This window comes from Rummeliibacillus stabekisii (genome assembly GCF_007988965.1).
Taxonomy (GTDB): Bacteria; Bacillota; Bacilli; order Bacillales_A; family Planococcaceae; genus Rummeliibacillus; species Rummeliibacillus stabekisii.
On record NZ_BJVD01000016.1, the window covers coordinates 1 to 45,599 of the forward strand.

Annotated in this window: 46 protein-coding genes, 1 tRNA gene and 2 pseudogenes; 47 read left to right on the forward strand and 2 right to left on the reverse strand. The window is 38.7% G+C overall.

All coding sequences use genetic code 11. The annotated features are described in order from the left end of the window. Positions 1-432 precede the first annotated feature (432 nt). The 9 genes from tmk to rsmI all read left to right on the forward strand — a co-directional run bounded on the left by tmk (position 433) and on the right by rsmI (position 6,099). On the forward strand, positions 433-1,059 hold the full coding sequence (tmk, locus tag RST01_RS15505; protein WP_147198233.1) for a dTMP kinase: 627 nt from the start codon (positions 433-435) through the stop codon (positions 1,057-1,059). A gap of 63 nt (positions 1,060-1,122) precedes the next feature. Then, the gene (gene darA, locus RST01_RS15510; protein WP_066791257.1) at positions 1,123-1,452 is read left to right on the forward strand and encodes a cyclic di-AMP receptor DarA; all 330 of its coding nucleotides are present in this window, start codon (positions 1,123-1,125) and stop codon (positions 1,450-1,452) included. Between the two features lie 20 nt (positions 1,453-1,472). Further along, a complete protein-coding gene (locus RST01_RS15515) occupies positions 1,473-1,910 on the forward strand; it encodes a YaaR family protein (protein ID WP_066791258.1) in 438 nt (145 codons plus the stop codon). A gap of 64 nt (positions 1,911-1,974) precedes the next feature. Further along, positions 1,975-2,976 carry a DNA polymerase III subunit delta' gene (gene holB, locus RST01_RS15520; protein WP_147198235.1) on the forward strand — a complete coding sequence of 334 codons (1,002 nt, stop codon included), beginning with the start codon at positions 1,975-1,977 and terminating at the stop codon, positions 2,974-2,976. Then, a complete protein-coding gene (locus tag RST01_RS15525; RefSeq protein WP_066791262.1) occupies positions 2,969-3,784 on the forward strand; it encodes a PSP1 domain-containing protein in 816 nt (271 codons plus the stop codon). Before holB ends, RST01_RS15525 begins: the two co-directional genes overlap by 8 nt. A gap of 20 nt (positions 3,785-3,804) precedes the next feature. Next, positions 3,805-4,161 (forward strand): DNA replication initiation control protein YabA, encoded by a 357-nt coding sequence (yabA, locus tag RST01_RS15530; RefSeq protein ID WP_066791264.1) that lies wholly within the window; start codon positions 3,805-3,807, stop codon positions 4,159-4,161. Positions 4,162-4,228: 67 nt separating this feature from the next. Continuing rightward, positions 4,229-4,978 (forward strand): tRNA1(Val) (adenine(37)-N6)-methyltransferase, encoded by a 750-nt coding sequence (locus RST01_RS15535; protein ID WP_147198237.1) that lies wholly within the window; start codon positions 4,229-4,231, stop codon positions 4,976-4,978. Further along, complete coding sequence (locus RST01_RS15540) at positions 4,962-5,255, forward strand: GIY-YIG nuclease family protein (RefSeq protein ID WP_147198239.1); 294 nt, start codon at positions 4,962-4,964, stop codon at positions 5,253-5,255. The genes RST01_RS15535 and RST01_RS15540 overlap by 17 nt, the downstream gene beginning before the upstream one ends. Next, positions 5,227-6,099 carry a 16S rRNA (cytidine(1402)-2'-O)-methyltransferase gene (rsmI, locus tag RST01_RS15545; RefSeq protein WP_147198241.1) on the forward strand — a complete coding sequence of 291 codons (873 nt, stop codon included), beginning with the start codon at positions 5,227-5,229 and terminating at the stop codon, positions 6,097-6,099. Before RST01_RS15540 ends, rsmI begins: the two co-directional genes overlap by 29 nt. 152 nt (positions 6,100-6,251) lie before the next feature. Here rsmI and abrB read toward each other — a convergent pair whose 3' ends face one another. Beyond that, a complete protein-coding gene (gene abrB, locus RST01_RS15550) occupies positions 6,252-6,530 on the reverse strand; it encodes a transition state genes transcriptional regulator AbrB (RefSeq protein WP_066791272.1) in 279 nt (92 codons plus the stop codon). Positions 6,531-6,891: 361 nt separating this feature from the next. Between abrB and metG the strand changes: the two genes are divergently transcribed. The 26 genes and pseudogenes from metG to RST01_RS15675 all read left to right on the forward strand — a co-directional run bounded on the left by metG (position 6,892) and on the right by RST01_RS15675 (position 30,479). Continuing rightward, on the forward strand, positions 6,892-8,850 hold the full coding sequence (gene metG, locus RST01_RS15555) for a methionine--tRNA ligase (RefSeq protein WP_147198243.1): 1,959 nt from the start codon (positions 6,892-6,894) through the stop codon (positions 8,848-8,850). Between the two features lie 247 nt (positions 8,851-9,097). Next, entirely contained in the window at positions 9,098-9,868 is a 771-nt protein-coding gene (locus RST01_RS15560) for a TatD family hydrolase (RefSeq protein WP_147198245.1), read from the forward strand. Between the two features lie 414 nt (positions 9,869-10,282). Further along, positions 10,283-10,456 (forward strand): annotated as a pseudogene (locus tag RST01_RS16230) (SH3 domain-containing protein); the annotation flags it as partial. A gap of 51 nt (positions 10,457-10,507) precedes the next feature. Continuing rightward, a pseudogene (locus RST01_RS16235) lies at positions 10,508-10,795 on the forward strand (3D domain-containing protein); the annotation flags it as partial. A 187-nt stretch (positions 10,796-10,982) separates the two neighbouring features. Beyond that, on the forward strand, positions 10,983-11,549 hold the full coding sequence (rnmV, locus tag RST01_RS15570; RefSeq protein ID WP_147198249.1) for a ribonuclease M5: 567 nt from the start codon (positions 10,983-10,985) through the stop codon (positions 11,547-11,549). Next, on the forward strand, positions 11,542-12,423 hold the full coding sequence (rsmA, locus tag RST01_RS15575) for a 16S rRNA (adenine(1518)-N(6)/adenine(1519)-N(6))-dimethyltransferase RsmA (RefSeq protein WP_147198251.1): 882 nt from the start codon (positions 11,542-11,544) through the stop codon (positions 12,421-12,423). The genes rnmV and rsmA overlap by 8 nt, the downstream gene beginning before the upstream one ends. 143 nt (positions 12,424-12,566) lie before the next feature. Then, a complete protein-coding gene (gene veg, locus RST01_RS15580) occupies positions 12,567-12,833 on the forward strand; it encodes a biofilm formation stimulator Veg (RefSeq protein ID WP_066791286.1) in 267 nt (88 codons plus the stop codon). A gap of 133 nt (positions 12,834-12,966) precedes the next feature. Then, positions 12,967-13,146 (forward strand): small, acid-soluble spore protein, alpha/beta type, encoded by a 180-nt coding sequence (locus RST01_RS15585; protein WP_066791287.1) that lies wholly within the window; start codon positions 12,967-12,969, stop codon positions 13,144-13,146. Positions 13,147-13,337: 191 nt separating this feature from the next. Continuing rightward, the gene (gene ispE / locus RST01_RS15590; protein ID WP_147198253.1) at positions 13,338-14,204 is read left to right on the forward strand and encodes a 4-(cytidine 5'-diphospho)-2-C-methyl-D-erythritol kinase; all 867 of its coding nucleotides are present in this window, start codon (positions 13,338-13,340) and stop codon (positions 14,202-14,204) included. A gap of 57 nt (positions 14,205-14,261) precedes the next feature. Then, positions 14,262-15,095 carry a pur operon repressor gene (gene purR / locus RST01_RS15595; protein WP_147198255.1) on the forward strand — a complete coding sequence of 278 codons (834 nt, stop codon included), beginning with the start codon at positions 14,262-14,264 and terminating at the stop codon, positions 15,093-15,095. Beyond that, the gene (locus tag RST01_RS15600; RefSeq protein ID WP_147198258.1) at positions 15,092-15,463 is read left to right on the forward strand and encodes a RidA family protein; all 372 of its coding nucleotides are present in this window, start codon (positions 15,092-15,094) and stop codon (positions 15,461-15,463) included. Before purR ends, RST01_RS15600 begins: the two co-directional genes overlap by 4 nt. Before the next feature lie 159 nt (positions 15,464-15,622). Beyond that, on the forward strand, positions 15,623-15,913 hold the full coding sequence (gene spoVG, locus RST01_RS15605; protein WP_147198260.1) for a septation regulator SpoVG: 291 nt from the start codon (positions 15,623-15,625) through the stop codon (positions 15,911-15,913). A gap of 301 nt (positions 15,914-16,214) precedes the next feature. Next, positions 16,215-17,579, forward strand: coding sequence for a bifunctional UDP-N-acetylglucosamine diphosphorylase/glucosamine-1-phosphate N-acetyltransferase GlmU (gene glmU / locus RST01_RS15610; protein ID WP_147198262.1), 1,365 nt, complete (start codon positions 16,215-16,217; stop codon positions 17,577-17,579). Between the two features lie 24 nt (positions 17,580-17,603). Next, the gene (locus RST01_RS15615) at positions 17,604-18,563 is read left to right on the forward strand and encodes a ribose-phosphate diphosphokinase (RefSeq protein WP_066791297.1); all 960 of its coding nucleotides are present in this window, start codon (positions 17,604-17,606) and stop codon (positions 18,561-18,563) included. Between the two features lie 130 nt (positions 18,564-18,693). Continuing rightward, entirely contained in the window at positions 18,694-19,308 is a 615-nt protein-coding gene (locus tag RST01_RS15620) for a 50S ribosomal protein L25/general stress protein Ctc (protein ID WP_147198264.1), read from the forward strand. A 304-nt stretch (positions 19,309-19,612) separates the two neighbouring features. Continuing rightward, positions 19,613-20,170 carry an aminoacyl-tRNA hydrolase gene (pth, locus tag RST01_RS15625; protein ID WP_147198266.1) on the forward strand — a complete coding sequence of 186 codons (558 nt, stop codon included), beginning with the start codon at positions 19,613-19,615 and terminating at the stop codon, positions 20,168-20,170. Positions 20,171-20,228: 58 nt separating this feature from the next. Beyond that, positions 20,229-20,456, forward strand: coding sequence for an anti-sigma-F factor Fin family protein (locus RST01_RS15630; protein WP_066791303.1), 228 nt, complete (start codon positions 20,229-20,231; stop codon positions 20,454-20,456). Positions 20,457-20,535: 79 nt separating this feature from the next. Further along, positions 20,536-24,057: a transcription-repair coupling factor gene (gene mfd, locus RST01_RS15635; protein ID WP_147198268.1), complete on the forward strand. Its 3,522-nt coding sequence runs from the start codon at positions 20,536-20,538 to the stop codon at positions 24,055-24,057. Between the two features lie 91 nt (positions 24,058-24,148). Continuing rightward, a complete protein-coding gene (spoVT, locus tag RST01_RS15640) occupies positions 24,149-24,685 on the forward strand; it encodes a stage V sporulation protein T (RefSeq protein WP_066791307.1) in 537 nt (178 codons plus the stop codon). 120 nt (positions 24,686-24,805) lie between these two features. Beyond that, entirely contained in the window at positions 24,806-26,458 is a 1,653-nt protein-coding gene (locus tag RST01_RS15645) for a putative polysaccharide biosynthesis protein (protein WP_244946739.1), read from the forward strand. 102 nt (positions 26,459-26,560) lie between these two features. Beyond that, positions 26,561-28,030, forward strand: a complete 1,470-nt coding sequence (gene yabN / locus RST01_RS15650) for a bifunctional methyltransferase/pyrophosphohydrolase YabN (protein ID WP_147198270.1) — start codon at positions 26,561-26,563, stop codon at positions 28,028-28,030. Between the two features lie 2 nt (positions 28,031-28,032). Further along, positions 28,033-28,323, forward strand: coding sequence for an RNA-binding S4 domain-containing protein (locus RST01_RS15655; protein WP_066791312.1), 291 nt, complete (start codon positions 28,033-28,035; stop codon positions 28,321-28,323). A 303-nt stretch (positions 28,324-28,626) separates the two neighbouring features. After that, a complete protein-coding gene (locus RST01_RS15660; RefSeq protein ID WP_066792039.1) occupies positions 28,627-28,926 on the forward strand; it encodes a YabP/YqfC family sporulation protein in 300 nt (99 codons plus the stop codon). Further along, positions 28,923-29,381: a spore cortex biosynthesis protein YabQ gene (gene yabQ / locus RST01_RS15665; RefSeq protein ID WP_147198272.1), complete on the forward strand. Its 459-nt coding sequence runs from the start codon at positions 28,923-28,925 to the stop codon at positions 29,379-29,381. Before RST01_RS15660 ends, yabQ begins: the two co-directional genes overlap by 4 nt. A gap of 129 nt (positions 29,382-29,510) precedes the next feature. Continuing rightward, on the forward strand, positions 29,511-29,927 hold the full coding sequence (locus tag RST01_RS15670; RefSeq protein WP_066791314.1) for an FtsB family cell division protein: 417 nt from the start codon (positions 29,511-29,513) through the stop codon (positions 29,925-29,927). A 111-nt stretch (positions 29,928-30,038) separates the two neighbouring features. Continuing rightward, positions 30,039-30,479, forward strand: coding sequence for a S1 domain-containing RNA-binding protein (locus RST01_RS15675; RefSeq protein WP_066791315.1), 441 nt, complete (start codon positions 30,039-30,041; stop codon positions 30,477-30,479). Positions 30,480-30,701: 222 nt separating this feature from the next. Here the strand turns inward: RST01_RS15675 and RST01_RS15680 are convergent. Further along, positions 30,702-30,775, reverse strand: a tRNA-Met gene (locus RST01_RS15680). Between the two features lie 189 nt (positions 30,776-30,964). Here RST01_RS15680 and RST01_RS15685 point away from each other — a divergent pair. The 12 genes from RST01_RS15685 to lysS all read left to right on the forward strand — a co-directional run bounded on the left by RST01_RS15685 (position 30,965) and on the right by lysS (position 45,099). Next, positions 30,965-33,364, forward strand: coding sequence for a SpoIIE family protein phosphatase (locus tag RST01_RS15685; RefSeq protein WP_147198274.1), 2,400 nt, complete (start codon positions 30,965-30,967; stop codon positions 33,362-33,364). Positions 33,365-33,379: 15 nt separating this feature from the next. Further along, on the forward strand, positions 33,380-34,795 hold the full coding sequence (gene tilS / locus RST01_RS15690) for a tRNA lysidine(34) synthetase TilS (protein ID WP_147198276.1): 1,416 nt from the start codon (positions 33,380-33,382) through the stop codon (positions 34,793-34,795). Positions 34,796-34,879: 84 nt separating this feature from the next. Then, entirely contained in the window at positions 34,880-35,422 is a 543-nt protein-coding gene (gene hpt, locus RST01_RS15695) for a hypoxanthine phosphoribosyltransferase (protein WP_066791321.1), read from the forward strand. Between the two features lie 129 nt (positions 35,423-35,551). Beyond that, positions 35,552-37,552, forward strand: coding sequence for an ATP-dependent zinc metalloprotease FtsH (ftsH, locus tag RST01_RS15700; RefSeq protein ID WP_147198278.1), 2,001 nt, complete (start codon positions 35,552-35,554; stop codon positions 37,550-37,552). 118 nt (positions 37,553-37,670) lie between these two features. Then, on the forward strand, positions 37,671-38,459 hold the full coding sequence (locus RST01_RS15705) for a type III pantothenate kinase (RefSeq protein WP_184117621.1): 789 nt from the start codon (positions 37,671-37,673) through the stop codon (positions 38,457-38,459). Beyond that, the gene (gene hslO, locus RST01_RS15710; RefSeq protein WP_147198282.1) at positions 38,452-39,342 is read left to right on the forward strand and encodes an Hsp33 family molecular chaperone HslO; all 891 of its coding nucleotides are present in this window, start codon (positions 38,452-38,454) and stop codon (positions 39,340-39,342) included. The genes RST01_RS15705 and hslO overlap by 8 nt, the downstream gene beginning before the upstream one ends. 117 nt (positions 39,343-39,459) lie before the next feature. Further along, entirely contained in the window at positions 39,460-40,389 is a 930-nt protein-coding gene (gene cysK / locus RST01_RS15715; RefSeq protein WP_147198283.1) for a cysteine synthase A, read from the forward strand. Positions 40,390-40,520: 131 nt separating this feature from the next. After that, positions 40,521-41,348 carry a dihydropteroate synthase gene (folP, locus tag RST01_RS15720; RefSeq protein WP_147198285.1) on the forward strand — a complete coding sequence of 276 codons (828 nt, stop codon included), beginning with the start codon at positions 40,521-40,523 and terminating at the stop codon, positions 41,346-41,348. A gap of 129 nt (positions 41,349-41,477) precedes the next feature. Further along, positions 41,478-41,849 (forward strand): dihydroneopterin aldolase, encoded by a 372-nt coding sequence (gene folB / locus RST01_RS15725; RefSeq protein WP_147198293.1) that lies wholly within the window; start codon positions 41,478-41,480, stop codon positions 41,847-41,849. Next, complete coding sequence (gene folK, locus RST01_RS15730) at positions 41,842-42,345, forward strand: 2-amino-4-hydroxy-6-hydroxymethyldihydropteridine diphosphokinase (protein ID WP_147198287.1); 504 nt, start codon at positions 41,842-41,844, stop codon at positions 42,343-42,345. Before folB ends, folK begins: the two co-directional genes overlap by 8 nt. Positions 42,346-42,429: 84 nt before the next feature. Continuing rightward, complete coding sequence (gene dusB, locus RST01_RS15735) at positions 42,430-43,455, forward strand: tRNA dihydrouridine synthase DusB (protein ID WP_256467894.1); 1,026 nt, start codon at positions 42,430-42,432, stop codon at positions 43,453-43,455. A 159-nt stretch (positions 43,456-43,614) separates the two neighbouring features. Next, positions 43,615-45,099 (forward strand): lysine--tRNA ligase, encoded by a 1,485-nt coding sequence (gene lysS, locus RST01_RS15740; RefSeq protein WP_147198289.1) that lies wholly within the window; start codon positions 43,615-43,617, stop codon positions 45,097-45,099. Positions 45,100-45,599 lie beyond the last annotated feature (500 nt).

Genomic DNA, 45,599 nt, shown 5'->3' on the forward strand with positions numbered 1-45,599 from the left:
GGACGTTGCTAGGCAATAGTTAAGGTATTAAGCAGATTATGCTTAATACCTTTTTATTTTGTTTAAATGTTATTAGTGTAGATTTCTATTCTAATGTTTAATGGTTGCACCCCTTATTTTCGCTTTTTACGATTTAATCATTATTGAATGTGCTATCCATTTGTCTAATTTTCTCACCATTATGCACTTTAAACTTGGTGATATTTTTATAATTATTAATTGTATGTTCCAGGAAGTAGATTTTAGTAACTCAATGAAGTATAGGATAAATTATTTTAAAAATATATAAATTTTCAATAATGCTAGACGAATGCGTAGCATATGATTAAATACACTTGTTTAGCACATAGCTATACTGGCCTCAATAAGATTAGTAAACGTCTCTAGCAACATGTATAATAAACATACCAGTAGTCATGAAAGGATATAGAGATGAGTAAATTATTTTTCACATTTGAAGGCCCAGAAGGAGCAGGTAAAACAACAATTTTAAAAATGGTTGTTAGTAAACTGCAAGAAGAGGGAAAGAAAGTAGTAGCGACACGAGAACCAGGCGGAAGTGTAATTGCTGAAAAAATACGCCAAATTATATTAGATCCTTCTCATTTAGAGATGGATCCAAAAACAGAAGCGTTATTATACGCGGCGGCTAGAAGCCAGCATTTTGTTGAAAAGATAAAGCCTTCATTAGATGAAGGAAGTATTGTTTTGTGTGACCGTTTCTTGGATTCTTCATTAGCTTATCAAGGTATAGGCAGAGGCCTAGGTATTGATGCGGTAAAGAGCATCAATGAATTTGCTATAGGAAATCGCTTGCCTGACGCAACGATTTTGTTTGATATAGACCCTCAAGTAGGACTAGATCGAATAGCCGCGCATAGTGAACGCGAGGTCAATCGATTAGATGCAGAAAGTTTAGCTTTCCATCAAAAGGTACATCAAGCATACTTACAATTAGCAGATAAATATCCAACTCGCATTTATAAAGTAGATGCCAATAAGCCCCGAGAAGAAGTTTTTCAATCTGTATGGAAAATTATGATCGAATTATTGAACTAATGAATTATTACTGTGTTTTAAAGTGTGGTATAATAGAAAAAAGAAATAGAGGAGTGAATGCCGATGAAATTAGTTGTGGCAGTAGTTCAAGATCAGGATAGTAACCGTCTTTCTAACGCTTTAACGAAACATGATTTTCGCGCAACAAAATTGGCCAGTACTGGAGGTTTCCTTCGTTCAGGTAATACAACCTTCTTAATTGGTACTGAGGATTCACTAGTTCAAAAATTATTAGGCGTCATTCGAGATAATTGCCGCTCCCGTGAACAAATGGTAGCTCCTATCTCACCGATGGGTGGAAATGCAGATGCATATATCCCTTACCCAGTAGAAGTAGAAGTAGGCGGCGCAACTGTCTTTGTATTACCTATCGAACAGTTCCATCATTTCTAAACGGTGGAGGGAACATTTTTTTGAAGATTAATCAAGATTTACGGATCGGTGTAGACACAACTAGACAAAAATTGCCTAATCACCAGCCAACTGCACGTTTTGGAGATTTTGTTGTTCAGTCAGGACAACGAATGCAAACAGAGCAATTAACAAGACTGTTAGGTGATATATCGACCGCTGGTGATCGTATTGCAAAATCCAAAAACCTTCGTGATTTAGCTAAATTTAAAATGCTTGTGAAGCGATTTTTAAAAGAAGTCATCTCTTCGGGGATGGAATTAAAGCAATCGCATACCTGGAACCGTTTTGGGGAAGGGCGTCGGTTGAAAATAGTGCAAACCATTGATGACAAACTAATTGAACTGACGGAGGACCTTTTAAATGAAGAAAAATCTTCCGTTGATTTATTAGCTAAAATAGGTGAGATTAAAGGACTGTTAATCAATCTGTATACGTAGAGCCCGTGTTATTCGGTACGCCGAAGCACGGGATTTTTTCAAAACAAGAGGGTGTGATGGAACCGTGGAGAATATAGAAGACTTACTTCAACTGCAGCCTATTGTAACGAAACAGCTTCAAACCATATTCGAAAAAAATCGTGTTGGACATGCCTACATTTTTGAAGGCTCTAAAGGAACTGGCACTGAAGAATTAATGCTTTTTTTTGTTCGATTAATTTTATGTGAAAATCCCCGCTTGAATGTTCCATGTGAAACATGCAGAAACTGTAAGCGTATCCTATCTGGCAATCATCCTAACCTTCACCAACTATACCCGGATGGACAATTTATAAAAGTAGATGCGATAGACACATTGCTTAGTGAGATGAGCAAGACAGGCTTAGAAGCAGGACGCAAGGTTTATGTGATACATAGTGCTGAACGTTTAAACGTAAAGTCAGCCAATAAATTGTTGAAGTTCTTAGAAGAACCTGAAGGAAACGTGACAGCCATATTTTTAACAGAAAATATAAATGCTATTATTCCAACGATTCGCTCTCGTTGTCAACATATTAAATTTAGAGATATACCACGAAATATATTGATTGAAAAATTAACGGAGAGTGGAATTACCCAATCTATGGCAGCAACAGTCAGCATGTTGACCCATAATGTTGAGGAAGCTTTTGCTCTTGCAAAGGATGAGTCGTTTGCACAGGCAAGAAAAACAGTGTTAAAATTGGTAGAAGCAACCTTTAAAAATGTACATGAAGCAATGCTTATCATACATGAAGACTGGTTGCCTCAATTTAAAGAAAAAGAGCAAGTAGAAATTGCTTTAGATTTAATGCTGTTTGCCTTTCGTGACATTGTCTCCATTAAAGCTAATTCAGAAGTAATGTGCACATACCCAGATACGTTATCCGTATTCAAGGATGCTGCACTTCGAACAAGCTTCAATACACTATCAACTCAATTGCAAGCAATATTAACAGCTCGCAGGCAATTGAAAAGCAATATGAATAAAACGCTAATGATGGAACAGTTGATTTTAAATTTGCAGGAGGTAAAATCCTTTGTATAAAGTAGTTGGTGTCCGTTTTAAAAAAACGGGTAAAATATATTATTTCGACCCTGGCGACTATCTGTTAGAAAAAGGCCAATACGTCATAGTTGAAACAGCAAGAGGCGTAGAATACGGAAAAATTGTTGTAGCAATGAAGGAAGTTGGAGAAAATGATGTCGTATTGCCTCTTAAACAAGTAGTTCGTCCTGCTGATGAACGTGACCGCATTCAAGTCGATGAAAATGAAACTGAATCGACACGTGCATTTGGAATAGCCACGGATAAAATAGTAGAACATAGTTTAGAAATGAAATTAGTAGATGTTGAATATACGTTTGACCGCAATAAAATTATTTTTTATTTTACAGCTGAAGGCAGAGTCGACTTCCGAGAATTGGTTAAAGATCTTGCAGCTATTTTCCGTACACGTATCGAGCTCAGACAGATAGGTGTACGGGATGAAGCGAAAATGTTAGGTGGAATAGGACCATGCGGCAGAATGCTTTGCTGTTCTACCTTCTTAGGAGATTTTGAACCTGTGTCCATAAAAATGGCAAAAGATCAAAATCTCTCGCTCAATCCTTCTAAGATTTCAGGTCTATGCGGTCGCTTAATGTGCTGTTTAAAATATGAAAACGACGAGTATGAAGAGGCGCGGGCACATATGCCAGACATTGGGGAAACAATTAGAACGCCGGATGGCAGAGGAAAAGTCAGCGGCCTAAATATTTTAGAAAGAATACTTCAAGTGGAGTTATATGAGGAGCAGCGAATATTAGAATACACATTGGACGAAATTCTTCAATACGAAAGTTCAGTTCAATAGATAATAACGAGGTGGCTTGAGTGAAGGACCGTAATTTTTTAGATACTGTTATGGAGTTCGAACAACAGCTTGAATCGATGCAAAAACAATTTGAGGCATTGAAGAAATTTGTTGCACTCATGATGGAAGAGCATCAAACATTACAGATGGAGAACAGCCATCTGCGTTCTCGCTTAGAAGAAGTTCTTTCTGTCCATCAGAAAGAGAACGAAAAAGAAGCCATTCAAGAGAAACAAAATGCGATGGATATAGGGGAGGGCTACGATAATTTAGCCCGTCTCTACCATGAAGGATTTCATGTTTGCCATGTTCATTTTGGCAGTTCACGAAAAGGTGAAGACTGTTTATTCTGTTTGTCATTCTTAAATAAACAATAATAATAAAAAGGCTGATTCCACATAAAAGATCGTGGTGGTCAGTCTTTTGCTATGTGGAGGATTTTTAATGGAAGACTGGTTAAAGGAAGATGAAAGAATGGACTATTTACTGGCAGAGGATTTGCGCATAATCCAAAGTCCATCTGTATTTTCATTTTCACTGGATGCTGTGTTGTTATCGAAATTTGTTAACGTTCCTTTTCAAAAAGGAAAGCTGGTGGATTTATGTACAGGCAATGGTGTAATTCCTCTCTTTTTAAGTGCGCGTACAAAAGGGCATATCACCGGTGTAGAATTACAAAGTCGGTTGTATGATATGGCTGAAAGAAGTGTACGCTATAACAAATTAGAAGATCAAATAACCATCATACAAGGAGATGTACGTACCATTTCACCCCAACTAGGAGTGGAAAAATATGATGTGGTGACATGTAATCCTCCTTACTTTCCTGCACATGAGGCAAGTGAAAAGAACCTTAAAGAACATGTTGCAATTGCTCGACATGAAATTCACTTGAAGTTGGATGAAATGATTTATTCAGCAAGCAAACTCTTAAAGCAGGGTGGGAAGGCAGCGTTTGTACATAGGCCAGGTCGCCTTTTAGATATTGTGACCGCAATGCGAAACAATCGATTAGAGCCAAAACGGATACGCTTTGTCTATCCGAAAGAAGGTAAGGAAGCTAATACACTCCTAATTGAAGGCATAAAAGATGGCAAGGCTGATCTAAAAATATTGCCTCCTCTTTATGTGTATGGAGACGATGGTGCTTATACACCAGAAGTAAGAGAGATGCTATATGGCGACAACGAATAAACATATGATGTATGTGGTAGAATGCAGCGATGGCAGTTATTATACAGGCTATACTAATAATTTAGAGAAGCGTTTGGCTGCACACAATGCTGGTAAAGGTGCAAAATATACGAAACCGAGATTGCCTGTACACTGTATTTACGCTGAAGCATTCCATACAAAGCAAGAGGCCATGAGTGCAGAATACCATTTCAAACAATTATCTAAAAAGCAAAAGATCGACTATATTGCAGCATGGAGTGAAAAAAGTGAAATCACAAAAGAGTTCAATGCATGAACAGCAGAGTTGCTTGTACTTAGTAGCGACACCTATAGGAAATTTAGAAGACATAACAATGCGTGCCATCCGTATTTTAAAAGAAGCAGATATTATTGCAGCGGAGGATACACGGAATTCTAGAAAAATTTGCAACTATTTTGAAATCGACACACCCTTAACCAGCTATCATGAGCATAATCTGGAGCAGGGAGGAGAAAAAATCTTACACTATTTACGAGAGGGAAAAAAGGTTGCATTAGTTAGCGATGCTGGTCTGCCTTGTATTTCTGACCCTGGAGCAGATATTGCAGCTAAGGCAATTGATGAAGGATTTGCAGTCATCCCTATACCAGGAGCAAATGCTGCACTCACAGCTTTAATTGCATCTGGTCTTACTCCTCAACCATTCTTCTTTTACGGCTTTTTAAGTCGAAATAAAAAGGAACGAAAAGAATCTTTAGAGAACTTAAAAAAACGTCAGGAAACCATTCTTTTTTATGAAGCACCACACCGCTTAAAAGATACTCTTAAAGACATGCAAGCCATATTAGGCGATCGAAAAATCGTCATGGCACGTGAATTGACAAAGAAATTTGAAGAATTTTTGCGTGGTACTTTAGAAGAAGCGGTTGAATGGGCAATGGCTAATGAAATCCGAGGAGAATTTTGCTTAGTAGTAGAAGGAAGCAAAGAAGCAGAGGAAGATGAAGAAGATAACTGGTGGACACAACTGACAATAGAAGAACATGTCAACCTTTTAATCGAAGAACAAGGTATGTCGTCAAAAGAAGCAATTAAAGAAGTAGCAAAAATACGGAAACTAAGTAAACGAGAAGTTTATCAAGCATATCATGTAGAATGAAACAATAAAAAAATGAAAAGGCCCATGTGGATGAGTAGCATTCCACGTGGGCCTTTTCACTAATATATTAAACAAGATTCATGACGGCTCTCAAAAATTGTTTTAAAAATAACAAACGGTAGCTAAAGCACCTCTCGATGATATGCTAAGCCTTATTTATTTAATTTAGATTGGATTTCTTTAATAAGAATTTGTGCGCCTTCAGGGCTAAGGATTAGATTGCCTCCAGCTAAGCGGAAGTTATCATCTGATACTTCGCCAGTTACAGCACAAGTCATATTAGGCATATATTTTTTTAAGATGATTTTATCGTCATCCACGTAAATTTCTAGTGCATCTTTTTCAGCGATACCAAGAGTACGGCGAAGTTCGATGGGAATAACCACGCGTCCAAGTTCATCAACTTTACGTACAATACCTGTAGATTTCATAATTAGTGTTCCTCCTATATAAGCTATATATTATTGTTTTTCGTCAAAATTCGACATAATATTCCTTGACTAAGCATTAGTATACCAACTAATACCATATACGTCAATTATTTTTCAAGTTATTTTTTCAACAATTTTCAAGAAATTACCGTTCTTTAAGGAGATTTATCTTATTGGATGTTTTTATTTTGAACAATATTTGTATTTATATACGCTATTTATCTTATTTTTTCAAGAAACACTGTAATACGATGTTATTCGACACGATTTGACAAAAACTGAAGAAGTAATCTTTAATTGAAAGGTTTTTCCGTCTCCTATAGAATAGGAAGTATACTGTAAAGCACTGGAGGAAGTTTTCGTGACAAATGAAAAGAAAACATTCTATATCACAACCCCGATTTATTATCCAAGCGGCAAGTTTCATATTGGTACTGCCTATACAACGGTAGCTGCTGATACAATGGCTCGTTATAAACGTTTGCGCGGTTTTGATGTTAAGTTTCAAACTGGTATGGATGAACATGGCCAGAAGATTCAAGAAAAAGCAGAAGAGGCGAATAAAAATCCGCAAGTATATGTAGATGAAATCGCTCAAGCAGCTAAAAAACTTTGGAAGCTAATGGATATTTCATATGATGACTTCATCCAAACAACCGAAGATCGTCATACAAAGGTCGTAGAAAAAATCTTTAAAAAGTTTTTGGATAATGGCGACATTTATAAAGGAGAATATGAAGGTTGGTATTGTACGCCTTGTGAATCGTTTTTTACAGAAACACAGCTGGATAATGGCAAATGCCCGGATTGCGGTAGACCAGTCCATAAGGTAAAAGAAGAATCCTACTTCTTTAACATGAAAAAATATGCTGATCGTCTTTTGGCATACTACGAAGAGAATCCAACTTTCATTGAGCCTGAATCACGAAAAAATGAAATGATTAACAACTTTATCAAGCCAGGTCTTGAGGATCTTTCTGTATCTCGTACTTCATTTGATTGGGGAATACGGGTTCCTGGCGATCCAAAACATGTCATCTATGTATGGGTAGATGCATTAACGAACTATATTACAACATTAGGGTACGATACAGACAATGATGCCGAATTTAAAAAATATTGGCCTGCAGATGTACATGTAGTAGGAAAGGATATTGTGCGCTTCCATACAATTTATTGGCCGATCTTCCTAATGGCATTAGATTTGCCACTTCCTAAAAAAGTATTCGCTCATGGCTTTATTATGATGAAGGATGGTAAGATGTCCAAGTCTAAAGGCAATGTCGTATACCCCGAGATGCTAATAGAGCGCTATGGATTAGATGCTACTCGCTACTTCTTACTCCGTGAGCTGCCATTTGGACAAGATGGTGTATTCTCGCCTGAAGCATTTGTCGAAAGAGTAAACTTCGACCTTGCAAATGACTTAGGAAACCTCTTAAACCGTACGATTTCGATGATGAATAAATATTTCGATGGCGTCATCCCAACTGAAGGACTTATTCCAACAGAGTTCGATGAAGCATTAAAGAACCAGGCAAAAGAAACAAAAGCACGTTACGAAGAAAATATTGAAAAAATGCAATTTAGCCAAGTGTTAAGTGACATTTGGGCACTTGTTTCTCGTACGAATAAATATATTGATGAAACACAGCCATGGGTACTTGCCAAAAATGAAGAGCTTCAAGGCAAGCTTGGAACAGTTATGTATAATTTAGCTGAAAACCTACGCAAGATCGCTATTATGGTTCAGCCATTCATGACCCAAGCTCCAAAAGAAATCATGCACCAGCTTGGTTTAAGCGAGGATTTACTTGCTTGGGAAACATTAGATGACGAAAATGGCATTCCAGCGAAAACGAAAGTGATCGACAAAGGTGTTCCAATTTTCCCACGTCTAGATCCAGAAGAAGAAATTACGTATATCCGCGATCAAATGCGCGTTTCTGTTAAAACAGAAGAGCCGAAAAAAGAGGAAGAACCAAAAGATGAATTTCCTGAAATAACGATTGATGATTTCATGAAAGTCGATTTGCGCGTGGCTACGGTTACAGCTTGCGACAAGGTGCCTAAAGCAGATAAATTATTAAAACTTCAACTGGATTTAGGCTATGAAAAGCGTCAAGTTGTGTCAGGTATTGCGCAATATTACAACTCAGAGGAATTAATTGGACGCAAAGTAATTGTGGTAGCCAATTTAAAACCTGTAAAACTTCGTGGCGAATTATCTCAAGGGATGATTTTAGCCGGCAGCAAAGATGGTATTTTAACACTGGCAACAGTTGATGAAAAGCTTGAAAACGGCGCCCAAGTAAAATAGAAAAGGAAAAAGCCTGCCTATAAAGCAGGCTTTTCTTTTCAAATAAGCGTCATATTAGAGAAATTTGTAAAACGATTTTTTTTAGTTTTTTAGACCTATTAAGCGAATATATTTTATGTTTCGACAGTTATCTTTATGAGTAAAAAGTATAGAAACAGATGAAATGTTTGTAATATAAATGTAATTTGACTGTGAAGCGTGAAATAATTTAATTCGTTACAATGAAATTCATGTGAGGAGAATGAAAATGTTTATCGATACACACGTCCATTTAAATTCTGAACAATACGAAAAAGATCTTCAACAAGTTATTGACCGTGCGTTAGCCAATAATGTAAAGAAAATGGTAGTAGTAGGTTTTGACCAGCCGACAATCAAACGTGCAATGGAACTGGTGGAAACATACGACTTTCTTTATGCAGTAATCGGCTGGCATCCAGTAGATGCAATTGATTGCACACAAGAAGATTTAAATTGGATTGAGCGTTTAGCTGCCCACCCGAAAGTTGTAGCTATTGGCGAAACAGGATTAGATTATCACTGGGATAAATCGCCAAAAGAAATACAACAAGACTTACTTAGAAAACAAATTCAACTTGCGAAACGGGTAAAACTGCCGATTGTCATTCACAATCGTGAAGCAACAAATGACTGTATCCGCATTTTACAAGAGGAAGATGCTTCAGAAGTAGGCGGTGTTATGCATTGTTTCAGCGGTAGTGTAGAAACAGCTAAAATCTGTATTGGGATGAATTTTATGATCGGTTTGGGCGGACCAGTGACATTTAAAAATGCCAAAAAACCAAAAGAAGTTGCTGAAGCTATTCCCCTAGACTATTTGATGGTAGAGACAGATGCGCCATTTCTTGCTCCGCATCCTCATCGCGGTAAAAGAAATGAACCTTCTTATGTACCTTTAGTTGCGGAAGAAATTGCAAGACTAAAAAACATAGCAGTGGAAGAAGTAGCCGAAGCTACAACGCAAAATGCACTTCGTTTCTATAACATTTCAAATTAAAAGACTGAACAAACGTCTCCCACACAAAAAATATGAATAGTTTTCATTAGTTAGGAATAATACTAGTTACTGGAAGTTAAATTAGCAATTAGTATTTTCAAAAAGCAAAAAAGGAGGCGTTTTTTCATGATGAAAGAAAAGTTGTCTATAACAAAGAACTTAAAAAGAATATTTGGCGTGACAGTCTTAGCTATTATGGCATCACCTGTATTGACGAGCTCTATTTTTGCAGAAAATAGCTTTAATATACAGCAGAACCAACAGGTACAAAGCAATGAAAATGCAATGGATAGAGGAGACACTTCGACTACTGTCGCTGGCTTTTTAAAGCAACCCGCAAATGATGCAGCACAATCGGAAGTTCGAGTAGAAAAGGCCATCGATGTAGTGGAAAACTCCCATAAAAAAATTACAATGGTCAGCTCAGCCCGCAAATATCATACGACAGACCGTTTGAACTTGCGCAAGGGACCAGGTACAAAATACAAAGTAAAAACATTGATACCTAAAGGCCATAATGTAACATACAAAGGTCGCAAAGGAAACTGGTATAAAGTTAGCTACAAGAACCACACAGGCTATGTAGCAAAACAATATTTACGTATTGGTATTAAGAAAGTATCAAAACCTGTGTCTAATAAATCAATGTATGTTTCTTCTACAGCCTATACAGCTTATTGCAAAGGATGCTCAGGTAAAACAGCTACAGGGATCAATCTGCGCAAAAATCCATATAAAAAGGTAATTGCAGTCGATCCTAAAGTGATTCCATTGCGTTCTATGGTGTATGTGAACGGATATGGTCTAGCAGTTGCTGGCGATACCGGGGGGGCCATTAAAGGCCGCAAAATTGACGTCTTTATGCCATCGAAGAAAAAAGCATATAGCTGGGGACGACGTACTGTTAAAGTCACTATTCAAAAGTAAAGTTAAGATTTCCTAAGTGGGAGCTTCCTTATCGATTGATGATAAGGGAGCTTTTTTGTGTCTAATTGAATCTTCATGGATAGTTTTGTATATGCTTATAACCAAAGATCCCGTAGAAACTGTACAAACTATACAATAACCAATAAAATAAACAAAGGAACTTCGAAGAAAAGAGGACTTATAATCCGTGGACATTAAGGAAATTATTGTAGTTGAAGGAAAAGATGATACAACAGCGATTAAAAGAGCAGTAAATGCCGATACAATTGAAACAAATGGATCAGCTATCTCAGATGAGACACTGCGCAATATACAACACGCCCAACATGTAAGAGGTGTCATCGTGTTCACTGACCCAGACTATCCTGGCAGGCGTATCCGTGCCATTATTGAGGAACGAGTTCCTGGTGTAAAACATGCATTCTTGCCTAAGGAAAAAACAAAAGCTAAAAACGGAAAAAGCTTGGGGATTGAGCACGCAAAGGACGAAGATATACGCATGGCACTATCCAAGGTTTATTCGCCACAGCAATCTGAAAAATTTATAAGTACGATTACAATAGACGATTTACTAGCAGCTCACTTGATCTCTCATCCTGATGCTAAAAAACGGCGTGAACGATTAGGAGAGTTGTTAAACGTAGGTTCAACAAACAGCAAACAATTGATCAAAAGGCTGACAATGTTCCAAATTACAGAACAACAATTCGGTGAAGCCATTCGACAACTGAATCAGGAGGAAAAAAATGAATAAAGATATAGCTACACCACTGCGCACTCAAGAAATACTAAAAAAATATGGCTTTTCATTTAAGAAGAGCCTAGGACAAAATTTCTTAATTGACCCTAATATCTTACGTAATATTGTAAGCCATGCAGAGTTGACAAAAGAAAGTGCTGCCATTGAGATAGGACCGGGAATCGGAGCACTCACAGAGCATTTGGCGCGCTCTGCGGGTAAAGTTATTTCTTTTGAAATAGACCAACGTTTACTGCCCGTACTTGCTGATACGTTGAGTCCTTATGATAATGTGAAAATTATTCATTCCGATATTTTAAAAGCGGATGTATCCAACATACTAGCAGAGGAATGTGAAAATTATAATGATATAATGGTGGTTGCAAACCTCCCTTATTACGTTACAACCCCAATCCTATTAAAATTATTAATGGATAAATTGCCGATACGCGGTATGGTGGTTATGATGCAAAAAGAAGTGGCTGACAGGATATCAGCGGTTCCAGGGACTAAAGCATATGGCTCTCTGTCTATTGCGGTGCAGTATTATATGCAAGCTGAAGTAGTGATGACTGTTCCGAAAACAGTATTTATGCCTCAGCCAAATGTCGATTCGGCGGTTTTACGCCTTCTCCGTCGTGAAAAACCGCCGGTAGAGGTCATTAATGAAGCGTTCTTTTTTGAAGTAACGCGGAGTTCGTTTGCTCAGCGTCGCAAAACAATACTAAACAATCTGCAATCACAGTTGGAGAATGGAAAAGCGAAGAAGGAACAAATTTTATCTGCGCTTGCAGAGGTGAATATAGATCCAACTCGTCGCGGTGAAACCCTTTCTATTGTTGAGTTTGGAAGATTAGCTGATGCTTTATTACCTCACTTCCAAAAATAACCACTATATTGATATAATGATAAAAAATATTTTTTTATAAAAAATTTATTGACAACGTTTTAACAGATTGATAAAATATAAATTTTATGTTGACAATATTTCAGACATTTTGTATAATGGTTATTAGTGAGGTGTAAGCGAAAATGCCAAAAACTTTAGCCGACATTAAAAAGTCGTTAGATTGTCATTTGGGTAGACGTTTGCAATTAAAAGCAAACGGTGGTCGCAAGAAAACGATTGAGCGCGCTGGAATATTACGTGAAACATATCGCGCAGTATTTGTAGTTGATCTTGATCAAGACGATAACGCGATTGAGCGTGTGTCTTACAGCTACACAGATATTTTAACAGAAGCAGTAGAAATAACATTTGATGATGAGGTTGCAACAGGTGTTGCTGCAGCTAAATAAGCAAACAGAACTATAAACCAAAGCATTTTGTACAGCACTCTAGAAACACTCTGGCATACAGAGAATGTTTCTAGAGTGTTTTTTATATTGTTGGTTATACTAAAAGCCCAGGCGTTAAAGGGAGGAATTTCGTATGGCGAGAAAGTCAATTATGTCCGAACAGTTGAAAATAGAAATCGCAAAAGAATTAGGCTTTTACGATACGGTTCAACGTGAAGGATGGGGCGGAATCAAAGCGCGAGATGCCGGAAATATGGTGAAGAGGGCTATTGAAATGGCGAAAGAGTCTTTAGCAGACGGCCAAAAGCAGTAAATATTTTCACGTATATTAACAAATAGACGCACTGGAAAAGGCAGTTCTTCCTAAATGATAGGAAGGCTGCTTTTTGTTTTATCCCACGTATCAAGCGAATGGCTCATCAAACATAACCTGTGGTAAAATAGTGTGAAGTAGACAAAGAACGGAGATTGCTTCTTCTTTTATATTTGAAAGGAGGCGGAGGTATGCTTTATGTAAAAGCACCTGCCAAAATAAATTTAACGCTGGATGTACTATACAAAAGGAAAGACGGCTACCATGAGGTTGAAATGATTATGACGACTGTGGACTTAGCAGATCGCGTCGGTTTATCAAAACGGAGTGATGGGCAAATCCATATACATTCAAGTAGCACCTTTGTGCCGGATGACCAACGAAATTTGGCATATCAAGCGGCCAAGCTATTACAAGATACATACGGAGTCAAAGATGGTGTCTCCATTTCTATTGATAAGCAGATTCCAGTAGCTGCTGGTCTAGCAGGAGGAAGCAGTGATGCTGCTGCAACATTAAAAGGGTTGAATACTCTTTGGAATTTAGGGTTAACCATTGATCAATTGGCAGAATTAGGAGCAGAAATTGGATCAGATGTTTCTTTCTGTGTATACGGTGGAACCGCTATAGCCACAGGCAGAGGCGAAAAGATCAAGCATATCGCAACTCCACCTGCATGTTGGGTAATACTGGCAAAGCCTGCGATTGGCGTTTCAACAGCAGCAGTGTATGGCGGTCTAGATATGAATAAGGTCGAACATCCAGACACACAACAAATGGTACAAGCTATTGAAGACAAAGATTATTCTCGATTATGCAACAGCGTTGGAAATGTTTTGGAGAGCGTAACATTAGAACTTTATCCCGAGGTATCCATTATTAAAGAGCAAATGAATAGATTTGGGGCAGATGCCGTATTAATGAGTGGCAGTGGGCCAACAGTTTTTGGCTTAGTTCAAAATAAAGCACGGGTGAGTCGCATCGTTAATGGCCTGAGAGGCTTTTGCGATGAAGTATATGCAGTGCGTTTAATTGGTGAAAGAGATGCACTTGCTTAAAGACGCATAATTGTGGTATTTTTTGATTAAAACATTCGGGTAAAAGGAGAGGGTGCTATGAAATGGAAGCGCAGTGAGCGTCTTGTTGATATGACGCATTATTTATTGGAGCATCCACAAAAGCTAATCCCCCTTACTTTTTTTTCAGAGTTATATCAATCTGCTAAATCCTCCATTAGTGAGGATTTGACGATTGTAAAAGATACATTTGAAGAAAGAGGAATTGGGGTTTTAGTGACAGTTCCCGGAGCAGCAGGCGGGGTCAAATATATACCCAAGGTGTCTGAGAATGTAGTCAAAGAGGTAATTGACGAATTAATAAGTGAGTTAGGCCATTCCGACCGTCTATTACCAGGCGGCTATTTATTTATGACGGATTTACTTGGCAATCCCGAATTAATGAATAGAGTAGGGAAAGTATTTGCATCAGCTTTTTGTAGCCAGGAAATAGATGTCATTATGACAGTTGCGACTAAGGGAATTTCGATAGCTCATGCCATTGCAAGACACTTAAACGTACCGGTCGTAGTCGTGCGCAGAGATAACAAAGTAACCGAAGGCTCAACTGTCAGCATTAACTATGTTTCAGGCTCATCACGCCGCATTGAAACGATGGTTTTATCAAAACGTAGTATGAAAAGCGGTCAAAGAGTGCTTGTTACAGACGACTTCATGAAAGTCGGCGGCACGATGAATGGCATGAAAAACCTGATTGAAGAGTTTGATTGCACACTAGCAGGAATGGCTGTACTAGTAGAGGCCGCACATACAGATGAACGTTTAGTCGACAATTATTACTCTTTAGTAAAGTTAAAAGAAGTAAATGAAAAAGACCGTACGATCAAATTAGAAGAAGGCAACTATTTTTCGAAAGGCGGATATGACAGATGAAAGTAATCTCAACAAAAAATGCTCCAGCAGCAATTGGACCATATGTCCAAGGAATGGTAGTCAACAATACTTTTTACAGTTCAGGCCAAATTCCGTTAACAGCGGAAGGGGAATTTGTTGGTGGAGATATTACGGAGCAAACAAATCAAGTATTCGAAAACGTCAAAGCCGTTTTGGCTGAAGCAGGTTCTTCACTAAACCAAGTGATTAAAACGACAGTCTTTTTAACTGATATGGAAGACTTTGCAGTAATGAATGAAATCTATGCCGAATATTTTGGCGCACATAAACCAGCTCGCACAACAGTGGAAGTATCAAAACTGCCAAAAGATGCAAAAGTTGAAATCGAAGTAATTGCTTTAGTATAAAACAAAAGGCCATGATATTGTGGCCTTTTTATTTTGTTTAAAATAATATTTTAAATTTTATAAAAATTTTTTATAATAAAGAAGGGATTAGCTCTCTGCTTATAGAATTAGGATGTTAATAGATTCTATCTAACAACTAAGATGAGAGGTGGTGAGAAAATGGAAGTAACTGATGTAAGACTTCGCCGTGTAGAGACTGATGGCCGCATGCGCGCCATTGCTTCCATCACACTGGACAACGAATTCGTTGTGCATGATATACGTGTGATTGATGGGAATGCTGGATTATTTGTAGCGATGCCAAGCAAAAGAACGCCAGACGGAGAGTTCCGAGATATTGCCCATCCAATCAATTCTGGCACACGATCTAAGATTCAAGAATCTGTATTGCATGCTTATGCCAATAGCCACGAAGATGAATTTTTGGTGCTAGAGGAAGAGAAAGTTTAATAGCGAAAGAAGCCAAGGGCCAATTCTTATTGAATAGGCTCTTTTTTATGTTGAAATTTCCTTTTATGTAAGGATTATTAATCTAACCTGCATATATAGTCTATTACCACATATTTCTCTTAATAAAACCTCCCATAATAGAATTAAAAGAGTTATGATAAAGAGGAAGAACTTTTTAGAAAAAGAATTATATAATAAATGGTTTCTTAATGATTTGTCAAGTCGTAATGTCTTGAAAATATGTTAAGTTTGCTTTATAGTCAAAAGAGAAAAAATCTGTTTGACTGGAGGACTTGTAAGTATGACCAATATTTATGCCGTAATCTTGGCTGCTGGCCAAGGCACACGTATGAAGTCCAATTTATATAAAGTTCTTCATCCTGTTTGCGGAAAACCAATGGTAGAGCATGTGGTAGATAATATTCAACAGTTGGATGCCAGCCGTATCGTTACAGTGGTAGGACACGGTGCAGAAAAAGTGCAAGAACAATTAAATGATCGCAGTGAATATGTTCTGCAAAAAGAGCAGCTTGGCACTGCGCATGCTGTTCAACAAACAGAATCTTTGCTTCAAGATTTAGATGGCACAACGCTGGTAATTTGTGGTGATACACCACTTATACGTCCAGAAACAATGAAAGCTCTCTATGAACATCATGAAGCAAATAAAGCAAAAGCGACAATTTTGACAGCTATAGCTGAAGACCCTACAGGTTATGGACGTATTTTACGTAGCAGCGATGGCAAGGTTGCACAGATTGTTGAGCAAAAAGACGCAACAAAAGAACAACAAGAAGTGACGGAAATCAATACAGGCACATATTGTTTTGATAATAAAGCGCTTTTTGAAGCTTTGAAAGAAGTAAAAAATGACAATGCACAAGGCGAATATTATTTGCCAGATGTGATTGAAATCTTACAAAGTCGCGGAGAAATTGTAGAAGCTTACGTGACTAAAGAATTTTCGGAAACACTAGGTGTTAATGATCGAGTAGCATTAGCACAAGCTGAAAGAATTATGCAATCTCGCATTAATAAGAAACATATGCAAAATGGTGTAACAATCATTAATCCAGACAATACTTATATTAGTGCTGAAGCTGTAATAGGCCGTGATACGGTGATTCAACCAGGAACGATGATTGAAGGCCCTTCTACTATTGGCGAAAATTGTCTTATTGGGTTGAATAGCCAAATCCGAAATAGCCAAATAGGCAACCGTACAAAGATTGATCATTCTGTCATAGAAGACAGTCGGATTGATGATGATGTAGCAGTTGGCCCTTATGCACACATTCGTCCTGCAACGCACATTATGGATCGCGCTAAAGTCGGCAACTTTGTCGAATTGAAAAAGACAACGCTTGGCGAAGGAAGCAAGGCATCGCATCTTACATATCTAGGCGATTCCACAATCGGCGCAGATGTAAATATTGGATGCGGTACTATTACAGTCAACTATGATGGCAAAAATAAATACGAGACGATTATTGAAGACAATGCATTTGTTGGCTGCAACGCCAATTTAATCGCACCGGTTACTGTCGGCAAGAATGCATTTGTTGCTGCAGGTTCAACCATTACGAAAAATGTACCAGAAAACGCCCTTGCTATAGGACGTACAAGACAAGAGAACAAAGAAAACTATGTTAACAAATTAAAATAATTAAAACATTAACAGGAGGCCAACATGCCGTATCAATATGCTAACTCAAATTTAAAAATCTTTTCATTAAATTCAAATGAACCACTTGCTGCTGCAATCGCAAAAGAAGTAGGTGTAGAGTTAGGGAAATGTTCAGTCAAACACTTTAGCGATGGAGAAATCCAAATCAATATTGAGGAAAGCATTCGTGGGAACGATGTGTTTATCGTTCAATCTACTTCAGCGCCAGTAAACGAAAACTTAATGGAATTGTTGATTATGATTGATGCGTTGAAACGTGCTTCTGCTCGCACAGTTAACGTCGTAATGCCTTATTACGGATATGCACGCCAAGACCGTAAAGCGCGTTCACGTGAACCTATTACGGCAAAATTAGTGGCTAATCTATTAGAAACAGCAGGCGCAACACGCGTACTTGTTCTTGATTTGCACGCACCACAAATCCAAGGCTTCTTTGATATTTTAATTGACCACTTAATGGGTGTTCCTCTATTAGCGGATTACTTCAAGAAAAAAGGCTTTAATCCTGAAGACGTAGTTGTTGTTTCACCAGATCACGGTGGAGTAACACGAGCTCGTAAAATGGCAGAGCGTTTAAAAACACCAATTGCCATTATCGATAAACGCCGTCCAAAGCCAAATGTAGCAGAAGTGATGAACATTGTAGGGAATGTAGAAGGAAAAATCTGCATTTTAATCGACGACATTATTGATACAGCAGGCACAATTACAATTGGTGCGGAAGCACTTGTCAAAAGCGGCGCTAAAGAAGTGTATGCATGTTGTACGCATCCTGTTCTTTCAGGTCCTGCAATTGACCGCATCGAAAATTCAGTAATCAAAGAATTAGTTGTAACCAATTCAATTCAGTTGCCAGAAGAAAAGAAAATTCCAAAAATCAAAGAATTATCTGTTGCGACATTGTTGGCAGATGCAATCGTACGCATTTATGAGAATAAATCTGTAAGTAAATTATTTGATTAATGTTTCGTAGTCTTTCCATCCACATCCTATAGCTTAGGATGTGGATTTTTGTATTTAATGGGTTTCGTTTATTTTTTGTAAGGGTATATACATAAAGCATTAGTTATTTTGAGGAAGGGGACGAAAATCTATGAGCACTGTCATTCAAGCGAATTCACGTGAAACCGGACATCACTCCAATCTTACAAATCTTAGAAAAGAAGGGTATGTCCCAGGCGTAGTTTATGGCTTCCAAGTAGAATCAACACCCATTGCCGTTAGTGCAAGAGAACTCGAAAAAACATTAAGAGAAGACGGACGCAACGCCGTCATTACATTAGAAGTAGAAGACAAAAATGTTCAAGCCGTTCTAAATGATATCCAAAAGGATAATTTAAAGGGCGATTATCTCCATATCGACTTTTTAGCTGTCAACATGTCTGATGCATTAGAAGTAGCTGTTCCGATTACGGTCGTTGGAGAATCCACAGGCGTTAAAGAGGGCGGTGTCTTGCAACAGCCAAATCGTGAGCTGACATTAAATGTGAAGCCTTCTGATATACCTGAGAGCATCGAAGTAGATATTTCAGGGTTAGCCATTGGCGATACAATTACAATTAATGATATTCGGGATCAAGTCGAATTTGAGATTGTCGATGATGATGAATTAACACTTGTGACAATTTCAGCACCAGTTTCAGCGGCTGAGCTAGAAACAGACACAGAAACAGAAGAACCTGTTGCAGATAATGGAGCAGATGAATAATATATACTATTAACCTTGTGCTTTCTTAATTGAAGGCGCAAGGTTTTTTGAATTTAGGGATCAGAGAATATTTAATATATTTTCGTTGCCATATATGAAATAGTAATGATTTATTTTTGCTATTAATAGTATGCAACAAAAAAACTGCTTTCTCTTCGTGCTTATTGTACTTTTAAACTTGGTAAGGTATTTATATATGCTAATATAACCTGTTTCTGTTATATTGGATTAAAGTGAATGAACCGCATCAAATAATGTTTATGTGATAAAATAACTGGGATTAGTAGTAAAGGAAGATGCAAAAATGAAACTTGTGATTGGCCTAGGTAACCCAGGCAAAGAATATGAACATACGCTCCATAACGTTGGTTTTGATACGATTGATTTATTAGCGGAAAAATGGGGTATATCATTAAATCAACAAAAATTTAATGCAATTTATGGAACTGCACATCTTCCAGAAGGAAAAGTAATGGTGATGAAGCCACTTACTTACATGAACCTTTCTGGTGAAGCGGTGCGTCCTTTAATGGATTATTTTGATATTGAGCTGGAAGACATTGTGGTCATCTATGATGATTTAGATTTAGAAAAGGGAAAATTGCGTTTGCGTCAAAAGGGTAGCGCAGGTGGCCATAACGGCATAAAGTCGTTAATCCAACACCTAGGCACACAAAATTTTAATCGTATTCGTATAGGAATTGATCGTCCACCTGTAGGAATGAAGGTAGTCAATTATGTTCTAAGCCACTATCAAAAAGAAGATTTGCCGACTATGGAAGATGCATTTAAAAATGCCGCAGAAGCTTGTAATTATTGGTTGACGAAGCCTTTTGTTGAAGTCATGAATAAGTTCAACTAATTCTTCAAGCATAAAAAACTGAAAGCTGTCTATACTTTTACTAAAGGGAGGCATGCTTATGGCTATTCGTTACAAATGTCGTCATTGCAGTACGGAGATTGGTGTATTACCATTTGATTCTGATGATAGTATTCGCAAACTGCATCAACTAAATGAAAAAGATGCCCAAGAATTTATCCGTCATGAGCAAAATGGCGATACGACCGTAGATAGTATATGTGAACACTGTGAAGATTCGCTAAAGAAATTCCCGAATTATCATGCATTAAAAAATTGGTTACAGTGAAACGCTTTGGCGCTTTTTGCGTCCAAGGCCTTTTTCTGTATGTACTATAAATAAAGTCCGAGAGAGAAGGGAGATTTGTATGGAAATTTTGCGTCATCTATTGACTAGCGATCCGCAAGTACAAAAATTATTAGATGAAATAAAGAAGGGACAGGGAGCAGAGCTGGTAACGGGTCTGTCGGGCAGCGCGCGTCCCGCATTTTTAGATACAATATTTTATACTCTGCAAAAGCCGCTTTACATAATTTCGCCAAACTTGTTGCAAGCGCAAAAAATGTATGATGATTTGGCTAAACTGATAGGAGAGGATATGGTCCATTACTATCCAGCTGACGAATTTATTGCTGCTGATATGGCCACATCCAGTCCAGAGCTCAGAGCAGCACGTATTGAAACATTGGATCATATGATTCATCAACAAAAAGGAGTATATGTCATTCCTATAGCTGGTATGCGTAAAATAATGGCTCCGAAAGAAGTATGGATGAATTTAAATTTAACTGCCAAGCTTGGTGAAGAAATCGATGTAGAAGAATGGTTGAACCAATTAGTGACAATGGGGTATTCAAGAAGCCAAATGGTCACCTCTCCTGGTGAATTTGCACTGAGAGGTGGTATTTTAGATATTTATCCTCCTTATTCTGAAAATCCTGTTCGCATCGAGTTATTTGATACAGAAGTTGATTCTATTCGCACATTCTCAGCAGATGACCAACGTTCTATTAATAAACTAAAGGATATACATCTCTTACCTGCGACAGAATTTGTTGTGACAAAGAATCAAAGACAGCAATTCGCACAAAGGCTGGAAAGTGCATTAAGTGAGAGTTTAAAAAAGGTAAAGAAAAAAGAGATACAAGAACAATTATATCAAAATGTTCAAATGGATATAGAATTGCTTCAGCAAGGTGAGTTGCCGGAGTTTGCTAATCGTTACGGATCTCTGTTATATGAAAAACCTGCATTCTTGGGCGACTATTTTGCGAAAGATGGGCTTGTTGTATATGACGAGTACGGAAGAATCCAAGAAGTAATGGAAGCTTGGGAAAAAGAAGAGAAAGAGTGGTTCATTTCCCTTATAGAAGAAGGAAAAATGGTGCATGCGGTAAAGCCATCTTATTCAATGAAAGAGGTCTCGGCTATGATTCAATTGCCAATACTTTACTTCTCATTGTTTGCCAGGAATTTTTCTGGCGTACGTTTCCGAGATATCACTAGCCTTTCTTGCAAGCCGATGCAGCATTTTCATGGACAAATGCCGCTGTTAAAAGGAGAAATTGAGCGTTGGCAGCGTGAAAAATTTACAGTACTGTTTATGGCGGAAGATGGAAGTCGTCTACCAACTATCCAGACCACTTTAGAAGATTACGATATTCATATACAAATTGGAACGCCTGAGGCAGAAGGCATTTTTGCAATTACGGGTAATCTTTCCGCAGGCTTTGAACTACCCATGCAACGTGTGGCAGTAGTGACAGAAGAAGAGCTGTTTAAACAAAAGCCTAAAAAGAAAAGAAACCGTGCTCAAAAAATGTCCAATGCAGAGCGGATTAAAAGTTATACAGAAATCAAGTCTGGCGATTATGTGGTCCATGTGCATCATGGGATCGGCAAATATGTAGGAATTGAAACGCTAGATGTGGGGGGCAAACATAAGGATTATCTCCATATCCGTTATCGTGCAGACGATAAATTGTATGTGCCTGTCGATCAAATTGATTTAATTCAAAAGTATATTGGTTCAGAAGATAAAGAAGTGAAACTCCATAAGCTTGGAGGTACAGAGTGGGGCAAAACGAAAACAAAAGTATCGAGAGCTGTCCAAGATATCGCTGATGATCTGATCAAGCTTTATGCTAAGCGTGAAGCAGAAAAAGGATTTGCCTTCTCTCCAGATGGAGATGAGCAACGAGCATTTGAAGAAGCATTCCAGTACGAGGAAACAGAGGATCAACTACGGACGATTCAAGAAGTGAAAATAGATATGGAAAAAGAAAGGCCAATGGACCGCTTAGTATGCGGAGATGTGGGTTATGGCAAAACAGAAGTAGCCATACGGGCTGCATTTAAAGCTGTACTAGACGGCAAGCAAGTAGCCTTTTTGGTCCCAACTACTATTTTGGCTCAGCAGCATTATGAAACGTTGCTAGAGAGATTCCAAGACTATCCTGTTACAATCGGCGTACTCAACCGTTTTCGTTCTCGTAAGCAGCAAAATGAAACTATCAGCGGACTGCAAGCTGGTACGGTAGATATCGTAGTAGGCACACACCGCCTTTTATCAAAAGATGTCGTGTATAAGGATTTAGGTTTATTAGTTGTCGATGAAGAACAACGATTCGGTGTAACACATAAAGAGAAAATTAAAAAATTACAAACAAAAGTAGATGTATTAACATTAACAGCAACACCAATTCCCCGCACACTGCACATGTCGATGGTCGGAGTACGCGATTTATCTGTAATTGAGACACCACCAGCTGACCGCTTCCCTGTTCAAACGTATGTAATGGAACATAACGGTGCACTTGTGAGAGAAGCGATTGAACGCGAATTAGCACGTGATGGGCAAGTATTCTATCTGCACAACCGTGTAGAAGATATTGCGAAAAAGGTTGAAGAGATTCAAATGCTTGTGCCTGATGCAAGGGTCGGCTCTGCCCATGGCAGAATGACTGAAAGAGATCTAGAAAACGTCATTTTAAAATTCCTTGAAGGTGAGTACGATGTATTAGTCACGACCACCATCATTGAGACAGGTATTGATATTCCAAATGTTAACACACTGATTATTAATGACGCTGACCGTATGGGGCTGTCGCAGCTGTATCAATTAAGAGGGCGTGTCGGTAGGTCTAGCCGTGTGGCGTATGCCTATTTCATGTATCAACGCGATAAAGTCTTAACAGAAGTGGCAGAACAACGGCTACAGGCAGTAAAAGAATTTACAGAGCTTGGCTCCGGTTTTAAAATTGCGATGCGCGATTTATCTATCCGCGGAGCAGGTAACTTGCTTGGTGCACAACAGCATGGCTTTATTGATTCAGTTGGATTTGATTTGTATTCACAAATGTTAGAAGAAGCGATTACTGAGCGGCAAACAGGCGTGAAAAAGGAAGAAGAAAAGGATATCGAAATCATTATTCCATTTGATGCATATATTCCAGATACTTATATACCTGATGGCTATCAAAAAATCCAAATGTATAAACGCATAAAGAGTATGGATGAAGAAGAAGACTACTCTGAGATTATTGATGAGCTGCAAGACCGATTCGGAGATTTCCCAGTTGAAACGGAACGCTTGCTGCGTATTGGCCGTATGAAGGTATGGGCGAAACAAGCAGGAGTAGAATCAATCAAAACGAAAAATAAAATCATCACGATTGAAATCTCGGAAGAAGGCACTGCCAAGCTAGATGGAGGCAAAGTTGTAGCCGAATCAATGGTATTTGGTCGGGCTGTAGGCTTCCAATTGGAAGGACAAAAATTACTTTTAACAATAGATGAAAAGAAAGCAGAAGCAAAATCAACGTTTGACATATTAGAAGCTTTGCTGAAATTATTGCCAACAGCACTCCGTGAAAAGACGGAGGCATAGAACTAATAATTGTTATGTATAAATTTCCCTTTATAAGGCCAAACTACCGACAAGACTATTTATGAAATCTTGTCGAAAGTGAGGCATTCGAATGAAGGCAACAGGCATTGTACGACGGATCGATGATTTAGGGCGCGTAGTCATTCCAAAAGAAATAAGAAGGACTTTGCGTATCCGGGAGGGAGATCCTTTAGAAATTTTTACTGATCGTGAAGGCGAAATTATACTTAAAAAATATTCACCTATTAATGAACTAGGTGATTTTGCACTTTCTTATGTAGATACATTATTTGAAACATTAGGTACGAGTGCTTTGGTTAGCGATAGAGATCAGGTAATTGCTGCTGCAGGTGTTTCAAAAAAGGATTATTTGCATCGTGCCATTTCTCCTTTTGCAGAAGAACGTATTCTACAAAGGAATTTGATTGTAGAGAAGCATGAAAGTTCGATTGAAATTGTCCCTGGACAAATAGAACAGATCAAATCATATTGTATTGCACCGATTGTTGTAGCAGGAGATGCCATTGGCGCAGTTTATATTTTATCTAAAATGCACTTTATTGGTGATACGGAACAAAAGGTCGCAGAAACAGCGGCACACTTCCTAGCGAAGCAAATGGAAGGATAGAGAACGGTAACAGACTGCTTATATAAGCAGTCTGTTTTTTTGTAAGGCAATCCAGGTGTATCTCCTTACACAATTTACACATATGCTATACTTTGGTAGTAAAAAGAGTTTGTTTTAGAAATGAGTGAGAAATATATGCCTGAAAAGTGGGGTATGAAGGTATATTTAAAGGGCGTGGCAATGCTAACGGTGGCCTCTCTTTTTGTGAAAGTACTGAGTATGGTGTACCGTATTCCTTTTCAAAACCTAGTAGGAGACCGAGGATTTTATATTTACCAGCAGGTCTATCCTTTTGCTGCTATATTTGTCACTTGGACTTCAAGCGGACTAGCTGTAGCTATTTCAAAAATACTGGCAGATGAAGATGCCAATAAACATACGAGTGAGCGCAATGCAATATTGCGATTTTTATTTAGCGTTTTAGCTGTGATATCTGCTCTTTTATTTATAGTACTATTTTTTGGCGCTCCTTTTTTTGCAAAGATGATGGGAGATCAAGAGCTATCCGGATTAATAAAAGTAGCTTCATTTGTTGTATTTTGTATTCCATTTCTTTCAATATACAAAGGATTCTTTCAATCAATGGGGAACATGCAGCCGGTTGCCTATGCGCAAATGGTAGAGCAGGCTGTAAGAGTAGCAATCATTATTGTAGGTACTTGGCAAGTTGTTGCTATGACACATTCGCTATATGCAGCTGGCGAAGTGGCAATGGGGGGGACGGTAGCCGGTGAACTGGCAGGTGTTTTTCTGTTAGTTTGGTTTGGAAGGAAATACTTTTTCTCTCATGAAGGCTTAAAGAGTACTACTATCCAATCATTGAATAAATGGGCAATGACCAAAAAGCTTTTGCTTTTCAGCTTCAGTGTCAGCTTGAGCAGTTTGATGCTGCTGCTGTTTCAACTAGTTGATTCATTTACTATTTTCAGTGCGTTACAAAAAATGGGCTTACCTTCTTTACAGGCGATGGAAACTAAGGGGATTTATGATCGAAGTCAACCGCTCGTACAAGTAGGATTGGTGATTGCTTCCTCACTTTCACTCGCTATTGTGCCGTTGATTGCCCATAACCAAAAAAACAGGGAGCATGCTAAACGATATATCAAAATCACCTATCGTGCCTCTCTTTTATTTGGTGTAGCGGCTGCTGTCGGATTAATTCTAGTGATGCCAAATATAAATAAAACATTATTTGAAACAGCCGATTTATCGAATGTATTATCGATTTTTATCATTCAAATTATATGGCTTTCACTCATATTGACCATTACAGGGATACTACAAGGGTTAGGTAAATTAAAAATACCCTCGTTTATTTTATTGATGGGTATTTTGGTGAAATGTTTATGTAACTCTTTATTTGTACAAACATTCGGGATAGGAGGGGCGGCTATTGCAGGAAATATGGGCTTAATGATGTCAGCTATAGTGCTAGTTGCTTATTTAAAAAGGTTACAAACTATAAAACTGGCTCCATGGCGTTTCTACAAAGGCTTGACGGTAGCCACCCTTCTTATGGCGTTTGTCCTTGTGTTATTCTCTGTCTTTTTAGAACCTTATGCTAGAAATTTCTCTGATGGAAGAACGATGGCTTTATGTCTAACGATCATAAAATCATCGATTGGTGCTTTCATCTTTCTGACTACGTTAGCAAAAATGCGTACACTAGCAGTTCGAGAATGGTTCCTATTGCCTCTAGGAAAATACATGGCCGCCTACCAACTCCGGTTGGGAAGAATGGGGAAAGATACAGAAGAAAAGGTTCGACAATGATTTGTTAGCCTGCTACCAACTCGATATAATGAAAAATGAATTCACATAACATGCAGTATTTACAAATAAGAAAGAAGCGCAAGATTAAAGGAGAGAATGTGTATGCATCAACTGACTATAATAGGCTTAGGAGCGGGAGACTTTGAACAATTGCCAATGGGTGTCTATAAAGCACTCAAAGCAGCTAAAAAGGTGTATGTTCGAACAAATGATCACCCTGTACTAACAGAATTGGCTAAAGAGGGACTAACATTCGAAAGCTTTGATGCTGTGTATGAAAAACATGATGACTTTTTGCCTGTCTATCAAGAGATTGCTGATTCACTGCTTCAAGCAGCAGAGAAGAACGAGGTTATATATGCCGTGCCTGGCCATCCACTAGTTGCAGAAATGACAGTGCAGTTGCTGATCGAAGCAGAGAAAGAAGGAAAAGTAAGTCTCAAAATAGAAGGTGGTCAGAGCTTCTTGGATGCTGTGTTTGGCGCATTGCGAATTGATCCGATTGATGGCTTTGAATTAGTTGATGGCAGTACATTTTCAATACATGAGACCAATATGTACAAGCACCTACTGATTGCACAAGTGTATGACCAATTCAGTGCATCAGAGGTAAAGTTAACTTTAATGGAGAAATATCCGGCTGAATATCTAGTAACCATTGTGACAGCTGCTGGATCGAAGGATGAACAATTGCGCACTGTTCCATTATTTGAACTCGATCATGGTGTTGAAGTAAATAACTTAACAACTGTTTATGTGCCACCTATTAAACGGAGAGAAGACGGTTTAAGAGAGTGGTCTACATTCCGCGATATTATTGGGGTGCTTAGAAGCCCTGAAGGATGTCCATGGGACCGTGCACAAACACACGAGAGCCTTAAAAAGTATATGCTGGAGGAAGTGCATGAGTTCCTTCAAGCAGTCGAGGAACAAGACGAAGACCATATGATTGAGGAGCTTGGCGATGTATTGTTACAGGTCTTCTTGCAAGCACAAATTGCAGAGGATGAAGGTTTCTGGAATCTAGAGGACGTTCTTCAGGGGGTTGCTTCTAAAATGATTCGCCGCCATCCGCATGTTTTTGGCGAAGTGAAAGTAGATAATGCGGAAGACGTAGTGAAGAACTGGGAAGAAATCAAAAAGGAAGAGCATCAGCCTACGAAAACAGAACCACTTTTAAAAGAAGGGTATCGTGCAACCTCTTCACTGCAAACTGCATATAACTATCAAAAAATTGCCGCTAAGGTAGGCTTTGAATGGCCAGACGTTGAGGGAGCATGGGCGAAGGCAAAAGAAGAGTGGGAAGAATTCCAAGAGGAAATCAAAGATGGTACAGATGAAACAAGGCTCGATGAGTTCGGCGATGTGCTTTCTACGCTTGTTAATTTAGCACGCGTCTATAAGATCCCAGCAGAAGAAGCGATGATCCATGCAAACGCAAAATTTGCAAAAAGGTTTGGTTATGTAGAGCAAAAGGTAATGGCTGGACGAAAGGATTTTAAAAAGTACACACTTGAGGAATTAGATGAATTTTGGGAAGAAGCAAAACAATTACAAAGTAAGGAGTCATAGATATGAGATTAGATAAATTTTTGAAAAACTCTCGGCTGATCAAACGCCGTACATTAGCAAAAGAAGTAGCAGATCAAGGACGTATTACTATCAATGGAAAAGTGGTAAAAGCAAGCAGCCCCGTAAAAGTGGGCGATGAATTAGCGATTCGTTTCGGCCAAAAAATCGTGACTGTTCGCGTGGAGGAACTAAAAGATATCGTCCGCAAAGAAGAGGCTGCAAATATGTTTACCATTTTGAAAGAAGAAAAAGTAGAGAAAATTGAGCCAGAATTTATTGATGACGAAGAGTAGCAACTAACAAAAAATCAAAATAGAGTCGAAGTGGAAATAACGTAGACTGCTGAGGAATAGCACGATGCTTGTCCTTAGAAAGTTTAATGTTTCCACTTCTTTTCAAAATTAAATCAGTAAACAACTCCCCATTTTATATCCCTCTCGTTTTCTTGCCCCATATCCTTTTCTACATACAATAAGTATTTACTTAGACCGGAATCATGCTCCCCTTTTTAAACCGTAGAGAATTTTCACTTTCCCCTCATATTCCTCTTTCTCCTAACATATAGATTAGTAGACAGGCTAAGGAGGGGAAAAATGATGACATTCCAACAAGAAAACGCGACTTATACTATTCCAACAGGAGACCACTTGCTAACGGTTCGAAATCGCAAGCGAATGGATGTGACATCTGTAAAATCGATTGAACGCTTTGACCAAGAGGAGTTTTTAGTACTCACCTCTCAAGGACATTTGCAAATTCGAGGAGAAGATTTAAGAATTGTCCATTTGGATGTAGATAAAGGACTTCTGACTTTAGAAGGGTCTGTGAAGACACTGCAATATGATGAAGAGGATAGCGGCATATCAAAAGGCATTTTGCATAAATTATTTGGATGACCGTTTCACAACAGTTCCTTAGTATAGCAGCACTCATAGCTAGTGGCGTTGTAGGGGCCGCAATTATTGATTTGGTACGATCTTTCAGCTTTTATGCCGCACCCAAATCGCTCTTGCGAAAAGGCTATATCCTATTTGAATTAACAGCATGGATTCTTTTAGGGATTGGAACATTCCTACTATTAATGGTTGTTCGAGATGGAGAATGGCATTTTGTAGATTTTCTTTCACAATTGCTGGGCTTTTGCCTGTACCAATTATTTCTGCAAAGCTTAGTTCGATTCTGTGGAAGACTGTTTGTCAGACTTGTCATCCATCCGATTTGGTTTATTATTCGCCTCATTATAGGCATAGTCCGACAAATCATTAGGATAATTGTTAAAATTGTTATGATTATTCTATTTCCGTTACGATTTGTTGTCGAAAAAATTAAAAATTTTACTCTTAAAAAATAGGGTAAAATTAGATATAATGGCATTAATGCTAAATGAAAGGGTATAGTTCCTTGTTTGAAGGAATTATACCCTCTTATGGGGAAGTTAGAAATCACCAAGTAAAGGAGGCTAGGGTTACCACCCGCTTATATGCAAAAACCATCGAAGCAAATGTACAAAAAAACTACACAAATGCCAACAGACTATGCAAGAGCAGAGATGCAAAAAAACAGCACACATCAAAAACGCAAGATTGGCTTATATCGTCGTCTTGGGGTTATGACACTTCTATTTGTTCTTATGGCTGGTTCCCTTTTCTTTATGTTGGCGAAACAAAAGCACACTCTCGCAGTGAAAGAACAACACAAAACGGAGCTACAGAAGACGCTTGCAAAGCAAAAAGAGAAGCAGGAAGATTTAAAAATTCAAATTGCTAAATTGAATGATGATGATTACATCGCAAAACTTGCAAGGAAGGATTTATTCTTATCGGAAGACGGAGAAATTATTTTTTCAACACCTAAATCGTCTGAAAAGGATAAGAAAAAAACAGATTCAAAAGAGTAGTCTTATTGACACTCTTTTTTTGTTGGCTATAATAAAGATAAGAATCAAAGAACACATATTTGAATATAAGACTAATAAGTCGCTTACATTTTAAGGAGGAGCATTTTTTTTATGTCAATTGAAGTAGGCAGCAAGGTACAAGGTAAAGTAACAGGAATCACAAATTTCGGAGCATTCGTAGAGCTGCCAAATGGCTCAACAGGTCTTGTTCATATTAGTGAGGTTGCTGACAACTATGTTAAAGACATTAATGACCATTTGAAAGTTGGAGAAATGGTCGAAGTAAAAGTAATGAATGTAGAAGCAGACGGTAAGATTGGTCTATCCATTCGCAAGGCAAAACCTCAACCTGAGCGACCAGAACGACCAGAACGTCCTCATCGCCCACGTAACAACAACCACCGTTCAAATGACCGTGGTGAACATCGCCAACCTAAGGAAAACTTTGAGCAAAAAATGGCTCGCTTCCTTAAAGACAGTGAAGATCGTCTTTCAACTTTGAAGCGTGCACAAGATTCAAAACGTGGTGGCCGAGGTGCAAGAAGAGGGTAACTTGCTGGCTATTTTAATCGTAGAAAAAGTGTATTAATCAATTTACTAATAAACGAAAGTGAAGCTTCACTCAGTAGGGAGACCTTCTACTGATGTTGGTGTCTTACTGTCCGTTCTTACGGCCGCCCTGAGATATTCATCCAGAGGCGGCCGCTTTTTATCTATAATTCTTTCGAAATACAAAAAAGAAGCCTTCCAATTGGAAGGCTTCTTTTTTTATGATGGCGGCCGAGGGGATCGAACCCCCGACCTTACGGGTATGAACCGTACGCTCTAGCCAGCTGAGCTAGGCCGCCGTGTTAGCAACATAATACATAATACAAGAATTGTTTTCACTATGTCAAGCGCTTTTTGTTTTATTTTTATAAACTATGTGATTTGCCGTCGAACGATTTTTTAAATATTGAACACAAACAGACAAAATTTACAGTCATATCCATGTATACTGGCAGAAATATATATAAGAATATTGGAGGTATGTCACGATGAGAAAAGAATTTATCCAATCAAATAAACTATCCATACCTAAAGTTTCGATCGGCCTGAAGCAGGCTTATCCGGTGCTTTTTGGGTTAGCGCTTTGCTTTTCTGCTTTTTTCTTATCCAAAGCAGTCCTATTTGAGGCGATTGTTCCCTTTTTCTTGCCTATTATGGCTGTTGTATATGCCAATCATCGAGATTACTTTATGTGGGCCCTTTTCGGAGGAATGCTTGGTAGTGTGACATTGGGCATTGGCGAGTCATTGATTCACATAGGTGAACTAACCATCTTTGTACTATTACTAAAGACGTTCATACGCAAAGTGCCAATTGCTTTCGTTGTAGGGATTTCCGTTTTGCTTATGCAAGTGACTTGGCAAATGATTTCTTATCACGGTGAGCCACCTTCCATGATTTTATTATATGTGGGATATGAGAGTATATTATCAATCTTTATGACTTTATTTTTAATGCAGTGTTTATTACCGATGCCTGCACTATGGAATGCTTCCTGGACATTGGAGCGGATTGGAGCTGCGCTGGTAGCCCTCGCTATAATGCTGACATCTACAAATAATATTGTGTTGAATATCCTGTCACCTACTTACATTGCCCTGCAACTAGTCATACTAGGAGCTGCCTATGTAGGGGGTGTGACATTATCAACCGCAATCGCTGTATTAATGGGTACGATTATCAGCTTGTCTCATTTATCCTTTAGTGGAATGATTGCAGTGTATGCATTGACTGGGCTTTGTGCAGGTATATGTAAGAAGGTGGGGAAATTCGGCATCATCATAGGCAGTGGTATTGCGACGGCATTTTTTATGCTCTACGATGCAACATTGCCGATTGACCAAACATATTGGATTGCGCTGGGTATCGCTGCATTATTGTTTTTAACTATACCAAAAAGCTGGCTCTCATATTGGCAGCAACAATTATATCCGAATCATGAGGATACCCTGTTAGAAAGACAGCGTTGGCTTACAGAAAAGGTAACTATGAAACTGACCAATTTTAATGACTTTGTGACATTTATGAAAGAACTTGTGAATGATCGTTTTAGCATAGTGGAGCAACAAGAAGAAGAAATAGAGGCAAGACCGCTGTCCCCATGTGAAACATGCTATCAATTTGAACGGTGCTGGGGGAAAAAAGAGGAAATGCGCTCGATAATGGAGCAGTGGCTCAAGGCAGATACCATTAATGATCACGGAGCAAAGAAGCAATCAGAAGATAAATTGCGCTACAAATGTGTACGCTCCCCATCCCTATTGAATGCTTTAGCAGAATACGTATCAAAGCAGCAGTTAAGCGGACAATTTCATCATGGAAAGAAGATGATTGCCTTACAATTAAGAGATATGTCGCTGCATATTGACCATGTAATGAAAGATATGACGAATGACGCTGTCTCTTTCCAACAGCATGAAGATTTGCTAGTGTCTCGCTTTAAAGAAATAGGAATTGATTTCTTCCAAATTGATATCTTGGCAAATGAACCGGGTAATAGGAAAGTAGTTTGCTGTATCCCTTTCAAAAAGGCTCAATGGGAAACAGACCAAATGGTAGCTGAAAGACTTATTTTACCTGCCTTACAGGATGTTTTTAAGGAGCCATTTGAAATTAACCAAACGATTAAAAAGACCAAACCCTATGCGCATTTGCAAATCACTTTTCAATCAGCTATTCGTTTTGATCTTTCGTATGATGTCTTATCTACATCTAGAGACAATACGATGTACTCTGGTGACTCACACGCAGTATTCTCGCTAAATCCGGGTCTTACAGCGATTATGCTGTCAGATGGAATGGGGCATAACAAGCAATCCCATAAAGAAAGCAGGAAGCTCATTCGCTTAATGCGGGAATGTTTGCATCATCAAATGTCTCCTGAAACGGCTATGCATACACTTCACTATGTGATGTCACTTAAACAGGAAGAAATGTATGCCACAATGGACTTTGCTTTAATTGACTTACAGCATGGCAAGTTGTGGTCTTGGAAAGCAGGCAGCATGGCAACTTACTTGGTAAGGGGGAGAGAGGTAACACGACTTGAAAGTGCCAGCGAACCATTTGGCATCTATACATCCTACTCAGTAGAAGCAGAGCAAAGGACACTTAAAGCAGGGGATATTATCTTTATGTGTACAGACGGACTTTTCTTTGAAGATATGCCATGGGAAAAACAAGAAAAAATGCTTCGCAATTGTCTTCTGCAACATAGAAGCTTGCCAATTAATGAAATATGTCCAGAAATTATGAGATCATTCCGCAATAATGACAAACCAGTCGATGATTGTACAATTGTTTGCGTTGAGATTCAGCATAAAACAGTTGATTGGTCATTATTTAAGCCAACTTTCCAAGAAACTTCACACAAAAGAGTGGTAAACTAACAGTGAGGTGAGAAAATGGCGCCGTTCGAAACGAAAGTAAAAGAGTATATTCAGCAATATGGGTTATGTCATAAGGAAGATCGATTGCTTGTAGCTTGTTCTGCTGGGGCAGATTCAATGGCTTTACTGCATTTTCTCTATCAAGAAAAAGAGAGACTGGGTGTTTCCGTTGCAGCTGTCCATGTCAACCATATGTTGAGAGGAAGCGAATCGGAAGAAGACCGCCGATTTGTAGAAAGCTTCTGCCAGGATAAAGGGATACCGGTCTATGCTGCCGATATCCCAATTCCCGCTATACTAGAAAAAGAAAGTGGCAATATGCAAGCGGTGTGCAGAAGAGAACGCTATGCCTACTTTAAAGAAGTCATGCAGGAAACAGAAAGCACAAAGCTTGTTGTAGCCCATCATGCAGATGATCAAATAGAAAGTGTGATTATGGCACTAACCAGAGGTTTATTAGAAGGCGGCATGCAAGGAATTAAACGGTGTCGCCCTTTTGCAAACGGCGAATTGATTCGTCCGTTTCTTTCTGTGACAAGAGAAGAAATAGTAGATTATCTACAAAGAAATCATCAAGGCTACAGGGAGGATTCAAGCAACAAGAAGGATTCTTATACACGCAATCGCATCAGGCACCATGTTGTACCACTCCTAAGAGCCGAAAATGAAAACATTGCAGAAGCTATTATGCATTACACAGAAAAAGTGCAAGAGGATGAACAATTATTACAAAGCTATGCAGAACAAGCATTACAAGAGCTATTAGTTGAAAAACAGCGTGATTTGTGGAAAATTAATATCAAAGCATTCCATAATCAACCCCTTGCTTTACAAAGAAGAATCATTCTACTACTATTAAAATATCTTTACGAAAATCCAAACATTGAACAAAGCTACACACTTAGCAATGCTATATTAAAACTGACACAATCAACAGATGGAAATGCAACAATTAATTTACCAAAAGGAGCCCTAGCAATACGGGAGTACGACCAGCTGTCGCTTGTAAAAGCACATAAGGAGACACCTGCATTAATTGCTAGAACATTGCCATTTGGCCAATGGATTGATTTGCCGAATGATTTGCGTATGTATATAGGGAAAGCAGACCATGCTGTTCCTACGAACACCACATCCTTCGCAAAATGCTACTTTGTAAATACTTCAGATTTTGCACTACCATTACATATTCGTGGCAGAATGGATGGCGACCGTATCGATTTGCTAGGAACAAATATAAAAAAACGAGTATCTCGCCTTTTTATAGATGAAAAGATTCCTGCGGCGTTAAGGGAGAATTGGCCAATTGTCACATCTGACGATAATTTGGTGCTTGCAGTTCCTGGTCTCCGCATGAGCAACTATCTTTCTACTAGCAAGCGGGCAGAAGATGATGCCCTATTCATCATCGACAAGAGAGTTCTTTCATAGAACCTAAAGGGAAATGAAGAATACTCTCGCCGGTTGAAATTTTCGCTTTACCATGTTGATTTACTACCAAGGAGGAAACACAAGATGCTTGAGAAAGACATTGAAAACGTATTAATTTCAGAGGAAGAGCTACAGCACAAAATTAAAGAACTTGGCGAATCGTTAGCTGCTGAGTACCAAGATGATTTTCCATTAATGATCTGCGTATTAAAGGGTGCTATGCCGTTTATGGCAGATTTAATCAAAAGAATGGATTCTTATGTTGAACTAGATTTCATGGATGTTACAAGCTACGGAAACGCAACTGTTTCTTCTGGTGAAGTAAAGATTGTGAAAGACTTAAATACAAGTGTGGAAGGCCGCGACATCATCATAGTAGAAGATATTATTGATAGTGGATTAACTTTAAGCTATTTGGTTGATTTGTTTAAGTACCGCAAAGCAAAATCAATAAAAATCGTAACATTATTGGATAAACCATCTGGACGCAAGGTAGATTTAAAAGCAGATTATGTTGGTTTTGAAGTGCCGGATGCATTTGTAGTCGGCTATGGTTTAGACTATGCAGAAAAATATCGTAATCTTCCATATATTGGTGTATTGAAGCCTGCTGTATATTCAAACTAAGACGTTTTCTCGCTGTAAACAAATTTTCCGGGAAACGTGCTAGATAAAAGGCTTTTCATTGTACTAACCAAAAGTTCATATGTTAAGATTTACTATAGTTTTTCTGTTTATCTTGTGAGGAGGCTGGGGATGAATCGAATATTTCGATACACCATATTTTATTTATTAATTTTCCTCGTGATCATTGGGATTTTTGGTACGTTTAATAATGCGAACCAACCTACAAAGGAAATACAGTATCACGAGTTCATTACAGCATTAGAGAACGGCAAGGTAACTGAGGCTACTATACAACCGGATCAGTTAGTTTATGTCGTCAAAGGGAAAATCGAGGGGTATAAAAAAGGCGAATCATTCGTAACAAATATCCCGCGTGATGACCAAGAGTTAATGAATGAAATTCGTAAAGAAGCTAAAACGAGTTCTAAAATTAACTTCTTAGGCGCACCAGAATCGAATGGATGGATACAGTTCTTTACCGGAATCATTCCATTTGTAGTCATCTTTATTCTGTTCTTCTTCTTGTTGAACCAAGCTCAAGGCGGCGGCAATCGCATGATGAGCTTTGGTAAAAGCAAAGCAAAACTTTATGATGACCAGAAGAAAAAAGTTCGCTTTACCGATGTAGCGGGTGCGGACGAAGAAAAACAAGAATTAGTAGAGGTTGTAGATTTCCTTAAAGACCATACTAAATTTGCTGAAATTGGCGCACGTATACCTAAAGGGATCTTATTAGTGGGCCCTCCTGGTACCGGTAAAACATTATTAGCTCGAGCTGTAGCAGGGGAAGCAGGCGTACCATTCTTCTCAATCAGTGGTTCTGATTTCGTCGAAATGTTCGTCGGTGTTGGTGCTTCTCGAGTACGTGATTTATTTGAAAACGCTAAGAAAAATGCTCCATGTATTATCTTTATTGATGAAATCGACGCAGTTGGTCGTCAACGTGGTGCTGGATTAGGCGGCGGTCATGATGAACGCGAACAAACGCTTAACCAATTGCTTGTTGAAATGGATGGCTTTGGCGCAAATGAAGGTATTATCATTATCGCCGCTACAAACCGCCCAGACATTTTAGACCCTGCCCTCTTACGTCCGGGTCGTTTTGACAGACAGATCACTGTCGGTCGTCCAGACGTCAAAGGCCGTGAAGCTGTACTTAAAGTACACGCTCGTAAAAAACCTTTAGATGAGTCAGTTGACTTGAAAGCTATCGCACAGCGTACACCAGGTTTCTCGGGCGCTGATTTAGAAAACTTATTGAACGAAGCTGCATTAGTGGCTGCACGTGAAAATAAGAAAAAAATTGATATGGGCGATATTGATGAAGCAACAGACCGCGTTATTGCTGGTGTTGCGAAAACAAGCCGTGTCATTTCTGAGAAAGAGCGCAATATTGTTGCATTCCATGAGGCCGGCCACGTTGTTGTTGGTTTAACATTGGATGAAGCAGAAAAAGTCCACAAAGTTACAATCGTGCCACGCGGTCAAGCAGGCGGATATGCAGTAATGCTACCAAAAGAAGACCGTTATTTCATGACAAAACCAGAGTTACTTGATAAAGTTGCCGGTTTACTTGGTGGACGTGTAGCAGAGGATATCGTCTTTGGCGAAGTATCTACCGGCGCACATAATGACTTCCAACGTGTAACAAGCATTGTACGGTCTATGGTTACTGAATATGGTATGAGCGATAAACTTGGCCAATTGCAATTTGGTTCAAGCCAGGGAGGCAACGTCTTCTTAGGTCGTGATATTAATTCTGAACAAAACTACTCAGATAAGATTGCATATGAAATTGACCAAGAGATGCAATTTATGGTTAAAGAACAATATGAACGAACAAAACAAATCTTAACAGAACGCCGTGACCTTCTAAATCTGATTGCTACTACTTTACTTGAAGTAGAAACGTTGGACGCTGAACAAATTGAGCACTTAGAAAAATACGGTAAGCTTCCTGAACGTTCATATGAAAGAAAAACACATCACGAAGCTGTTGTGGAAAGCAAAGAATCAACGGATGCTGATATCGTAACAGAAACAAAAGTGAATCCTTCAGGCAGTGGAGACCCTACTGTTTCTGATCTTCCAAAAAACGATAATCATACAAGCCGCAACGATAATATCTAGACAGTAAGCCATACTGTAAAGTAAAAAGCTGATCCCTTGCTAGAAGGTGGTCAGCTTTTTCTTATACTAAGGAGATATGCTTGCTTTTAGTGATGGGATAGAAATGAGGGAAATACTTTTGATATTAGTGATGGATGTGGGAAATACCAATATTTCGATAGGTGTGTATAAAGAAGACAAACTGCAACATCATTGGCGTTTAAAAACAGATGTGCACAAAACGGAAGATGAGTATGCCATGCAAATAAAAATGCTGTTTATGCACAAATCTTTATCTCTTTCCGACATACGTGGTATTATAATTTCCTCAGTAGTGCCACCGATTATGTTTACCTTAGAATTAATGTGTAAAAGATATTTTGCTGTAGAACCCCTCGTTGTGGGTCCAGGCGTTAAAACAGGGTTGAATATCCATAGTGAAAATCCTAGGGAGATCGGTGCTGACCGCATTGTTAATGCAGTAGCTGCCATCCATGAATATGGAGCTCCGCTTATTGTTGTAGATTTTGGTACTGCCACTACGTATTGTTATATTGATGAAAAAGGTCGTTATCTAGGCGGGGCTATTGCGCCTGGTATTTCAATCGCAATGGAAGCCTTATTTACCAAGGCCTCGAAACTCCCTCGCGTTGAATTGGCCCGCCCTCAAAGTGTTATCGGAAAAAACACGGTTTCCTCCATGCAAGCAGGGATTGTCTACGGTTATATAGGACAAGTTGAGGGAATAGTAAATCGTATGAGGCAAGAAGGTAGCGAAGGAGCTTTAGCCGTTGCAACAGGCGGCCTAGCAGAACTGATTGCAAAAGAATCGCGGGTTATTGATGTTGTAGATCCCCTTTTAACATTAAAAGGATTACATTTAATTTATAAAAGAAATCAAGAAGAAAAGAGGAATAAAAATGGCTGATTATTTAGTAAGAGGGCTTGGATTTAATGGGAGTGTACGTGCGTTTGCTGTAAGTACAACAGAAACAGTAGGAGAAGCGCAACGACGCCATGATACATGGCCAACTACTTCTGCTGCATTAGGGCGTACAATGACAGCTGCTGTCATGATGGGTGCTATGCTAAAAGGTGAGGATACAATCACGGTTAAGGTGGAAGGTAACGGGCCGATTGGTCCAATGGTTGTGGTAGCCAATGCTAAAGGTGAAGTGCGCGGCTATCCTACACACGCTCATGTTGAATTTGATTTAAATGAAGTAGGCAAATTGGATGTACGACGAGCAGTTGGTACAGAAGGAACGCTTACAGTTGTAAAAGATCTTGGATTACGTGAACACTTTACTGGTCAGGTGCCAATCGTTTCAGGTGAAATTGCTGAAGATTTTACCTATTACTTTGTAAAATCAGAGCAAGTTCCTTCTTCTGTAGGCCTTGGTGTACTTGTTAATACGGATGATAGCATCTTGGCTGCTGGTGGATTTATTATTCAAGTAATGCCTGGTACAGATGATGAAACAATTACTGACATTGAAAACCAACTATCAAAAATTGAACCTGTTTCAAAAATGATTCAAAAAGGTTACTCTCCTGAACAAGTGTTAGAAGAAGTGCTTGGAAAAGATAACGTTGAATTCTTAGAGACAATGCCTGTTCAATTTAAATGTACTTGCTCAAAAGAACGTTTCGGCGCGGCTATATTGAGCCTTGGCGAAAAAGAAATTCAAGATATGATCGATGAAGATGGTATGGCAGAAGCTCAATGCCATTTCTGTGAAGAAAAATATCACTACTCTAAAGAAGATTTAGAAGGTTTTATTGACGAAATTCGCGCTCAAAAATCTTAATGCGATAAATGTAGATGCATATAACTAGGAACGGAAATGATTGACAAACCTAATTGCAAAAGCATAAAATAAAGATAATAAAACCAACAAAAATACTAGGGTTTAGGAGTGGAGATAATGAGTAAAATTGTAAATTCAGTAGTGGATTTAGTAGGCAATACACCGATCGTCAAGTTAGATAATATAACTGGTCCAAACGACGGGAATGTTTATGTAAAACTCGAATACTTCAACCCGGGTAGCAGTGTAAAAGACCGTATTGCTGTTGCAATGATTGAGGCAGCTGAGAAAGAGGGCAAATTAAAGCCTGGTAGTACGATTATTGAACCGACAAGTGGGAATACAGGTATCGGTCTTGCAATGGTTGCCGCTGCAAAAGGATACAAAGCAATTCTTGTCATGCCGGATACGATGAGTATGGAAAGACGCAATTTATTGCGTGCCTATGGTGCAGAGCTTGTTTTAACACCAGGTGCTGATGGAATGAAAGGCGCTATTGCTAAAGTGGATGAATTAGCTAAAGAGAACGGCTGGTTTGTACCACAGCAATTTGAAAACCCTGCTAATGCTGAAATACATCGCCGGACAACGGGACCAGAGATTATAGAAGCATTTGAAGGACTTAACTTAGATGCGTTTATCTCTGGTGTAGGAACTGGTGGTACGATTACTGGAACTGGCGAAGTGCTGAAAGAAAAATACCCTAATATTGAATTGATTGCAGTGGAACCAAAAGACTCTGCAGTTCTATCAGGCAAAAAACCGGGTCCTCACAAAATTCAAGGAATTGGGGCAGGATTCGTACCTGAGGTCTTAGATACAGAAATCTATACCTCTATATTACCAGTTGAAAATGAAGATGCCTTTGAAACAGCGCGTAAAGTAGCGAAAGAAGAAGGAGTCTTAGGTGGTATTTCTGCAGGTGCAGCGATGTATGCAGCGATTGAAACAGCTAAACGCCTAGGCAAAGGAAAGAATGTTCTTGCATTACTTCCTGATAACGGTGAACGTTATTTAAGTACACCTTTATATCACTATGATGATTAATTATTTAAGAATGCCTGTCCTTTATGGATAGTGCATTCTTTTTTTCTGCCATGCAGCTGGTTCACCCCCTTTTCCTGATGTACAAGGTATTGCTATACTGATTGTAGGAATAGACAAAGGAGCGCAAGCACATGAAGTTAATGAATAACCAACCGTTAGTCATTCATGGCCATACACTTGATTTAGGCAAAGAAACGATTGTTATGGGCATTTTAAATGTAACACCAGATTCTTTCTCTGATGGAGGAAGATTTGATGCAGTAGATAGCGCATTGGAACATGCTAAAAGAATGGTAGCGGATGGAGCGAAGATTATAGATATAGGTGGAGAATCTACAAGACCCGGCCATACTGCTGTTACAGCAAAAGAAGAAATGGCGCGTATCCTACCTGTCATACGTGCCATTCGTAAGGAACTAGATGTATTAATTTCTGTCGACACATTCAAATCAGAGGTAGCAAGAGCTGCGGTAGAAGCGGGCGCACATATTATTAATGATATATGGGGAGCTACATATGATCCAGAGATTGCTAAGGTAGCTGCTGATTACAAAGTGCCCATTATTTTAATGCATAATCGGCAGGATGAAAATTATGGTGAAGATTTTTGGGGCAGTGTGAAGAGTGATTTAGAAAGAAGTGTTGAAATCGCTCGTCAAGCTGGTGTGGATGATCGTTTTATTTGGCTAGATCCAGGCATTGGCTTTGCGAAGACGCATGAACAAAATATTGAAATGATGAAGAATCTGTCAAACCTTGTGGATATGGGCTACCCTGTATTACTAGCAACTTCACGGAAAAGAATGATCGGCAATGTACTCGATTTACCGGTGGATGAACGTATGGAAGGTACAGCTGCTACTTGTTGTTACGGTGTCGATAAAGGATGTCATATGGTACGGGTTCATGATGTGTTGCCAATTGCTCGCATGATGAAAATGATGGATGCGCTTAAATAAAGCTGTATTTAATAAGAGTTACTACAGCTTCACTATATGTGAATTAATTTAATGGAGCTCAACGGCCAGTGTTAAGTTTTAAAGTCTACCTGTGCATTAAGTCGATATAGAGGATAAGGAGTGAATGAGATGGATTATATTCATATAAGAGATATGGAGTTTTACGGTTATCATGGGGTTTTGAAGGAAGAAACAGTGTTAGGTCAAAGATTTCGCGTTACTGTAGCCCTGGCTACTGATTTGAAGAACGCTGGCCAAACTGACAAGTTAGATAATACCGTTAGTTATGCGGATGTATATACGCTATGTGAAAAAATCGTAGAGGGTAAACCTTACAAACTGATTGAAGCAGTAGCTGAAGAAATTGCTAATGTTATTCTTAAGACTTATAAAGAGGAAGTCAAAGGCATTCGTTTGGAAGTGATTAAGCCTGACCCTCCAATTAAAGGCCATTATAAGGAAGTAGCAGTTGAGATTACAAGAGGTGCTTTCAATGAATGATGTATATATTTCTTTAGGTTCAAATATGGGAGATAAAGAAGAAACGCTCAAACAAGCGGTACACATGCTTCGAAGTAATCCTGAGGTAAATGTAGCGAATATCTCTTCTATTTACGAAACAGACCCGGTAGGTTATACAGACCAAGATCTATTTTTGAATATGGTGGTGCATGTACGTACAACACTGTCAGCTTTACAAATGCTTGAGGTTTGCCAGGGAATTGAACAAGAATTAAAGAGAGAACGTTTGATTAGATGGGGGCCGCGTACAATAGACCTTGACATTTTGCTCTATAATAATGACAATATTGAAACAGAGAAACTGATTGTGCCCCATGAAAGAATGCACGAAAGAGCGTTTGTTCTTGTGCCATTGCTTGAAGTGACACCAAATCTTTACTCTCCTCGTACGCAAGAGTCGTATCAGAAAATGCTCCAAAAGATAGGGCGAGGTGGCGTAAGACAATGGAAGAATCGGAGTTCTCTTGATTTTTAATACAAAGTGTTATGAATATAAGCATATCTTCCGCATTGGGATGATGAAGCGATAATTACTAAATCCTAAAAGGGAGGAAAAACATTGGCTACACAAGAAAAACCTTTTCAAATAGGCGATATTGTCATGGATAATCGCGTTGTACTTGCACCAATGGCTGGCGTCTGCAATTCTGCATTCCGTCTAACCGTAAAAGAGTTTGGTGCAGGTTTAGTATACGCTGAGATGATTTCAGATAAAGGGATTGTCCAAAGGAACAGAAAAACCTTAGACATGCTTTATATAGATGAACGGGAAAATCCGCTTTCCCTCCAAATCTTTGGGGGCGATAAAGAAACGTTAGTAGAAGCAGCTCAGTATGTGGACAAATATACGAATGCGGATATTATAGATATCAATATGGGGTGTCCCGTCAATAAAATTATTAAATGTGAGGCAGGGGCTAAATGGCTCCTTGATCCGAATAAAATTTACGAAATGGTTTCCGCTGTTGTGGATGCAGTCGATAAACCAGTCAGCTGTAAAATGCGTATCGGTTGGGATGAAGACCACGTGTATGCAGTGAAAAATGCACAGGCTGCAGAACGTGCGGGTGCATCGGCAATTGCAATGCATGGTCGTACACGTTTGCAAATGTATGAAGGGCATGCAAATTGGGACATTTTAAAAGAGGTGAAAGAAAATATCTCTATTCCGTTTATCGGAAACGGTGATGTTGAAACACCTGAAGATGCTAAACGCCTATTAGATCATACAGGCGCTGATGGCGTGATGATTGGCCGAGCAGCACTTGGGAACCCATGGATGATCTATCGGACAGTTGAATATTTGAAAACGGGAAGGCTCATGCCGGAACCGCCAATACGCGAAAAAATAGAAGTATGTTTATTACATTTTGAGCGTTTGCTCATGCTGAAAGGCGAAAATATTGCAGTCCGCGAGATGCGTAAACATGCTTCATGGTATTTAAAAGGATTGCGAGGCAACGGAAAAACACGCAATCAAATCAATCAAGCTGAGACAGCTGAAGAGCTGCGCGCTATTTTAAATGAACTAGTCTTAGAAACAGAAGAAAGCGAAAATGATGCGTCTTCTATTCAAATTGGTTAATTACGAGAAGAGCTGCCACTAAGATTGTGGCGGCTTTTTCCTTACCTTAGCAATAGACGTAAAATGAAAATTGAGCAGAAAGACGTGAATCGGTTGTAAAAATTGTGTACAATAACTAGTATGGGCTATTTAGCGGCACAACTATAAGGAGTGAAAATTGTGGCAGAAGAATTAAATGACCAGCTATTGGTGAGACGCCAAAAGATGGATGCAATAAAAGAACAAGGCTTAGATCCGTTCGGTGGACGTTTTGAACGTACACATTTAACAAATGAAATAAAAGAACAATTTGCGAATTTCTCAAAAGAAGAATTAGAAGAGAAAGAACATGAAGTGGTAATTGCTGGCCGTATCATGACCAAACGCAGCAAGGGGAAAGTTGGATTTGCAAACATCCAAGATCTTGGCGGGCAAATTCAAATCTATGTACGTAAAGATGCCATCGGTGAAGAAGCTTATGATATTTTCAAACATGCGGACCTTGGTGATATTGTCGGTATTAAAGGGACTGTATTCATTACCCATGTTGGCGAATTAACAATTAAAGCATTAGAATTCACATTCCTATCTAAATCTTTGCGTCCATTACCTGAGAAGTATCACGGCTTGCAAGATGTAGAGCAACGCTACCGTCAACGCTATTTGGACTTAATTTCAAACGAGGATAGCAAAAAGACATTTATCGCTCGCAGTCAGATTATACGCTCAATCCGTAATTTCTTAGATAATAAAGGCTATTTAGAAGTAGAAACACCTATGTTGAACTCAATCGCAGGTGGAGCAGCAGCTCGTCCGTTTGTTACGCACCATAACGCGTTGGATGCAAAAATGTATATGCGTATTGCGATTGAATTGTATCTAAAACGCCTAATTGTCGGCGGCTTGGAAAAAGTCTATGAAATTGGACGAGTATTCCGTAACGAAGGTGTGTCAACTCGCCATAACCCAGAGTTTACACTACTTGAATTATATGAAGCATATGCAGATTTCCATGACATTATGGACCTTACAGAAGATTTATTTGTCCATGTGGCAAATGAAGTAATGGGTACAACACAAATTCAATACGGTGAAGACACAATTGATTTGTCTAAAGGCTGGAAACGTCTGCACATGGTAGATGCTGTTAAAGAAGCAACAGGCGTTGATTTCTGGAAAGAGATGACGAAAGAAGAAGCTCTAGCAGTAGCACGTGAGCACCATATCGATGTCAAAGAAACAATGGAAGTTGGCCATATTATTAATGAATTCTTTGAACAAAAAGTAGAAGAATCACTAGTACAACCAACATTTGTCTATGGACATCCAGTGGAAATTTCTCCACTAGCTAAGAAAAACCCTGAAGATCCTCGCTTCACGGATCGCTTTGAATTGTTCATTGTCCGTCGTGAACATGCTAATGCGTTTACGGAATTAAATGATCCAATTGATCAACGTGAACGTTTCGAAGGTCAAATGCGCGAAAAAGAGCAAGGAAATGATGAAGCGCATGAGATGGATGAAGATTTCTTAGAAGCATTAGAATATGGAATGGCTCCTACAGGTGGTTTAGGTATTGGAATTGACCGTTTAATTATGCTTTTGACTAATTCACAATCTATTCGCGATGTATTGTTATTCCCATTAATGCGCAATCGTGATTAATAGAAACAATGCTTATCTAACTGTAGGCAAATCCATTACTTTGGATTTGCCTACAGTTTTTTCTTTATATATGAATATTACGTTTCTAATTTAATGGTGAAGGGTTTAATAACTAAAGCCGACTTGTCTTGTGAAATGTTATTACTAATGATAGTAAGTAGAGCACGATAATTGATAAAAATAGAAACATATAGTTTGGTGGGCGAAAACCAACTGGCGAATTATTAGAAAGTCGGAATTTGCTTTTTATCTTTTGTCTATTTTCCCTTGCAGAGAAAGTGTTTTGTTGATATACTTATTTGGTTGCCGAATTTAGATTAACTGAGATTAAAAATTCTTTTGATAAAGTTTGTTAAAAGTGTTGACTTAGTTAAGTGAACTTGGTATTATATTTAAGTCGCTTATGACGAACAAATGAAGAATAACAAAAGAATAAAAAGTTGTTGACTTCAAAAGGAAGTTATGGTATACTTAATAAGTCGCCAAAACAAGCGAAAACA

Coding starts and splice junctions, on each gene's coding strand:
- tmk (WP_147198233.1), top strand. CDS start 433: ATGAGTAAATTATTTTTCACATTTGAAGGCCCAGAAGGAGCAGGTAAA.
- darA (WP_066791257.1), top strand. CDS start 1,123: ATGAAATTAGTTGTGGCAGTAGTTCAAGATCAGGATAGTAACCGTCTT.
- RST01_RS15535 (WP_147198237.1), top strand. CDS start 4,229: ATGGAAGACTGGTTAAAGGAAGATGAAAGAATGGACTATTTACTGGCA.
- RST01_RS15540 (WP_147198239.1), top strand. CDS start 4,962: ATGGCGACAACGAATAAACATATGATGTATGTGGTAGAATGCAGCGAT.
- abrB (WP_066791272.1), bottom strand. CDS start 6,530: ATGAAATCTACAGGTATTGTACGTAAAGTTGATGAACTTGGACGCGTG.
- RST01_RS15560 (WP_147198245.1), top strand. CDS start 9,098: ATGTTTATCGATACACACGTCCATTTAAATTCTGAACAATACGAAAAA.
- rsmA (WP_147198251.1), top strand. CDS start 11,542: ATGAATAAAGATATAGCTACACCACTGCGCACTCAAGAAATACTAAAA.
- veg (WP_066791286.1), top strand. CDS start 12,567: ATGCCAAAAACTTTAGCCGACATTAAAAAGTCGTTAGATTGTCATTTG.
- RST01_RS15585 (WP_066791287.1), top strand. CDS start 12,967: ATGGCGAGAAAGTCAATTATGTCCGAACAGTTGAAAATAGAAATCGCA.
- ispE (WP_147198253.1), top strand. CDS start 13,338: ATGCTTTATGTAAAAGCACCTGCCAAAATAAATTTAACGCTGGATGTA.
- purR (WP_147198255.1), top strand. CDS start 14,262: ATGAAATGGAAGCGCAGTGAGCGTCTTGTTGATATGACGCATTATTTA.
- RST01_RS15600 (WP_147198258.1), top strand. CDS start 15,092: ATGAAAGTAATCTCAACAAAAAATGCTCCAGCAGCAATTGGACCATAT.
- spoVG (WP_147198260.1), top strand. CDS start 15,623: ATGGAAGTAACTGATGTAAGACTTCGCCGTGTAGAGACTGATGGCCGC.
- glmU (WP_147198262.1), top strand. CDS start 16,215: ATGACCAATATTTATGCCGTAATCTTGGCTGCTGGCCAAGGCACACGT.
- RST01_RS15615 (WP_066791297.1), top strand. CDS start 17,604: ATGCCGTATCAATATGCTAACTCAAATTTAAAAATCTTTTCATTAAAT.
- RST01_RS15620 (WP_147198264.1), top strand. CDS start 18,694: ATGAGCACTGTCATTCAAGCGAATTCACGTGAAACCGGACATCACTCC.
- pth (WP_147198266.1), top strand. CDS start 19,613: ATGAAACTTGTGATTGGCCTAGGTAACCCAGGCAAAGAATATGAACAT.
- RST01_RS15630 (WP_066791303.1), top strand. CDS start 20,229: ATGGCTATTCGTTACAAATGTCGTCATTGCAGTACGGAGATTGGTGTA.
- mfd (WP_147198268.1), top strand. CDS start 20,536: ATGGAAATTTTGCGTCATCTATTGACTAGCGATCCGCAAGTACAAAAA.
- spoVT (WP_066791307.1), top strand. CDS start 24,149: ATGAAGGCAACAGGCATTGTACGACGGATCGATGATTTAGGGCGCGTA.
- RST01_RS15645 (WP_244946739.1), top strand. CDS start 24,806: ATGAGTGAGAAATATATGCCTGAAAAGTGGGGTATGAAGGTATATTTA.
- yabN (WP_147198270.1), top strand. CDS start 26,561: ATGCATCAACTGACTATAATAGGCTTAGGAGCGGGAGACTTTGAACAA.
- RST01_RS15655 (WP_066791312.1), top strand. CDS start 28,033: ATGAGATTAGATAAATTTTTGAAAAACTCTCGGCTGATCAAACGCCGT.
- RST01_RS15660 (WP_066792039.1), top strand. CDS start 28,627: ATGACATTCCAACAAGAAAACGCGACTTATACTATTCCAACAGGAGAC.
- yabQ (WP_147198272.1), top strand. CDS start 28,923: ATGACCGTTTCACAACAGTTCCTTAGTATAGCAGCACTCATAGCTAGT.
- RST01_RS15670 (WP_066791314.1), top strand. CDS start 29,511: ATGCAAAAACCATCGAAGCAAATGTACAAAAAAACTACACAAATGCCA.
- RST01_RS15675 (WP_066791315.1), top strand. CDS start 30,039: ATGTCAATTGAAGTAGGCAGCAAGGTACAAGGTAAAGTAACAGGAATC.
- RST01_RS15685 (WP_147198274.1), top strand. CDS start 30,965: ATGAGAAAAGAATTTATCCAATCAAATAAACTATCCATACCTAAAGTT.
- tilS (WP_147198276.1), top strand. CDS start 33,380: ATGGCGCCGTTCGAAACGAAAGTAAAAGAGTATATTCAGCAATATGGG.
- hpt (WP_066791321.1), top strand. CDS start 34,880: ATGCTTGAGAAAGACATTGAAAACGTATTAATTTCAGAGGAAGAGCTA.
- ftsH (WP_147198278.1), top strand. CDS start 35,552: ATGAATCGAATATTTCGATACACCATATTTTATTTATTAATTTTCCTC.
- hslO (WP_147198282.1), top strand. CDS start 38,452: ATGGCTGATTATTTAGTAAGAGGGCTTGGATTTAATGGGAGTGTACGT.
- cysK (WP_147198283.1), top strand. CDS start 39,460: ATGAGTAAAATTGTAAATTCAGTAGTGGATTTAGTAGGCAATACACCG.
- folP (WP_147198285.1), top strand. CDS start 40,521: ATGAAGTTAATGAATAACCAACCGTTAGTCATTCATGGCCATACACTT.
- folB (WP_147198293.1), top strand. CDS start 41,478: ATGGATTATATTCATATAAGAGATATGGAGTTTTACGGTTATCATGGG.
- folK (WP_147198287.1), top strand. CDS start 41,842: ATGAATGATGTATATATTTCTTTAGGTTCAAATATGGGAGATAAAGAA.